The organism is Salinisphaera sp. G21_0 (assembly GCF_017744115.1).
In the GTDB taxonomy this organism is placed as follows: Bacteria; Pseudomonadota; Gammaproteobacteria; order Pseudomonadales; family Endozoicomonadaceae; genus Endozoicomonas.
Window position 1 is genome coordinate 1 of sequence record NZ_JAGHQW010000021.1, and the last position, 57,671, is coordinate 57,671.

At 50.6% G+C, this 57,671-nt stretch carries 59 protein-coding genes, 1 tRNA gene and 2 pseudogenes; 14 read left to right on the top strand and 48 right to left on the bottom strand.

All coding sequences use genetic code 11. The features are described from left to right. Nucleotides 1-431: 431 nt before the first annotated feature. From J7439_RS11270 to rlmE, 9 genes and pseudogenes are all read right to left on the bottom strand, one after another. A tRNA-Leu gene (locus J7439_RS11270) sits at nucleotides 432-518 on the bottom strand. A gap of 71 nt (nucleotides 519-589) precedes the next feature. Then, nucleotides 590-997: a preprotein translocase subunit SecG gene (gene secG, locus J7439_RS11275; RefSeq protein ID WP_209201916.1), complete on the bottom strand. Its 408-nt coding sequence runs from the start codon at nucleotides 995-997 to the stop codon at nucleotides 590-592. A 2-nt stretch (nucleotides 998-999) separates the two neighbouring features. Then, nucleotides 1,000-1,746: a triose-phosphate isomerase gene (tpiA, locus tag J7439_RS11280; protein WP_209201917.1), complete on the bottom strand. Its 747-nt coding sequence runs from the start codon at nucleotides 1,744-1,746 to the stop codon at nucleotides 1,000-1,002. Nucleotides 1,747-1,887: 141 nt separating this feature from the next. Further along, complete coding sequence (gene glmM, locus J7439_RS11285; RefSeq protein ID WP_209201918.1) at nucleotides 1,888-3,225, bottom strand: phosphoglucosamine mutase; 1,338 nt, start codon at nucleotides 3,223-3,225, stop codon at nucleotides 1,888-1,890. Nucleotides 3,226-3,615: 390 nt separating this feature from the next. Then, the gene (locus J7439_RS27095) at nucleotides 3,616-3,831 is read right to left on the bottom strand and encodes a hypothetical protein (RefSeq protein WP_353623050.1); all 216 of its coding nucleotides are present in this window, start codon (nucleotides 3,829-3,831) and stop codon (nucleotides 3,616-3,618) included. A gap of 3 nt (nucleotides 3,832-3,834) precedes the next feature. Then, nucleotides 3,835-4,029, bottom strand: a pseudogene (locus J7439_RS27100) (RING finger domain-containing protein); the annotation flags it as partial. A gap of 161 nt (nucleotides 4,030-4,190) precedes the next feature. After that, nucleotides 4,191-5,036, bottom strand: coding sequence for a dihydropteroate synthase (gene folP, locus J7439_RS11295; RefSeq protein WP_209201920.1), 846 nt, complete (start codon nucleotides 5,034-5,036; stop codon nucleotides 4,191-4,193). A 153-nt stretch (nucleotides 5,037-5,189) separates the two neighbouring features. Next, nucleotides 5,190-7,151, bottom strand: a complete 1,962-nt coding sequence (ftsH, locus tag J7439_RS11300) for an ATP-dependent zinc metalloprotease FtsH (RefSeq protein WP_209201978.1) — start codon at nucleotides 7,149-7,151, stop codon at nucleotides 5,190-5,192. A gap of 189 nt (nucleotides 7,152-7,340) precedes the next feature. Then, entirely contained in the window at nucleotides 7,341-7,961 is a 621-nt protein-coding gene (rlmE, locus tag J7439_RS11305) for a 23S rRNA (uridine(2552)-2'-O)-methyltransferase RlmE (RefSeq protein ID WP_209201921.1), read from the bottom strand. A gap of 797 nt (nucleotides 7,962-8,758) precedes the next feature. Here rlmE and J7439_RS11310 point away from each other — a divergent pair. Then, on the top strand, nucleotides 8,759-9,070 hold the full coding sequence (locus J7439_RS11310) for a YhbY family RNA-binding protein (RefSeq protein WP_209201922.1): 312 nt from the start codon (nucleotides 8,759-8,761) through the stop codon (nucleotides 9,068-9,070). 50 nt (nucleotides 9,071-9,120) lie between these two features. Here J7439_RS11310 and J7439_RS11315 read toward each other — a convergent pair whose 3' ends face one another. From J7439_RS11315 to J7439_RS11470, 32 genes are all read right to left on the bottom strand, one after another. Continuing rightward, complete coding sequence (locus tag J7439_RS11315) at nucleotides 9,121-9,501, bottom strand: PH domain-containing protein (RefSeq protein ID WP_101746620.1); 381 nt, start codon at nucleotides 9,499-9,501, stop codon at nucleotides 9,121-9,123. 110 nt (nucleotides 9,502-9,611) lie between these two features. Then, nucleotides 9,612-12,470: a hypothetical protein gene (locus tag J7439_RS11320; protein ID WP_209201923.1), complete on the bottom strand. Its 2,859-nt coding sequence runs from the start codon at nucleotides 12,468-12,470 to the stop codon at nucleotides 9,612-9,614. 130 nt (nucleotides 12,471-12,600) lie between these two features. Continuing rightward, nucleotides 12,601-15,303 (bottom strand): protein kinase domain-containing protein, encoded by a 2,703-nt coding sequence (locus J7439_RS11325; protein ID WP_209201924.1) that lies wholly within the window; start codon nucleotides 15,301-15,303, stop codon nucleotides 12,601-12,603. A gap of 735 nt (nucleotides 15,304-16,038) precedes the next feature. Further along, complete coding sequence (rplQ, locus tag J7439_RS11330; protein ID WP_209201925.1) at nucleotides 16,039-16,431, bottom strand: 50S ribosomal protein L17; 393 nt, start codon at nucleotides 16,429-16,431, stop codon at nucleotides 16,039-16,041. 68 nt (nucleotides 16,432-16,499) lie between these two features. Further along, nucleotides 16,500-17,501, bottom strand: coding sequence for a DNA-directed RNA polymerase subunit alpha (locus J7439_RS11335; protein WP_101746624.1), 1,002 nt, complete (start codon nucleotides 17,499-17,501; stop codon nucleotides 16,500-16,502). Between the two features lie 31 nt (nucleotides 17,502-17,532). Beyond that, the gene (rpsD, locus tag J7439_RS11340) at nucleotides 17,533-18,153 is read right to left on the bottom strand and encodes a 30S ribosomal protein S4 (protein WP_209201926.1); all 621 of its coding nucleotides are present in this window, start codon (nucleotides 18,151-18,153) and stop codon (nucleotides 17,533-17,535) included. Nucleotides 18,154-18,168: 15 nt separating this feature from the next. Next, entirely contained in the window at nucleotides 18,169-18,558 is a 390-nt protein-coding gene (gene rpsK / locus J7439_RS11345) for a 30S ribosomal protein S11 (RefSeq protein WP_020582394.1), read from the bottom strand. Nucleotides 18,559-18,661: 103 nt separating this feature from the next. Continuing rightward, on the bottom strand, nucleotides 18,662-19,018 hold the full coding sequence (gene rpsM / locus J7439_RS11350) for a 30S ribosomal protein S13 (RefSeq protein WP_101746626.1): 357 nt from the start codon (nucleotides 19,016-19,018) through the stop codon (nucleotides 18,662-18,664). A gap of 354 nt (nucleotides 19,019-19,372) precedes the next feature. Then, a complete protein-coding gene (gene rpmJ / locus J7439_RS11355; protein ID WP_081622108.1) occupies nucleotides 19,373-19,486 on the bottom strand; it encodes a 50S ribosomal protein L36 in 114 nt (37 codons plus the stop codon). 45 nt (nucleotides 19,487-19,531) lie between these two features. Next, the gene (secY, locus tag J7439_RS11360; protein ID WP_101746627.1) at nucleotides 19,532-20,857 is read right to left on the bottom strand and encodes a preprotein translocase subunit SecY; all 1,326 of its coding nucleotides are present in this window, start codon (nucleotides 20,855-20,857) and stop codon (nucleotides 19,532-19,534) included. Next, the gene (gene rplO, locus J7439_RS11365; RefSeq protein WP_101746628.1) at nucleotides 20,858-21,292 is read right to left on the bottom strand and encodes a 50S ribosomal protein L15; all 435 of its coding nucleotides are present in this window, start codon (nucleotides 21,290-21,292) and stop codon (nucleotides 20,858-20,860) included. A gap of 1 nt (nucleotide 21,293) precedes the next feature. Next, a complete protein-coding gene (rpmD, locus tag J7439_RS11370; RefSeq protein WP_209276238.1) occupies nucleotides 21,294-21,479 on the bottom strand; it encodes a 50S ribosomal protein L30 in 186 nt (61 codons plus the stop codon). A gap of 3 nt (nucleotides 21,480-21,482) precedes the next feature. After that, nucleotides 21,483-21,998, bottom strand: coding sequence for a 30S ribosomal protein S5 (gene rpsE / locus J7439_RS11375; protein WP_101746630.1), 516 nt, complete (start codon nucleotides 21,996-21,998; stop codon nucleotides 21,483-21,485). A gap of 12 nt (nucleotides 21,999-22,010) precedes the next feature. Beyond that, nucleotides 22,011-22,361, bottom strand: a complete 351-nt coding sequence (gene rplR, locus J7439_RS11380; RefSeq protein WP_209201927.1) for a 50S ribosomal protein L18 — start codon at nucleotides 22,359-22,361, stop codon at nucleotides 22,011-22,013. A gap of 14 nt (nucleotides 22,362-22,375) precedes the next feature. Continuing rightward, nucleotides 22,376-22,909 carry a 50S ribosomal protein L6 gene (gene rplF, locus J7439_RS11385; protein WP_209201928.1) on the bottom strand — a complete coding sequence of 178 codons (534 nt, stop codon included), beginning with the start codon at nucleotides 22,907-22,909 and terminating at the stop codon, nucleotides 22,376-22,378. Nucleotides 22,910-22,921: 12 nt separating this feature from the next. Then, on the bottom strand, nucleotides 22,922-23,314 hold the full coding sequence (gene rpsH / locus J7439_RS11390; protein WP_101746633.1) for a 30S ribosomal protein S8: 393 nt from the start codon (nucleotides 23,312-23,314) through the stop codon (nucleotides 22,922-22,924). A gap of 29 nt (nucleotides 23,315-23,343) precedes the next feature. Continuing rightward, a complete protein-coding gene (rpsN, locus tag J7439_RS11395; protein WP_101746634.1) occupies nucleotides 23,344-23,649 on the bottom strand; it encodes a 30S ribosomal protein S14 in 306 nt (101 codons plus the stop codon). 16 nt (nucleotides 23,650-23,665) lie between these two features. Next, nucleotides 23,666-24,205: a 50S ribosomal protein L5 gene (rplE, locus tag J7439_RS11400; protein WP_101746635.1), complete on the bottom strand. Its 540-nt coding sequence runs from the start codon at nucleotides 24,203-24,205 to the stop codon at nucleotides 23,666-23,668. Nucleotides 24,206-24,215: 10 nt separating this feature from the next. Continuing rightward, nucleotides 24,216-24,530, bottom strand: coding sequence for a 50S ribosomal protein L24 (rplX, locus tag J7439_RS11405; RefSeq protein WP_101746636.1), 315 nt, complete (start codon nucleotides 24,528-24,530; stop codon nucleotides 24,216-24,218). 12 nt (nucleotides 24,531-24,542) lie between these two features. Beyond that, the gene (gene rplN / locus J7439_RS11410) at nucleotides 24,543-24,911 is read right to left on the bottom strand and encodes a 50S ribosomal protein L14 (protein ID WP_066014875.1); all 369 of its coding nucleotides are present in this window, start codon (nucleotides 24,909-24,911) and stop codon (nucleotides 24,543-24,545) included. 114 nt (nucleotides 24,912-25,025) lie between these two features. Then, nucleotides 25,026-25,301 (bottom strand): 30S ribosomal protein S17, encoded by a 276-nt coding sequence (gene rpsQ, locus J7439_RS11415; protein WP_101746637.1) that lies wholly within the window; start codon nucleotides 25,299-25,301, stop codon nucleotides 25,026-25,028. A 1-nt stretch (nucleotide 25,302) separates the two neighbouring features. After that, nucleotides 25,303-25,494 (bottom strand): 50S ribosomal protein L29, encoded by a 192-nt coding sequence (gene rpmC / locus J7439_RS11420; protein ID WP_020582408.1) that lies wholly within the window; start codon nucleotides 25,492-25,494, stop codon nucleotides 25,303-25,305. Continuing rightward, a complete protein-coding gene (rplP, locus tag J7439_RS11425) occupies nucleotides 25,494-25,907 on the bottom strand; it encodes a 50S ribosomal protein L16 (RefSeq protein WP_020582409.1) in 414 nt (137 codons plus the stop codon). The genes rpmC and rplP overlap by 1 nt, the downstream gene beginning before the upstream one ends. An 11-nt stretch (nucleotides 25,908-25,918) precedes the next feature. Further along, nucleotides 25,919-26,626, bottom strand: a complete 708-nt coding sequence (rpsC, locus tag J7439_RS11430) for a 30S ribosomal protein S3 (protein ID WP_101746638.1) — start codon at nucleotides 26,624-26,626, stop codon at nucleotides 25,919-25,921. An 11-nt stretch (nucleotides 26,627-26,637) separates the two neighbouring features. Beyond that, nucleotides 26,638-26,973 carry a 50S ribosomal protein L22 gene (rplV, locus tag J7439_RS11435; protein WP_209201929.1) on the bottom strand — a complete coding sequence of 112 codons (336 nt, stop codon included), beginning with the start codon at nucleotides 26,971-26,973 and terminating at the stop codon, nucleotides 26,638-26,640. A 12-nt stretch (nucleotides 26,974-26,985) separates the two neighbouring features. Further along, nucleotides 26,986-27,264 carry a 30S ribosomal protein S19 gene (gene rpsS / locus J7439_RS11440; protein ID WP_066014871.1) on the bottom strand — a complete coding sequence of 93 codons (279 nt, stop codon included), beginning with the start codon at nucleotides 27,262-27,264 and terminating at the stop codon, nucleotides 26,986-26,988. 21 nt (nucleotides 27,265-27,285) lie between these two features. Next, entirely contained in the window at nucleotides 27,286-28,113 is an 828-nt protein-coding gene (rplB, locus tag J7439_RS11445) for a 50S ribosomal protein L2 (protein WP_101746639.1), read from the bottom strand. A gap of 11 nt (nucleotides 28,114-28,124) precedes the next feature. Next, entirely contained in the window at nucleotides 28,125-28,421 is a 297-nt protein-coding gene (gene rplW / locus J7439_RS11450; protein WP_101746640.1) for a 50S ribosomal protein L23, read from the bottom strand. After that, nucleotides 28,418-29,020: a 50S ribosomal protein L4 gene (gene rplD / locus J7439_RS11455; RefSeq protein WP_101746641.1), complete on the bottom strand. Its 603-nt coding sequence runs from the start codon at nucleotides 29,018-29,020 to the stop codon at nucleotides 28,418-28,420. Before rplD ends, rplW begins: the two co-directional genes overlap by 4 nt. Nucleotides 29,021-29,032: 12 nt before the next feature. Next, complete coding sequence (gene rplC, locus J7439_RS11460) at nucleotides 29,033-29,677, bottom strand: 50S ribosomal protein L3 (protein ID WP_209201930.1); 645 nt, start codon at nucleotides 29,675-29,677, stop codon at nucleotides 29,033-29,035. A gap of 101 nt (nucleotides 29,678-29,778) precedes the next feature. Further along, nucleotides 29,779-30,114, bottom strand: a complete 336-nt coding sequence (gene rpsJ / locus J7439_RS11465) for a 30S ribosomal protein S10 (RefSeq protein ID WP_066014867.1) — start codon at nucleotides 30,112-30,114, stop codon at nucleotides 29,779-29,781. A 248-nt stretch (nucleotides 30,115-30,362) separates the two neighbouring features. Further along, complete coding sequence (locus J7439_RS11470; RefSeq protein ID WP_209201931.1) at nucleotides 30,363-30,554, bottom strand: hypothetical protein; 192 nt, start codon at nucleotides 30,552-30,554, stop codon at nucleotides 30,363-30,365. Between the two features lie 291 nt (nucleotides 30,555-30,845). Here J7439_RS11470 and mbhE point away from each other — a divergent pair. From mbhE to J7439_RS11535, 12 genes and pseudogenes are all read left to right on the top strand, one after another. Continuing rightward, nucleotides 30,846-33,397: pseudogene (gene mbhE, locus J7439_RS11475) on the top strand (hydrogen gas-evolving membrane-bound hydrogenase subunit E). Next, a complete protein-coding gene (locus J7439_RS11485) occupies nucleotides 33,397-33,750 on the top strand; it encodes a Na+/H+ antiporter subunit C (protein WP_209201934.1) in 354 nt (117 codons plus the stop codon). Before mbhE ends, J7439_RS11485 begins: the two are co-directional and overlap by 1 nt. Then, complete coding sequence (locus J7439_RS11490) at nucleotides 33,747-35,300, top strand: proton-conducting transporter transmembrane domain-containing protein (RefSeq protein WP_209201935.1); 1,554 nt, start codon at nucleotides 33,747-33,749, stop codon at nucleotides 35,298-35,300. Before J7439_RS11485 ends, J7439_RS11490 begins: the two co-directional genes overlap by 4 nt. Continuing rightward, nucleotides 35,297-35,773: a Na+/H+ antiporter subunit E gene (locus J7439_RS11495; protein WP_209201936.1), complete on the top strand. Its 477-nt coding sequence runs from the start codon at nucleotides 35,297-35,299 to the stop codon at nucleotides 35,771-35,773. The genes J7439_RS11490 and J7439_RS11495 overlap by 4 nt, the downstream gene beginning before the upstream one ends. 4 nt (nucleotides 35,774-35,777) lie before the next feature. Next, nucleotides 35,778-36,083, top strand: coding sequence for a cation:proton antiporter (locus J7439_RS11500; RefSeq protein ID WP_209201980.1), 306 nt, complete (start codon nucleotides 35,778-35,780; stop codon nucleotides 36,081-36,083). Beyond that, complete coding sequence (gene mnhG, locus J7439_RS11505) at nucleotides 36,083-36,385, top strand: monovalent cation/H(+) antiporter subunit G (RefSeq protein WP_209201981.1); 303 nt, start codon at nucleotides 36,083-36,085, stop codon at nucleotides 36,383-36,385. Before J7439_RS11500 ends, mnhG begins: the two co-directional genes overlap by 1 nt. 210 nt (nucleotides 36,386-36,595) lie before the next feature. Next, a complete protein-coding gene (locus J7439_RS11510) occupies nucleotides 36,596-36,760 on the top strand; it encodes a hypothetical protein (protein ID WP_209201937.1) in 165 nt (54 codons plus the stop codon). Between the two features lie 414 nt (nucleotides 36,761-37,174). Next, complete coding sequence (locus J7439_RS11515) at nucleotides 37,175-38,269, top strand: hypothetical protein (protein WP_209201938.1); 1,095 nt, start codon at nucleotides 37,175-37,177, stop codon at nucleotides 38,267-38,269. After that, nucleotides 38,269-40,614 carry a glycosyltransferase family protein gene (locus J7439_RS11520; protein ID WP_209201939.1) on the top strand — a complete coding sequence of 782 codons (2,346 nt, stop codon included), beginning with the start codon at nucleotides 38,269-38,271 and terminating at the stop codon, nucleotides 40,612-40,614. The genes J7439_RS11515 and J7439_RS11520 overlap by 1 nt, the downstream gene beginning before the upstream one ends. After that, entirely contained in the window at nucleotides 40,611-41,522 is a 912-nt protein-coding gene (locus tag J7439_RS11525) for a phytanoyl-CoA dioxygenase family protein (protein WP_209201940.1), read from the top strand. The genes J7439_RS11520 and J7439_RS11525 overlap by 4 nt, the downstream gene beginning before the upstream one ends. Before the next feature lie 482 nt (nucleotides 41,523-42,004). Beyond that, the gene (locus J7439_RS11530; RefSeq protein WP_209201941.1) at nucleotides 42,005-43,900 is read left to right on the top strand and encodes an F-box/WD repeat-containing protein; all 1,896 of its coding nucleotides are present in this window, start codon (nucleotides 42,005-42,007) and stop codon (nucleotides 43,898-43,900) included. Between the two features lie 500 nt (nucleotides 43,901-44,400). Next, complete coding sequence (locus J7439_RS11535; RefSeq protein ID WP_209201942.1) at nucleotides 44,401-46,251, top strand: F-box/WD repeat-containing protein; 1,851 nt, start codon at nucleotides 44,401-44,403, stop codon at nucleotides 46,249-46,251. Between the two features lie 81 nt (nucleotides 46,252-46,332). Here J7439_RS11535 and J7439_RS11540 read toward each other — a convergent pair whose 3' ends face one another. From J7439_RS11540 to J7439_RS11570, 7 genes are all read right to left on the bottom strand, one after another. Beyond that, nucleotides 46,333-47,385 carry a MalM family protein gene (locus J7439_RS11540; RefSeq protein WP_209201943.1) on the bottom strand — a complete coding sequence of 351 codons (1,053 nt, stop codon included), beginning with the start codon at nucleotides 47,383-47,385 and terminating at the stop codon, nucleotides 46,333-46,335. Nucleotides 47,386-47,487: 102 nt separating this feature from the next. Then, complete coding sequence (gene malQ / locus J7439_RS11545) at nucleotides 47,488-49,683, bottom strand: 4-alpha-glucanotransferase (protein ID WP_209201944.1); 2,196 nt, start codon at nucleotides 49,681-49,683, stop codon at nucleotides 47,488-47,490. A gap of 121 nt (nucleotides 49,684-49,804) precedes the next feature. Continuing rightward, a complete protein-coding gene (locus tag J7439_RS11550; protein ID WP_209201945.1) occupies nucleotides 49,805-50,947 on the bottom strand; it encodes an ABC transporter ATP-binding protein in 1,143 nt (380 codons plus the stop codon). Between the two features lie 40 nt (nucleotides 50,948-50,987). Then, nucleotides 50,988-51,878, bottom strand: a complete 891-nt coding sequence (malG, locus tag J7439_RS11555; protein WP_209201946.1) for a maltose ABC transporter permease MalG — start codon at nucleotides 51,876-51,878, stop codon at nucleotides 50,988-50,990. Between the two features lie 2 nt (nucleotides 51,879-51,880). Then, entirely contained in the window at nucleotides 51,881-53,413 is a 1,533-nt protein-coding gene (gene malF / locus J7439_RS11560) for a maltose ABC transporter permease MalF (RefSeq protein WP_209201947.1), read from the bottom strand. 107 nt (nucleotides 53,414-53,520) lie between these two features. After that, a complete protein-coding gene (gene malE, locus J7439_RS11565; protein WP_502950420.1) occupies nucleotides 53,521-54,702 on the bottom strand; it encodes a maltose/maltodextrin ABC transporter substrate-binding protein MalE in 1,182 nt (393 codons plus the stop codon). Nucleotides 54,703-54,966: 264 nt separating this feature from the next. Further along, the gene (locus J7439_RS11570; protein ID WP_209201949.1) at nucleotides 54,967-55,947 is read right to left on the bottom strand and encodes a LacI family DNA-binding transcriptional regulator; all 981 of its coding nucleotides are present in this window, start codon (nucleotides 55,945-55,947) and stop codon (nucleotides 54,967-54,969) included. 309 nt (nucleotides 55,948-56,256) lie between these two features. Between J7439_RS11570 and J7439_RS11575 the strand changes: the two genes are divergently transcribed. Beyond that, on the top strand, nucleotides 56,257-57,657 hold the full coding sequence (locus J7439_RS11575; RefSeq protein WP_353623048.1) for a maltoporin: 1,401 nt from the start codon (nucleotides 56,257-56,259) through the stop codon (nucleotides 57,655-57,657). The last annotated feature ends 14 nt before the right edge of the window (nucleotides 57,658-57,671 follow it).

The window sequence follows — 57,671 nt, forward strand, 5'->3', positions numbered from 1 at the left end:
TAGACATGGAGCCTCCGGTTAGCTGTCTATGGTCTGGTATCCGAAAGATAGCTATTGATCAGGGGCTCCTTGTCTTTTTTGCGTCGAACTCACGTTGATTAATAGCGCCATCAAAGAAAAGCTGATTACAGAAAAGTGGCACTTCCATGACCTGAAAGCAAAAGGAGTATCGGATCATGAAGGACTGGTATCCGGACACAAAACCCTGGAAGCCAAGAAGGTTTACATCCGTAAAACACAGGAAGTCAAAGGAACGAGATGAAGAAAACGAAGGTACAAAAAAAGGCCATCTCAGGCCTTTTTTTATGCGACTGTTGTCGAACAATAATCATGAACCAAAGTGCTATTAAGAGGCTATTTTTTTGGCCTCTTTTTTTTGGGGAACGACCATGTCAGTCTATTCCACAATTCCCGTAACTCATTGATTCTATTGGTGCCGAAGACGAGACTCGAACTCGTACGCCCATACAGGCACTGCCCCCTCAAGACAGCGTGTCTACCAATTCCACCACTTCGGCCTTAGCTGTCGCTCTCGACGACAGCAAAATTATTTCTGAAAACTCTTTATAAATCAATAAGATTTTAAATCTTACTGAGGGTTTTCAGAGCTGCTGGAGCCGCTGCTCTCAACGGGCTGAGACTCTAACACAGGCGCATCGCTTTCGATAGTGTTTTCTAATGAATCCACCGAAAAAGGCGCATCATTTACCGGCACACTCTGTTCAATCTGAACAGACGGCAAACCGGCATCAGCAACACTATCAGCCTTCTGCCTGGCCATCATCGCCAGACCGATACTGGTGACGAAAAAGATCGTTGCCAGAATAGCGGTTGTACGGCTCAGAAAGTTCGCTGAGCCTTGACTTCCAAACACCGTTTGCGAAGCCCCCGAGCCAAAGCTGGCTCCTGTTTCTGCACCTTTGCCCTGCTGCAGCATGATCATAGCGATCACACCAACAGCTACCAGCACGTGCACAAGAAGAATAATGGTTTCCATTACTATCCCGCAGCGTGACAAATCACCTTGAAATCAGCAGCTACCAGCGAAGCACCACCGATCAGACCACCATCAACATCAGGCTGGCTCATCAGTTCTGCTGCATTGTCAGCCTTCATGCTTCCACCATACAAAACACGGGTTCTGTCCGCCATGGACGGATCGTTTTCTGCCAGCAGCGCACGAATTTCAGCATGAACTTCCTGCGCCTGTTCAGGGGTTGCAGTCAGACCGGTTCCAATAGCCCAAACTGGTTCATAGGCAATTACAAAATTAGCCAGACGCTCCGGACCAGCAGCCCGAAGCACAGTGTTGATCTGATGAGCCACTACTTTCATAGTGTCACCAGCTTCGCGCTCAGACAGAGTCTCACCAACACAAAGCACCGGTACCAGACCCTGATCAACCAGAGCACAGAATTTCGCAGCCACATCGGCATCGGTTTCGCCATACAGGGAACGACGCTCAGAGTGACCAATAAGTACATATTCACAGCCAAGGTCTTTGGCCATCAGAGGAGAGATTTCACCCGTGTAGGCTCCTGACAGCTTATCGGAGGCATTTTGCACGCCAAATTTAACCGCAGAACCCTTCAGCAAGTCGCGTACCTGCTGAACGTATACGCCAGGTGGAAAAACGAGCACCTCAGCCTTGGTTTCAAGCCCTGAAAGGATTCCATCAACAAGCTCACGGATACTGTCAGAAGAACCATTCATCTTCCAGTTTCCGGCTACCAGTGGCTGACGCATACCGCTTACCTCTTTGATCGCGAGGCCGGAATACTAACCTGAAAGACGCCAACATACAATAAGTCAAGCCCTGCGAAGCTATTGAAATCAAGGCAAGGCAACACAGCTCCGGTGCAGGCCAATACCTGCACCGGGCATCATTCAGCACATTTCCTGTTCAACCACTTTTGCCAGCTTTTCCGCCTGGGCCTTTACCTGAACGCCGTCTTCACCTTCAACCATCACCCGAATGACTGGCTCAGTTCCTGAAGCTCTGAGAAGAACGCGACCTTTTCCGGCCATCTCTTCTTCTGCTTTTTTTACTGCCTCAACAATACCTGGAATGGTGTCGGTGTCCCGCTTATTCTGCACCCGGACATTGATCATGACTTGTGGATAAAGTGTGATCGCAGCCACCATTTCTGACAGTGACTTACCTGCTGTCTGCATGGCTTTTAACACTTTCAATGCCGAGACAATGCCATCACCCGTGGTCGATGCATCACGACTGATAATGTGGCCTGAAGACTCACCACCGAGCTGCCAGTCATTGGCTATCAGCAGTTCATTGACATAACGGTCACCGACATTGGCCCTGGCAAACGGAATGCCGGCAGCTTCCAGTGCTTTCTCCATTCCCAGGTTGGTCATCAACGTGCCCACGACACCACCTTTCAATATCCCCCTGGAATGGCGATCCATGGCAATAATAAACAGCAGCTGGTCGCCATCGACGATCTCACCTTTATCATCCACCATAATGACCCGGTCACCATCACCGTCAAAGGCAATTCCCAGGTCAGCACCGACTTCCCTGACTCTGGCAGCCATTCCTTCCGGGCTGGTAGCGCCTGCGTTCTCGTTAATGTTGACGCCATCCGGATGGATGCACATTGGTATCACTTCCGCACCCAGTTCACGAAAGACCGCAGGACCAACCTGATAGGTTGCACCGTGACCGGCATCAATCACAATTTTCATGCCACGCAGATCCAGCTGCTGGGAAGTGCTACCCTTGCAGTACTCAATGTAACGGCCTGCTGCATCATTCATCCGGGTCACTTTACCCAGGTTCTGGGAGTCAACTACCTCAATCTCTGACTCAAGCAATGCTTCAATTTTCAGCTCAACCTCATCGGATAGCTTGGTGCCGTCGCCTGCAAAAAACTTTATACCATTGTCGTAAAACGGGTTATGGGAGGCGCTGATCACAATACCCGCCTGCCCATTAAAGGTTCGGGTCAGATAGGCAATAGCAGGAGTCGGCATTGGCCCGGTCAGGACAACATCGATACCGGCAGCAGAGAGACCGGCCTCAAGCGCAGACTCAAACATATACCCGGAGATTCGGGTGTCCTTGCCAATAATGACTTTCCCTTCACCCTGTTCAGCCAGGACACGACCCGCAGCCCAGCCCAGCTTCAGGACAAAATCCGGGGTAATTGGAAAGTCACCCACCTTCCCACGAATTCCGTCGGTACCAAAATATTTTCGAGCCATAGCCGTTTACCAAGAATTTCTGAAAGCAATAGCGGTAATCATCTCACTCATTCAAGTGAACCACCAGTACCATCAGATTAAGCGGCTGGCGATATGGAATCGAATATTTCTGTGCTGTTGATGTATGCAAATCTGAAAAGTGACGGGCAACTGGGGAAGTTAATGTCACTCATTTGAAGACCATGAAATGAGCAAAAAAGGATGCTCATCCGTGTTCGCCAGAATACGACAGACTTTCAGGCAACTGAAAGTGGACATGCGCCCCTCTCAAAGAGGAAAGACCATTGGTGTACCATATTATAGTCAGCTAAGGGTTACCAGGGTCTAACACGCCGGTTAACCATCAAGGTATTTACAGCATCCGAACAACTCCCGTCATCCACTGGCGGGTTAGCCGCCTATCGCCATCAAGGCATGTAAAGCATCCGAACGACTTCCTTCACGGTCCACTGTCGGGTTAGCTGTCGCCATCAAGGCATGTAAAGCATCCGAACGACTTCCGTCACGGTCCACCACTTGCAGGCTAAACCTCAGGACTTGAAACAACCCATCAACAAGTGAGCACTCTTGCTGGATTGCCCTATCCTTGAGAGGAGTTCTACACATAGGACAGACTCCACCATACTGGAGCCAAGTCTCTAAACAAGATGTATGATAATTATGGGCGCATGTGGTAACCGACACTTCTTTTCCTGCAAATTCTGAAATACAAATACCACATTGGTCGTCTTGCTGATATTCAGTAGCGGGCTGGTAATATCGGACGCAAGAGCTTGTGGTTCTGTTCATAACATTCACATCCATCAGATCGATCGTAAATTATGTGACTTGCGTTATCTTTTTTAGTTTCTTGGTTCTCTGTATTTTTTGAGGTAATTCAATAGCTGCAATTATGTAAATGAAGTTGAAATAACAATCATACTTTCTGACTCCCCTGATAAGCAGAAGACAAGGCGGCGTGAAGGCTACGCCTCGTCAACAGACTGAAGAAAACGCAGGACATCAACCGTTTCCCTGACATCATGCACACGGATGATATGAGCACCGGCCTGGGCCGCCAGTATGGCGGCAGCCAGACTACCCGGGAGCCGGTCTTCGGTATCCCGGTCCAGGGTTGCCCCAATAAAGGACTTTCTGGACATACCCGCCAATACCGGCAGACCCGGTTCATGGAAGCGGCGAAAACCCTTCAGCATTTCAAGATCGTACACCGGCGTTTTACCAAACATACCGCCCCCAAAGCCCGGGTCCAGTATTAAGCGCTCCCGGGCAATCCCTGCACTCTCACAGCGCTCCACACAAGCCATCAAATACTGGCTGACCTCTTTAACCACATCACCATAGACAGGTACAAACCCGGGCTCAGGTTGATCAACAAGAGAGTGCATCAGAATAATGGGAACCGTCGTTTCCGCTGCTGCTTCCAACGCCCCCTCGCGGTGCAACGCCCGGACATCGTTAATAATCCCCGCGCCCGCTTTTACCGCCTCTTTCATCACCAAAGGAGAGCTGGTATCAATGGAGATAATGACGTTGAAGCGCGATGCCAAACCTTCGATAACGGGCAGAACCCGCTCTAACTCCTGCTCCTGATCTGGCGCACCGGAAGCACCGGGGCGTGTCGACTCGCCACCAATATCCAGAATATCCGCCCCGTCCTTGATCATCTGTTCAGCAACATTCAGCCAGTTATCAGCACAGCGGCTCCCTTGATAAAAAGAGTCCGGCGTAACGTTCAAAACCCCCATCACCCTGGGCCTGTTCAGATCCAGTATTTTCCCTGCACAGTTCAACTTGAATTCGTTGCTCATGAAAACTCCTCAGATCTCATACCAATCACTCCCCCTGAAGTGGGTACACCAACAGTGGCCACAAAACCGATAACCATGATTCATCGACAAATTGGCAGATACAAAAAAGGGCAGGTTAAACCTGCCCTTCACAATCATAGAACTGACTGAGGATCAGTGCTCCCCAGCGGGGCCACCAATCGAACCGCCTGAATCTTTTTTACCACCGTCTTCGGCCTTGTCATCAGCCTTTACTTCAGACTCATCAGCAGCAGCCTTAACACCGCTGTCATCGTTATCACCGGAATCCTTGGGAGGGCGAACTTCACGGCCAGCCATGATGTCATCAATCTGATCACTATCAATGGTTTCGTACTGAATCAGCGCCTCAGCCATTTTATCCAGCTTGTCGCGGTTATCGACGAGAATCTGGTTAGCGCGGGAGTAACATTCGTCGACTACCCGGCGAACTTCCTCATCAATGATCTTCGCCGTTTCGCCGGAAACATTCATTCTGGAACCACCGCTGCCGTAGTTTTTACCCAGGAAGACCTCACCCTCATCTTCATCGTAGAGCAGCGGACCGAGCTTTTCAGAAAGGCCCCACTTGGTCACCATACTTCTGGCAATCTGGGTAGCGCGCTGGATATCATTGGAGGCACCGGTTGTTACCCCATCTTTGCCCAACGTCATCTCTTCGGCGATACGACCACCAAACAGCGAGCATATCTGGCTCAGCAGTGCCTGGCGGCTCTGGCTGTAGCGATCCTCTTCAGGCAGGAACATGGTCACCCCAAGCGCCCGGCCTCGCGGAATAATACTCACTTTGTAAACTGGATCATGGTCCGGTACCAATCGACCAACAATGGCATGGCCGGCTTCGTGAAAGGCCGTATTGCTCTTCTCCTTATCACTCATGACCATGGACTTGCGCTCAGCGCCCATCATGATTTTGTCTTTCGCCAGATCAAACTCTTTCTGACCAACTGTGCGCTGGTTAGCCCTTGCTGCAAAGAGCGCCGCCTCATTAACCAGGTTGGCCAGGTCGGCACCGGAGAATCCGGGAGTACCACGGGCGATAACCGAAGGCTGCACATTGTCAGAAACCGGAACCTTGCGCATATGCACTTTAAGGATCTGCTCACGACCACGGATATCCGGCAGGCCAACCACCACCTGACGGTCAAAACGACCGGGACGCAACAACGCAGGGTCAAGAACATCCGGACGGTTGGTCGCGGCAATTACGATAATACCGTCGTTCGCTTCAAAACCATCCATCTCAACCAGCAGCTGGTTAAGGGTCTGTTCACGCTCATCGTGACCACCGCCCATACCGGCACCACGGTGACGACCGACCGCATCAATCTCGTCAATAAAGATAATGCAGGGGGCCTGCTTCTTGGCCTGCTCAAACATGTCACGGACACGGGAAGCACCAACACCCACAAACATTTCAACAAAGTCAGAACCGGAGATGGTAAAGAACGGAACCTTGGCCTCACCGGCAATCGCTTTGGCGATCAGGGTTTTACCGGTACCCGGAGGACCCACCATCAGAACACCCCGGGGAATACGACCACCCAGACGCTGGAATTTACCGGGATCTTTCAGGAAGTCTACCAGCTCCTGAACATCTTCCTTGGCTTCTTCAACGCCGGCTACATCGGCAAAGGTGGTTTTGATCTGATCTTCAGACAGCAGGCGGGCCTTGCTTTTGCCAAAGCTCATCGGGCCACCCCGACCTCCGCCGCCGCCCTGCATCTGACGCATGAAGAACATAAATACCGCCAGAATCACCAGAATCGGGAAGCTGGCTACCAATAGCTGCGTCCAGATACTCTGCTTTTCAATAGGCTTGGATTCAACCTGTACCTTGCCCAGCAGGAGTTCATCCATCAGTTTGTTGTCTGGCACCGTGGGCGGCAGGTTGGTTTCAAAACGTTCACTGTTGTTTAACATGCCGGTGATGGTAAAACCATCAATGACGACCTTACTGACCTGACGATTTTCTACCATGCTGATGAAGTCAGAATAGGCAACCTTCTGAGTAGACGACTGCATGCCATCGAAGTTTTTAAAGACGGTCAATAGCACCAAGGCGATTATGACCCAGAGAATCAAATTTTTTGCCATATCATTCAAGGGGCTAACCTCTCTTGAGCGTACTTAAGCCTCAGGTAATCGTTTATATTGAGCACGTTCCCCTGGCTCGCTGTGTTATGTATTAATGCTTATTTGCAACGATACACGATCAGCGGACGGTGTGACAGTGATTGTCTTCTATCATGCTGATTAATGCATCCTATTATTCAACGTCCGGTATTATCCCCTGAAGCCCGAGGCCAGCAGATATACTTCTCTTGAGCGCGCCCTGGAAGCCGTCGGCTTGCGAGTCTGCACTTTGTCAAAACTGGTTTTCATATCTTTCAGATAGGCATCAAAGCCTTCACCCTGAAATACCTTAACCAGGAAAACACCTCCTTTACGTAATACCTGCCTGGACAGATCCAGTGCCAGTTCCACAAGGTACATGGCATTGGGCTGATCAACAGAGAGTGCTCCACTCATATTGGGGGCCATATCGGAAATTACAAGGTCTACCCGGTCTGAACCGATGGTTTCGAGTATTTGTTCCAGCACCGCGTCTTCTGTAAAGTCACCCTGAACAAAGTCAACCCCGGCGATGGGATCCATTGGCAGAATATCTGAAGCAACCACCCGCCCCTGATCACCCACCAACTCAACAGCCACCTGAGACCAGCCACCGGGTGCCGCACCCAGATCAACCAACCGGATGCCCGGACGAAAGAGTTTATCCTTCTCCTGAATTTCCAGAAGTTTATAACTGGCCCTGGATCGCCAGCCATCTTTTTGCGACTGCTTTACATAGTGGTCATCAAAGTGCTCTTTTAACCAGCGACCACTACTTTTGGATCTCGCCATATTCTTTTTGCAAACTGCCTGTAAATTAAGTCTGAATGTTGTCTGAAAAATATTTGAACAACATCAAACCGAAAACCGAAAGGGGTAAAAGTCATAGCGATAATATCTTATACAGCATGGCTGTGACAGCAGAAGACAATAAAAGATTAAGTGGCTGATTAGGGGTTAATACGCATCACAAGCCAACACTTTCCACACACTTGTGCTGGTCAAACACTCTGGCAAGTTTATTATTGTGGAGTCAGTAATCACTAACCGCCGTAACACCATTAGCATAATAGGTATTGTTCAACCAATGCCGAAGAGACAGGTCACCACTTATACGGGCAACCTCGAACAGCAGGCCACTTCCCTCCGCAACCAGAAAGCGATAGCATGCGCCACCAGAAGCTTGAATATGCTGTCGAATGACTGAAATGCTGCCAGCCTGAGACCCATTCAGCAGTCCACGGCGCTAGGAGGCTGACCGAGAATAGCGCCCGTAGCGAGGATGGCAGAAAATTGAGGATAAAAAGTCGGAAATTTTTAGTGAATAGTGGTTCTATTTACTAAAAATTTCCGACTTTTTAGACCAATTTGCTGCCACCGCAGCAGGGCAGTCTATTCTCGGACAGCCTCCTAGACATTAATTCACTCTCTTCGACACCCAGTCAATGACCGTTAAGCGCTCCATGAACAGTACTTTTCTGTCCCCAACCTGCATTAACGAAAACTTCTCTGGAAAAATACGGTCATACCCATCATCAGATATCGTGTATGACGATTCGTTATTAAAGAATTTATCAGGAATAGCAAACATGAGCTTGAATGCAGCCAAAAAGAAGCATTTCCGTACCATCGGCCACAACCTGAATCCTGTCGTCATTGTGGCAGACAAGGGGCTGACGGATGGCGTGGTTGAAGAAACATTACGCGCACTGAATGACCATGAACTGATCAAGGTAAAATTCGCCATTGGCGACCGGGAAATCCGCCAGCAACTGGTCAGCGAACTGATCAGCGCCACAAACTCTGATCTCATTCAAACGATTGGCAAAATCGCGCTGATTTTCAAAGCCGCCGACAAACCCAATCCTGCACTTTCAAACCTGCTCAGAGTCCAGGGCTAAGCCGAACAGGCCACGGTGGTGGCCTTTATCAACGACTGGCTGGCAAGCAATTACTGCCCTGCCACTTTCGCCGCCAGGATTGCCTGAAGCTTATAAATATTGGTTTTGCTGTTAAATTCCATCTGCATTGACTCTGGCTGGCCGGAAATCCATATTTTCAGTTCAGCATCCAGATCAAAATGGCCTACAGACTCAACAGTAAACATGGTAATCGACTTATAAGGTATTGAGCGATATTCAACCTTGCGTCCGGTAAGCCCCTGTTTGTCGATCAAAATCAAACGGTGATTGGTCAAAACCACCATATCCCGCACCAGCTTATAGGCCAGCTCTATTGACTCCGACGGATTAAGAATGGTTGCCAGATCCTCCATTGCCTCCGTATTGCTCATCTCACCTGCATTGCCCAGTAAGGCATCAAACAGACCCATAGCATTTCTCCTTAATTTTCACAGGTTATCAGCAAGCATCATTTTTCGGGGGGTAGCGCAATTGAACTTGTTACCAATGATCATGTTCAATGCGTCGAGTCTACCTGATCTTATTCAGGATTCATCATCGCCAGCAGCACTTTGACAAAACCCTTCGTCTTGAGCTGGTGATCATTAACGAGCTGAGTTGTCGCCAGCCAGCTGTTAACCCTGCGCTCAAAATCATCACGGCAAATATGGCTGGCCAATTTTATTTGAAGATTCCCAGCCAGTACATGAAGGCGTTGTTGTTCCTGTTGCAGCCGATCAGTCCGGCAGTCTGATGTGTCGGGTTCTTCCTCACAGTGCCGGGCGATAAACTGCCGGGCTTTATTCAGGGTAAGCAGTGAGCGTATCAGCAAGCCATAAATGCGCTCAGCGGTGTTTTGGGGATTGTTAAAAAGAATGGTTCGAGGTATGACAAATACGGCCCCTTTTTGCAGTTTCTCGGTCAGCGGATCAAGGTTCTCAATAAGGAATTCCAGGGCTTCGTTCAATAATCTGGTTTCTTCAGTAAACGACAAACACCATACAGGCCTTTCAACGCCAGGAACATGAACGGCCAGTCGTGCTCCATTCGTATCAATAACTCTGGAGTCCACGCTGACTTGCAGCTCCATCGTTTTGATACCCAGATCACCGTATCTAAGATCAATATTGCAGGCGTGCGGCAATTTAATCGCCTGACACCCCGGGATCGACCTGATGGTAATGCTTTGTGTGATTTCTGAACCCTCATCGGTGTTCAGTGCCTGCAGTTTCTCGAGGAGTAGGGAGGCCGATTTTTCTGTCGTGCAGATAATGTCAATATCATTAAATGCCGGGCAGAGGTTCTGCAGAAAACGGGCGTATGAACCGGTAATCAGAATGGGGGGATCGGCATAAGAGTGATTGACGTCCTGAATAATTTCCAGTGCTTTTAGTGTCAGTGCATCTAACCGCGGAGCTTGCTTGTCCGGGAAACCCGATGCCCCTGTTTTTGCGCATTGCTTCCGGATTTGAGCCCCAATGGTGGAAAATAATGGCTGAGCAACCGATGTATTTTCTTCATTCCCGTACTCCTGAAACTGAGGAGTGAAAAAGACTTCCTGGCCAGAATTGGTATCGGATACCTCTAACGGTTTTGCTACCCAGCCAGAGTTGTCAATATCACTTCCGGGGATAACCGGTTGAAACAGCCACTGGTCAAGTATATTGGCTTCGGAGCTGTATTGTTCAAACCAGCAGCCCAACGCATGGCGCTGCTTACTTCCTTCAGGAAAATTATTAAGGTACTCCAGCACCTGATCCTTATGGATTTGTCGTCCATCAATAGACAGTCTCTTACTGTAGCAATGTGCCAGGAAGAAGAAATGCAGGCGTAAATTCTGAAATGAGCGCCTCAGTGTTTTGATGGATTGCAATACCTGTTCTGCTGATACGCTCTGATGATTCATTGGCAGTTCATGCTGCATAGCCATGAATTTCAGGATACATTGCACTCGATGCTGCTCATCGTCTTTGACCGATAAGTTATTTAGGCTTTGACAGGCTTCTTGAAAAATGTGCTGAAACTCACTGGCTTCATCATACGGCTGAAATTGTTCCAGCCGTTGAATCAGAAACCTGGTTTGTCTTGAAGAATAATCCCCGGGCACTTTACTAAACGCTGCCAATACTCTCTGGTTATCCAGATAGGAGCCATGCAGTATTCTTGCATTCAATGCCAGCCGGGAATAAAAAATAGCCCTTTCCAGCAGCCAACCACCACGGACATAGTCTTTAGCCACCTCATCCGGGTTGACCTGCTGGCCATTCAACAACAAGCCCCTGAAGCAGCATTCTGCTTTGAAGCGCACAACCCCCAGCTTGCCTTCCGGACTGTCCGGGAACGCCCTAACCACCGTATCCGGTGTCACCGGCTGGCCATGTAACGGCAAGCCCCTCAGGCAACATTCCGCTTTAAAGCGTGCCAGCGCCAGTGGTGCCCTGGCTGCCTGATAATCCTTAACTACCTCATCCGCTGTGACCTGCTGGCCATGCAATGTCAGGCTGTTCAGGCAACATTCTGCTTTGAAGTGCGCTATACCCAGTTTGCCTACCGGACTATCCGGGAAATACTTAACTACTTCATCCGGTGTCACCTGCTGACCATTCAGCAGCCAGCCCCTCAAACAACATTCTTCTGTAAAGCGCGCTATCCCCAGTTTGCCTTCCGGACTATCCGGGTAATCCTTAACCACCTCATCCGGTGTAATCTGCCGACCACCCAATGGCAGGCACTTAAGGCAACATTCCGCTTTAAAACGGGCTATCCCCAGTTTGCCTTCGGGACTCTCCGGGAAATCCTTAACCACCTCATCCGGTGTAACCTGTCGGCCATTCAACAGCAGATACCTAAGGCAACATTCCGCCTTGAAGCGCGCCAGCTCCAGTGTTGCCCCGATGGCGTGATAAGCCATGGCCACGGAATCCGGGAAGACCTGATGACCATTCAAGTTCAGGCCCATCAGGCAACATTCCGCCATGAAGCGTGCTATCGCTAATTGGAACTTATTATTTCGATCTGGCTGACGGGCGAACTCTTCAATGACCTGAATCGGGGTAACGACTCTATTGCCATGCAGAATGCTCTGTAAGCAAAGTTTTTGCAGGAAAAAACCGCTTCTGATAGAAGATGTATCACTTCCATAGGCTGTAAGCACATCAGCCGAAGTGATTTGACGTCCTTGTAATGGCTTTTTTTCCCAAAAAGCATCCTCAACACACTTGCCATTATACAGAGCGATGCCTGTGACTCTATGGGAACCAGGGTTTGAGACACTTTTACCGTAAAATGCACTTCTGAAAGGGTCAGGAAGTCTGCTTGAACTGGCTTGTTGATCAACCCGGCGAGCAGACTTTGGGGCGGCGCTGATTGATGCGGCAGCTTTCAGAATAATTACCTGCACTCATAAATAACGCCATTTGACCTTAAAATTATTATCAGGTTCCATTCAGGATGTGCCAATCCGGGAGATAAACTCAACCCGAAAGGCTGGTGCATGTGGCAATAGCACAGTCAGAGCCGAGTAACTGACACTATGAAACAGAAAAATCTGTCGCAAATTTTTTATGCAAGTAATCCTTGTAGGTGGCAAAATTTTTCTCCGACTCCAGAAGTGCTGCAACTTTGCACTTCAGGCCATTTTGAAAGCCTTGAAGTTCATGCTGGTATTGAGCAGGGGAGAATTTAACCAGGCGACTCTCCGCCAGATGTCGAATTTCCAGAGCATCCAATTGCTTATCCATCAATGGTTTTAAAGCCTCATCATAGGCAGAGCGCAGTAAAGAAATATGCTTCATTTTGGTCGCCGATGGAGAATCAACATCTTGACGAATGAGTCTTTCCCCAGTGACATTTTTCAACATGGTTTCCGCAAACCAGGTGACAGTGTCCTGCTCCCCCCTCGTATAGGCGTTCGCTCTGGTGAGAATCGTCCAAAACTCATTCTCTAAAGCTCTCAGGTTATCAATAGGTTCCTTAAGCGCCAGGTTAGCCAGCAAACGTTGTGCCGCAGATACTTCATCTAACTGTTCCAGCTCCATCATATAGTCAGTAAGTTGTTTACTTTTAGCAGGATCACCTTCCCTGCCATCTTTAAAATGTATACCAAGGGGGGATTGTCTGAAACCGAAGTTTGCTACCTGTTCTGGCGTAAACTGGTATTTTGCAATGCCGGGCGTAGAAGCCAGCAGTGATTCAGCCCATCCATTGTCTTCTGATAACACATCGGTGACCTGCACCTGTGTAATAAAACCGTAATTTAAAAATTGGCAGGCTTCCCGCTTACTTTCTTCGGTGCCGTTTAACATCTTTTCTGCCAGCGCTTTAGCCTGAGATGAAACTGCCTCCAAATGCATTCGTTGAGTCTTTGTGAAGTCAAACTGCCGACGGGGATATAAGGAAAAAGGCCTCAAACAGGACTTATGGGTGTAGAGCTTACCGGCTCCATCCTTATTGCAGACAATAAATATTCCAATCTGTTCCAGGAATCTAATCCTCGCAAGATCGGACAGCAGGGCTTCTAAAATACCAGGCAATATCTTGCAAAAATCAGCTTTATCTATATCATCCCGATTACTGGCCAGGCTTTTCAGCCTATTCAAAGGTGCCTTTAGATTTTTAGACAGCTTACTTGAAAGTTCCTCTACTTTCGCAGCTTGAGAAGCTTTCTCAGCCAGCAGTTTTTCCTTATCGAGTTGAACATCTTCCAATTTAGACGTTGCAAGCTTTTGATGATTCGCCGCTATTGCCAGTTCTAGTTTATATTGAGCATTTGTCTTCTCTGCCTCTGTGAGCGCCTCCTCAGCCTTTATACGCGCCTCCTCAGCCTCGGTGCGAGCTATATCCACCGCCTGGTTCTGCTTCTCCGCCTTGGCAACCTCTCCTGCCAACGCCTGCAATTGTTCTTCTTTAGCCTGCAATTGTTCTTCTTTAATGGAAAGGATGCCTTCCATCTTTTGTACTTCTGCTGTCCGCTTTTTCAGTTTACGAGATGTCAGCACGACATCACTTTTCGCACTTTCTGCCTCACCTTTATAATGAGCGGCTTGTTTTTCCAACGATTTGGTTTCTTGCTGCTGCTTTTCAAGCTTCAGCTGCTGTTCCTGCATTAACTCTTCCAGTTTTTGCTTCTGCTGTTCTTCCATCTCATTGATTGCAATCTGCTGCTGCATCAACACCATCTGCAATTCACGCTCTTTCGCTGCACTTTTTTCTTTTGCCATTTTAAATTGCTGTTCAGTTATACCCTTTCTTTTAACTAATGCCTGTCTTTGTTGTACCCTTTTCAGTTCATTTTCCAAACGAGCAACTTCATTATGGGCTGACTTGATGTGACTACCAGCTTCTTCAATGATTTTATACCCACTGGAAAAAGCGGTCATTTTCCCCAGGCACTCGTCTAAGTCGGGACGAGAGGCACTGTTGTTTGCAACCATGTCAGTTAAGAAACCTATCAGCTGCTGGACGAAATCATCACAGTTTTTGTTTATCCTGAGTTCTGGAAGAAATTTCTCCAGATTTAGTTTTAAGTCCTTGCGCTGAGCGATCCGAGACTGGGCAACTGCATAACCACCAGGGTCATCAGAAAATAGATTCAACAAAATAATTCCAAGGGAAAACACCATCGACTTGTCTGTAATTTCTGATTTTTGGAATTGGTCAGGCTCAACAAAAAACGGTGTCCCCAACAGATTCACTGGCCTGGGTGCTGATGGGTCTTCAAGATCACATACATGGGCATTATCAATAAAAAAAATCTCATTCTTAACTTCATCATAGATCATGTTGGACGGTTTAATATCGGGATGAGCTAACCCCCCAGCCACGAAAGTCTTGGCACAAATCAACATAGCCACAGCACAGTCAAACCTGTTTTTCAGTGGCCAGTTTTTATCATCAAAATACTTCTGTAAACATTTTCCGGGAATGCGTAATTGATCCAGATATTGGTAACCTTCAAATTCTCCAGCACCTAACGATCCGGGCTGAACCGAATGAAAGTCTCTTTCACTCCGGGCAACTTCATTGTTTTCCTGGATCTTCATAACTCTGTCATATTGCGGCCCTTGAGGAACTCCCCAACACATCTCTGACTTTCGGACCAAATGAGTGCTTTCATAGACTTCTCCAAAAGCACCCTTGCCTAAATATGGTTTGCTAACGTGAACCTGGATAATGACAGGATCCTCTCCAGCCCTTTTAAAGCCAACCAGTCGACCATAATAACCGCTTTCCACTAAACAATGACAGGAGTGATCTGACCTACTGTGATCACGTAATTTAAGCTGACCATATAATCCTTCAGCTATTTTGGCTTCCGGGGATCTCAATGCCCGTTTGAACTTAATCCCATGGGCATTTCGTTGCTTGCCATGGACTGAACCTACTGAGCCCGCGCGAGGTGGTTGATGGCTTACTGGGGGTGGAGAAGGGTATAGCATAAATAAATCCTACAATTAAAATTTTGGTTGTGAAGATTTGATCATTAAAAGTTTAAATAGTTCTTTGCCTTTATTAATTAACCTGACAGAACGTCAAATCAAAGCTCCATAAAGTGATTCGAAATACTCCGGTTTAAATACCATTTGTTTTCACATAAATCACTAACCAGTTGGTAAGCGTTTATAACATCCCGACTAATCTACTGAAGTAGAATGATCTGGAAAATATTCGATGACAGTTGGTTAACTGATTATGAAGGGCAAGAAGCGAGTGCATCAGTTCAATGAGATTGACGTGCACCATCTCCGTTCATCCTGAGCGGAGTCCAAGAGTGCTTGGCACGATACTACCATAAGCCGGAGTTTGTGCCCTTCGACAGGCTCAGGACGAACGGAGTGCAGAGCTTATGGTAACGACAACCCGTCAAACTCATGGAAATGATATAACAGGAGGCTGACCGAGAAAGGGGAAAAGAACTTCATGGCAGGGTAAAAACAAAAAAGCCGGGTTAATCCCGGCTTTTTTATGACTTATTCTTCGTCAGCGGACGCTACTGCTTCAACAGCAGGACGGTCCAGCAACTCGACATAAGCCATAGGCGCGTTGTCACCATGACGGAATCCGCACTTGATAATACGGATGTAACCGCCTGGACGCTCTTTGAAACGCGGACCCAGATCAGTAAACAGTTTGCCTACCGCAGCTTTGTTACGGAGACGATCGAACGCCAGCCGACGGTTAGCAACGCTGTCTTCCTTAGCCAGGGTGATCAACGGTTCAGCAACACGACGCAGCTCTTTCGCTTTTGGCAGTGTTGTCTTGATTACTTCGTGCTCAACCAGGGAAGCAGCCATATTCTTGAACATCGCTTTGCGATGAGAACTGTTCCGGTTAAGCTTGCGGCCACTCTTACGATGACGCATGGCACAAACTTCCTCTTCTTACCAGGAACCGCTTCTGTTTCTGCAACAGTGGCGGCTCCTGGCTGCAATTAAGCAGAAACCTTATCGTCGCTCTTCAAACTGGCAGGTGGCCAGTTATCAAGACGCATACCCAAGCTCAGACCACGGGAGGCCAGAACGTCCTTGATTTCAGTCAGGGACTTCTTACCCAGGTTCGGGGTCTTGAGCAACTCAACTTCAGTGCGCTGGATCAGGTCACCAATGTAGTAGATGTTCTCTGCCTTCAGGCAGTTAGCACTACGTACGGTCAGTTCGAGATCATCAACCGGACGAAGAAGAATCGGATCAACCTCGTCTTCTTCCTTCACAGGCTCTGGCTCGGACTCACCTTCCAGGTCCACGAATACCGCCAGCTGCTGCTGCAGAATAGTAGCAGCACGACGGATGGCTTCATCAGGATCCAGAGTACCATTGGTTTCCAGGTCGATAACCAGCTTGTCGAGGTCAGTACGCTGTTCTACACGAGCACTTTCTACGACATAGGAAACACGGTATACAGGGCTATAGGTGGCATCCAACTGCAGACGGCCGATAGCGCGAGTTTCCTCTTCATCCTGACGACGGCTGTCGGCTGATTCATACCCACGACCACGAGCAACCTTCAGCTTCATGTTGAGCTTGCCCTTGTTATTCATGTGGGCAATAACATGATCAGGATTCACGATTTCAACATCGTGGTCCAGCTGGATGTCAGCAGCAGTGACGACACCCTCGCCTTTTTTGCTCAGAGTCAGAGTAACGCTGTCACGGCCAGTCATGCGAATAGCCAGGCCTTTGAGGTTGAGCAGGATTTCAATAACGTCTTCCTGAACACCTTCAATAGCACTGTATTCATGCTGCACGCCATCAATCTCTACCTCAGTCACGGCGCAACCGGGCATAGAGGAAAGAAGAATGCGACGCAGGGCATTGCCTAAGGTATGCCCAAAACCACGTTCCAGCGGCTCCAGGGTGACCTTTGCCCGTGTCAGACTGATTTCCTCAACATCAATGTGTCGAGGAGTTAGAAATTCAGTTACCGAATTCTGCATGGATGTTACACCCCACCTAACTGTCTATCCCTTACTTGGAGTACAGCTCGACGATCAAGCTCTCGTTGATGTCGGCCGCCAGATCACTCCGCTCGGGCAGCGTCTTGAAGACACCTTCTTTTTTGTTGGCATCTACTTCCACCCAGATGGAGAAACCACGCTGGGCCGCAAGTTCAAGCGCTGCATTGATGCGCAGCTGGTTTTTTGCCTTTTCACGGATAGCAACAACGTCACCAGGCTTAACCTGATAAGACGGGATGTTTACAGTCTTGCCATTAACCATGACAGCTTTGTGGCTGACCAGCTGGCGTGCTTCTGCACGGGTAGAACCGAACCCCATGCGGTAAACCACATTATCAAGGCGAGACTCCAGAAGTTGCAACAGGTTTGAACCAGTTGCACCCTTCAGGCGGTCAGCTTCCTTGTAGTAGTTACGGAACTGCTTTTCCAGTACACCGTAGATACGACGAACTTTCTGCTTCTCACGAAGCTGAACACCGTAGTCGGAAAGACGACCACGACGCTGGCCATGCTGGCCAGGAGCATTTTCTGCCTTGCACTTTGACTCGAGCGCACGAACACCACTCTTCAGGAAGAGATCAGTGCCTTCACGACGAGACAGTTTGCACTTAGGACCTATATATCTAGCCATTTACCGGTCTCCTGCTTATACACGACGCTTCTTGGGCGGACGACAACCATTGTGTGGGATCGGGGTAACATCAGTGATGTTATTGATCTTGAAACCACAAGCGTTGAGCGCGCGTACAGCGGATTCACGGCCTGGACCAGGCCCTTTAACATTCACGTCCAAATTCTTCAGACCGAACTCAGCGGCGGCACGTCCGGCACGCTCGGCTGCAACCTGCGCAGCAAATGGCGTGCTCTTACGGGAACCACGGAAGCCGGAGCCACCTGCAGTTGCCCAGGAGAGTGCATTACCCTGGCGGTCGGTAATTGTCACGATAGTGTTGTTAAAAGAGGCGTGAATATGGGCGATGCCATCCACAACCGACTTTTTAACTTTCTTACGTGTACGAGTACCTGGCTTTGCCATATCAGAACAAATCCTGTATTTAAAAGTTCGTTATTCTCTGCAAAGAAAAGCCTTTAATAGAAAAGGACTATGCAAAGCGTTTCTTCAGAGAAATGCAACGATCTTATTTACGAATCGGTTTGCGCGGACCCTTGCGAGTACGGGCATTGGTCTTCGAGCGCTGACCACGAACCGGCAGACTGCGACGGTGGCGAAGGCCACGGTAGCAACCCAGGTCCATCAGGCGCTTGATGTTCATGCTGATTTCGCGACGCAGGTCACCTTCTACGTTGAGTTTTGCAACTTCAGTACGCAGGGATTCCAGCTGATCTTCGCTCAATTCAGATACTTTGGCAGACGGGTTAACGCCAGTGGCAGCACACAGCTGCTGAGCTGAAGTCTTACCGATACCAAAAATGTAGGTCAACGAGATAACGGCATGTTTGTTATCTGGAATGTTGACGCCAGCAATACGGGCCATTCAATCGTCTCCGTTATTACATTTAACCGTGTAACAGCTATTCAGTTGATCATTTGCTCAGCAAAACCAAATTAAACTGAAACACGTCACCATATTGAAACGCCGATAAAAACCGTTGTTTCAGAAATGGCTGCTTTCATCCTGAGAAAACACCTTGCCAACGGAGCAATCAAGCAAAGCTAAAACACTCACGCAGCAAAAGGCATTTCCAACAGGTCGAAAGGCGGAAATTGTAATCCCCCTTTCGATAAAACACAACCGCTCATGAACAATTTCATGAGCGGTTGGCTTTGCCTGAGGTCACATTAGACCAGAGTCCTGCTATCGCGAGAATCCGTAGATTCCCAACAATGATTAGCCCTGACGCTGTTTGTGACGCGGCTCCTGACAGATCACACGTACATTACCCTTACGCTTGATGATCTTGCAGTTGCGGCAGATTTTTTTAACCGACGCACGTACTTTCATAACTAACTCCACAACCGTTGCAGAACTATTCTCAATGAGAGTGGCTTAGCGGATCAAACCGCCAGAGCCATAGCCCTTAAGATTGGATTTCTTCAGCAGCGACTCATACTGATGCGACATGAGATGCGACTGCACCTGAGCCATGGTGTCCATCACCACGACCACCACGATCAACAGGCTGGTACCTCCCAGATAGAACGGAACATTGGCCGACACTACCAGGAACTGAGGCAACAGACACACTGCTGTCATATAGAGAGCACCGAACATGGTCAGGCGAGTCAGGACACCATCAATATAACGTGCAGACTGCTCGCCCGGACGGATACCGGGGATGAATGCACCAGACTTCTTCAGGTTATCTGCCACGTCTTTTGGATTAAAGACCAGGGCAGTGTAGAAGAAGCAGAAGAAGATGATGCCTGCCGAGAACAGTATGATGTTCAGTGGCTGACCCGGACCCAGCGCCAGAGCAATGTCCTGCAGCCATCCCATACCTTCACCCTGGCCGAACCACTGCGCAATGGACGCAGGGAACAGCAGCAGGCTGGAAGCGAAAATAGCTGGAATAACGCCGGCCATATTCACCTTCAATGGCAGATGGCTGCTCTGGGCCGCAAACACCTTGCGCCCTTGTTGACGCTTGGCATAGTTTACGGTTATCCGGCGCTGACCCCGTTCGATAAAGACCACAAATGCGATGATCGCAATTGCCAGAAGGGCAACGGCGAGTAACATCAGGATGTTGATATCACCCTGACGTGCGGACTCGAAAGACCGCACAATCGCACTTGGAAGACCAGCGACAATACCTGCAAAAATGAGAATCGAAATACCATTGCCGATTCCCCGTTCAGTCACCTGCTCGCCCAGCCACATCATAAAGACGGCACCGGTGACGAACGTGACCACAGCAACAATATAGAAGCTGAGGTCAGTGCTGAAGGCAACACCCTGATTGGCCAGACCGACAGTCATGCCAGTACCCTGGACCAGGGCAAGGGCAACGGTCAGGTAGCGGGTGTACTGGCTGATCTTGCGACGTCCGGACTCACCTTCCTTCTTGAGCTGCTCCAACTGCGGGCTAACCACGCTCATCAACTGAACGATAATGGACGCCGAAATATAAGGCATGATACCCAGGGCCAGTACCGACATTCTCTCCAGCGCACCGCCAGAGAACATGTTGAACAGACCCAGAATGGTGCCTTCATTTTGTTGAAACATCCGAGCCAGCGCATCAGGATTGATGCCCGGCACAGGGATGTGCGCACCGATCCTGTAAACCAGGATCGCCAGAAACACGAACTTAACGCGAGACCAGAGCTCGTTTAAGCCGCTTTGATTCCCAACAGGTAATGTCTTAGCCATTTAGTCCTCGATCTTACCACCGGCAGCTTCAATCGCGGCACGGGCGCCTTTGGTAACAGCCAGACCTTTGATGGTGACTGCTTTAGCCAATTCGCCAGACAGTACCACTTTGGCGCGCTGGATGCTACCGCTGACCAGGTCAGCTGCTTTCAGCGCTGCCAGATCGATCACGTCTGCTTCGACCTTGTTCAGTTCGTGCAGACGAATCTCAGCAGTAAAACGCGCTTTGCGTGAAGTAAAGCCAAACTTTGGCAGACGACGCTGCAGTGGCTGCTGACCGCCTTCGAAACCTGGCTTGACAGAACCACCGGAACGGGACTTCTGACCTTTGTGGCCACGGCCACAGGTCTTGCCCAGGCCGGAGCCAATGCCACGACCTACGCGCTTACCCTCTTTGCGGCTACCTTCAGCCGGGCTCAGAGTATTCAAACGCATGTTATTCTCCTTCTACCCGGACAAGGTAGGATACCTTGTTGATCATGCCACGAACTGAAGGAGTGTCTTCCACTTCAACAGTGTGGTTGATACGACGCAGGCCCAGACCCCGTACGCAAGCCTTGTGGCTTTCGAGGCGACCGTTAGTGCTCTTCACGAGCGTCACTTTGATCATCTTCTCAGCCATGACTTACCCCAGGATATCCTCAACAGACTTGCCACGCTTGGCAGCAACGCCTTCAGGAGAACGCATGTCGCGCAGACCGTTAAAAGTAGCACGAACCACGTTCACCGGATTGGTAGAACCGTAGCACTTGGCCAGTACGTTGTGTACGCCAGCCACTTCAAGAACGGCACGCATTGCACCACCGGCGATAACACCGGTACCAGCAGACGCTGGCTGCATGTAAACCTTGGAAGCACCGTGACGGGCTTTCACCGGGTACTGCAGGGTGTCACCGTTCAGGTCAACATGAATCATGTTGCGACGGGCAGCTTCCATCGCTTTCTGGATAGCGATTGGCACTTCACGGGCTTTACCGCGACCAAAACCAACCTTACCCTTGCCATCACCAACGACAGTCAGCGCTGTGAAGCCAAAGATACGGCCACCTTTCACCACTTTGGCGACACGGTTAACCTGTACCAGCTTCTCAATCAAGCCTTCGTCGTTGTTAGGCTTACGCTCATCTCTTTCTCTTGCCATGACGTTCTACCCTTAGAATTCCAGTCCGCCTTCACGGGCTGCATCGGCAAGCGCCTTGACACGACCGTGATATTTGAAACCAGAGCGGTCAAACGCCACCTTGGTTACACCCGCCGCCCTGGCACGCTCAGCAACCAGGGCACCAACTTTCTTGGCCGCTTCTACGTTACCGGTAGCGTCGCCACGCAGTTCTTTTTCAACAGTGGAGGCAGATGCCAGCACTTTGTCGCCGTCAGCGGCGATAACCTGCGCATAGATGTGGCGAGGCGTACGATGAATGCTCAGACGAATGGCACCCAGCTCACGCATCTTGACCCTTGCACGAAGGGCACGACGCAGGCGAGAAGATTTCTTGTCCATCATGATCTCACCCTACCTTACTTTTTCTTGGCTTCTTTGCGACGAACGCGTTCGTCAGCATAGCGAACACCCTTGCCTTTATAAGGCTCAGGACGACGGAATTCACGAATTTCCGCAGCAACCTGTCCAACCAGCTGCTTGTCGATACCGCGAACCAGAATTTCAGTCTGGGTCGGAGTTTCACAAGTCACGCCTTGTGGCAGTTCGTATTCAACCGGATGGGAGAAGCCCAGGTTCAAAGTCAGGCTATTACCTTTGGCCGCTGCACGATAACCAACACCGACCAGCTGCAGCCTCTTTTCGAAGCCAGCGGTAACACCGGTTACCATGTTGTTAACCAGGGCACGGGTAGTGCCGGCCAGAGCACGAGAGTGCTTGGCACCATCACGTGGAGCAAACGTCAGAACGTTTTCTTCCTGTCCAACTTCGACATTGTTGTGAACAACAAGTTCCAGTTGACCCTTAGAACCTTTGATCACCAGGATCTGGCCATTGCGCTTGATCTCTACACCAGCAGGGACAGCAACAGGGCTTTTGGCTACTCGAGACATAATACCCCTCCCTTAGAACACAGTGCAGAGAATTTCGCCACCAACACCGGCTGCACGGGCAGCGCGATCGGTCATAACACCTTTGTTGGTGGAAACGATAGCGATACCCAGACCGCCGTTCACTTTAGGCAGCGCTTCCTTGCCAGCGTAAGAACGCAGGCCAGGACGGCTGGTACGCTTCAGGCTTTCAATAACTGGCTTGCCTTCGAAATACTTCAGCTCGATGGCCAGTTCAGCCTTGGCTTCGCCAGCGACTTTGTAGTCAGCGATGAAACCTTCGTCTTTCAAAACCCGGGCTACAGCAACCTTGATTTTGGAGGACGGCATGGTGACAGAGGCGTGCTCTGCCATCTGGGCATTACGGATACGAGTTAGCATATCTGCTAACGGGTCCTGCATACTCATTATCTATATCTCCCGAAGATGAAATGCGCTTACCAGCTGGCTTTAACCAGACCTGGAACATCACCACGCATCGCTGCTTCACGCAGCTTGATACGGCTCAGGCCGAACTTGCGCAGTACGCCGTGTGGACGGCCAGTGATGCGGCAGCGGTTACGCAGACGCGCCTTGCTGGCATTGCGAGGCTGCTTCTGCAGAGCTACCAGGGCATCCCAACGCTCATCTTCAGTGCTGTTAGGATTGTTAATCACAGCTTTCAGCTGTGCACGCTTTTCAGCATACTTGGCAACGGTGCGCTGACGCTTCAGTTCCCGTTGCTTCATGGATACTTTTGCCATAAAACTCGTACCTGTATCAGTTACGGAATGGGAAGTTGAAAGCCTTCAGCAGAGCACGGCCTTCTTCGTCATTCTTGGCGGTAGTGGTCAGAGTGATGTCCAGACCGCGCAGAGTGTCGATTTTGTCGTAATCAACTTCAGGGAAGATGATCTGCTCTTTAACACCCATGCTGTAGTTACCGCGGCCGTCGAAAGACTTGGGGCTCAGACCACGGAAGTCACGGACACGTGGCAGAGCGATATCAACCAGACGCTCCAGGAACTCATACATGCGCTCACGACGCAGAGTCACCTTAACACCGATTGGCCAGCCTTCACGGACTTTAAAGCCGGCAACGGATTTGCGGGCCTTGGTCACAACAGCCTTCTGACCGGCGATTTTTTCCAGGTCAGCAACCGCGTGTTCGATGACTTTCTTGTCACCAATCGCTTCACCAACACCCATGTTCAGGGTGATCTTGGTGATGCGTGGCACTTCATGAACGTTTTTCACACCCAGCTCTTCTTTGAGCATGGGCAGAATTTCTTCACGATATTTGGTTTTAAAATTTGCCATCACTCTCCCCTTACGCGTCAACAGGCTTGCCGTTAGACTTGAATACGCGCTGCTTTTTGCCATCTTCGATAGCAAAGCCAACACGATCAGCCTTGTTGGTTTCAGGGTTCAGAATCGCAACATTAGAAGCTTCGATAGCCGCTTCTTTTTCTACGATTCCACCAGGAGTGCCCAGCATCGGGTTAGGCTTCTGATGTTTCTTGATCATATTGATGCCAGAAACAACCAGCTTGCCGTCAGCACGAACGGTTTGCACTTTACCGCGCTTACCTTTGTCCTTGCCGGCAATTACGATGACTTCGTCATCACGACGGATCTTTTTCATTACCTGCTCCCGTTACAGTACTTCTGGGGCCAGTGAGATGATCTTCATGAACTGCTCACCGCGCAGCTCACGAGTCACTGGTCCAAAGATACGGGTACCGATGGGCTGCAGGTTGGCGTTCAGAAGAACGGCTGCATTGCCATCGAATTTGATCAGGGAACCGTCTGGACGACGAACACCTTTTTTGGTACGCACGACAACAGCGTTCATCACCTGGCCTTTTTTGACCTTACCGCGGGGAATCGCTTCCTTCACGGATACTTTGATGATGTCGCCAATGCCAGCGTAACGGCGATGGGATCCACCCAGCACCTTGATACACTGAACTCGACGGGCGCCGCTGTTATCAGCGACTTCGAGTTGACTTTCTGTCTGGATCATTGCTTATTCTCCAAGCCCAAACTGCAGACGGGTACTCGCCGGCTTTCACAAAAACAACCGTTCCGACGGCAGCCGGAACGGCCATTAATCACTCAAGCCCAAAGCACCGTAGCCTTAGATCTGAGTAGCACGCTCGTCAATGGATACAAGCGTAAACGTCTTGCTCTTTGACAGAGGACGCGTCTCTTTGATGGTCACAACGTCGCCCATACGGCAGTCGTTGTTTTCATCATGAGCGTGCAACTTGGTGGACCGCTTCACGATTTTACCCAGAAGCGGATGTTTTACCCGGCGCTCGATGAGAACAGTGATGGTTTTATCCATCTTGTCGCTCACGACCTTACCGGACAGTGTACGGATCTTTTTCTGACCAACCAGTTCTTCAGCCATCTTATGCTCCTGCCTTTTGGTTCAGGATGGTTTTCACACGAGCGATGTCGCGCTTAACCTGCTTCAGCAGATGGCTCTGACCCAGCTGGCCAGTAGCTTTCTGCATACGGAAGTTAAACTGATCCCGCAGCAGAGAGAGCAGCTCAGTATTGAGCTCCTCTACAGACTTTTCACGCAGTTCAGCAGCTTTCATCACATTACGCTCCGCTTAACGAAGGCAGTTTCCAGCGGCAGCTTGGCTGCTGCAAGAGCGAAGGCTTCACGAGCCAGCTCTTCGGACACACCTTCCATCTCATAGAGAACGCGGCCTGGTTGAATCTGGCACACCCAGTATTCCACGTTACCCTTACCTTTACCCTGACGCACCTCAAGAGGCTTACCGGTGATCGGCTTGTCAGGGAAGACGCGGATCCAGATTTTACCGCCACGTTTAATGTGACGGGTCATGGCACGACGAGCCGCCTCAATCTGGCGAGCTGTTATACGTCCACGACCGATTGCTTTCAATGCGTATTCGCCGAAGCTAACCTTGGAGCCGCGGAGTGCCAGACCACGATTGCGGCCTTTTTGCTGCTTACGAAATTTCGTACGCTTGGGCTGTAACATTTCCGCGCTCCTTAACTCTTAGCCTGACGCTTCTTAGGGCGACGAGCTGGCTGTTCTTTATCTTTGGAAGGCTCAACAGTGGGTGCCATGCCACCGATAACCTCACCCTTAAAGATCCAGACCTTGACACCCAGAATACCGTAGGTGGTCAGTGCTTCATAATGTGCATAATCGATGTCAGCACGCAGGGTGTGCAGTGGCACACGACCTTCGCGGTACCATTCAGTACGCGCGATTTCAGCACCGCCAAGACGGCCACTCAGTTGAACCTTGATACCCTTGGCACCCAGACGCATGGCGTTCTGGACAGAGCGCTTCATGGCACGACGGAACATCACACGACGCTCCAGCTGACCAGCGATGCTCTGAGCCACCAGCATGGCATTCAGTTCAGGCTTGCGGATTTCTTCAATGTTGATGTGCACAGGCACGCCCATCATTTTGGACACCGCCTGACGCAGCTTCTCAACGTCTTCACCCTTCTTGCCAATCACGATACCCGGACGGGCAGTGTGAATGGTTACGCGGGCGCTTTGCGCTGGACGCTGGATTTCAACATGGCTTACAGAAGCGTTTTTCAGCTTCTCTTCAATGAAACTGCGCACCGCCAGGTCAGCATTCAGTTTGTCAGCGTAATCGCTGCCATCTGCAAACCAGACTGAACGGTGGGGCTTAACGATGCCCAGGCGAATTCCATTAGGATGTACTTTCTGACCCATCTGACCGCTCCTTAGACCTCTGCAACCTTAACCGTAATATGGCAAGACCGCTTCAGAATGCGATCAGCACGACCCTTGGCACGTGGACGAATGCGCTTCATAGTCATGCCTTCGTCAACGAAGACAGTAGAGACTTTCAGCTCATCGATGTCCATGCCGTCATTGTGCTCAGCGTTTGCAATAGCAGACTCAAGCACTTTCTTAACCAGAACCGCAGCTTTTTTCGGGCTGTAGCTCAGGAGATCCAGGGCGTCGCCAACTGCCTTGCCGCGGATCTGGTCAGCGACCAGACGCGCTTTCTGGGCAGAAATGCGAGCGCCTTTATGCATAGCAGCAACTTCTTTCATTTCTATACCCTCTTAGCGCTTCTTGGCCTTCTTGTCTGCTGCGTGACCGCGATAAGTACGGGTTGCAGCAAACTCACCCAGCTTGTGGCCAACCATATCTTCGGTAACGAAGACAGGAACGTGCTGACGACCGTTGTGCACAGCCAGAGTCAGACCAACCATGGTTGGGATAATCATGGAGCGGCGAGACCAGGTCTTGATCGGACGCTTGTTGCCGCTTTCAGCCGCTTCTTCGACTTTCTTCAGCAGGTGAAGGTCGATAAATGGGCCTTTTTTCAATGAACGTGGCACTATCGTATCCTCTCTCTAGGCTTACTTCGCGCTGCGACGACGTACGATCATTTTGTCCGTACGCTTGTTGGAACGAGTCTTGCGACCCTTGGTCGGAACACCCCATGGCGTCACAGGATGACGACCACCGGAAGTACGACCTTCACCACCACCATGTGGGTGATCTACCGGGTTCATGGCAACACCACGAACGGTCGGACGCACACCACGCCAGCGCTTAGCACCCGCTTTACCCAGAGAGCGCAGGTTGTGCTCACTGTTAGAGACTTCGCCCAGAGTGGCGCGACAGTCAGCCAATACTTTACGCATTTCACCGGAACGCAGACGCAGGGTAACGTAAGCACCGTCACGAGCGACCAGCTGGGCAGAAGCACCAGCACTGCGAATCATCTGAGCGCCCTTACCAGGCTTCATTTCTACACAGTGTACGATGGAACCCTGTGGAATATTGCGCAGAGGCAGAGTATTACCAGCTTTGATCGGGGCATCAACACCGGAGAACAGCTCATCACCGGCTTTCACACCTTTAGGCGCGATAATGTAACGACGCTCACCGTCCATGTATTTCAACAGGGCGATGTGCGCAGTACGGTTTGGATCGTATTCCAGACGCTCAACAACAGCTGGAATGCCGTCCTTGTTGCGACGAAAGTCTACGATACGGTAGTGCTGCTTGTGACCACCCCCGCGATGACGGGTAGTGATACGACCAGCATTGTTGCGACCACCAGTTTTGCCTTTCTTTTCCACCAGGGGCGCGTAAGGGCGGCCCTTGTGGAGGTCAGGGTTAACTACCTTGACAACGAAGCGGCGACCTGGAGAAGTCGGCTTGCATTTGATTACTGCCATTCTCTAGCTCCTTATTCCGCGTCCGCGAAGTCAATTTCCTGACCTTGCTCCAGGCTGACGTACGCCTTTTTCCAGTCTGAGCGCTGGCCCATACCGAAACGAGTACGCTTGGTCTTGCCCTTAACAACGGCAGTCCTGACAGCTTTAACGCTGACTTCAAACAGCTGCTCAACAGCTTTTTTGATTTCGAGCTTGGTTGCGTCCCTGGCTACCTTGAAGACGTACTGATTGTGCTCTTCAGCAACGACAGTGGCCTTCTCGGAAATGTGCGGACCAAGCAGAACTTTGAAAATACGTTCCTGGTTCATCCCAGCATCTCCTCGAACTTCTTGATGGCAGACACGGTCATCACGACTTTGTCGTGAGCAACCAGGCTAACCGGATCAATACCCTGAACGTCACGAACATCCACGTGAGGAATGTTGCGAGCGGCCAGATAAATGTTCTGATCCACTTCATCAGCAACGATCAACGCGCCGTTAGCGTTCAGTTCATTCAGCTTGGCTACAACCAGTTTGGTCTTTGGTGATTCAACAGCGAACTGCTCAACCACAATAAGACGCTCTTGACGAACCAGCTCGGACAAGATGGAACGCAGCGCTGCGCGATACATCTTCTTGTTCAGCTTTTGAGCGTGATTCTGTGGTTTGGCAGCAAATGTCTTGCCGCCCCCGCGCCACAGTGGGCTGCGGATAGTACCGGCGCGTGCACGACCGGAACCTTTTTGACGCCAGGGCTTACGACCACCGCCACTTACGTCGCTGCGGTTTTTCTGAGCTCTGGTGCCTTGACGCGCACCGGCCATGAATGCAACAACCGCCTGGTGAACCAGGGTTTCGTTGAATTCAGTGCCAAAAGTCACGTCTGAGACCTGAACGGCATCTGCACCGTTTACCTTCAGTTCCATCGTCTAATCCCCTCAGGCGTGAGCACGTGCTTTAACTGCTGGACGAACAATAACGTCAGCACCGGCTGCACCGGGTACTGCGCCTTTGACCAGCAGCAGGTTACGCTCGCTATCAACGCGAACGAGTTCCAGGGACTGTACGGTCACGTTTTCAGCGCCCATATGTCCAGCCATTTTCTTGCCTTTGAAGACACGACCAGGAGTCTGACACTGGCCGATAGAGCCAGGTGCACGGTGAGACAGAGAGTTACCGTGGGTCGCGTCCTGCATACGGAAGTTCCAGCGCTTGATAGCACCCTGGAAGCCCTTACCCTTGGACTGACCGGTAACATCTACTTTCTGACCTTGCTCAAACAGGTCTACACCGATAACGTCGCCCGCTTTATATTCAGCGTCAGCGTCGATACGGAATTCCCAGAGACCAGAACCAGCTTCAACGCCTGCTTTGGCGAAGTGGCCAGCTTCCGGCTTGCTCAGACGGCTGCTTTTCTTGCTTCCGGAAGTTACCTGAATTGCAGTATATCCGTCGGTTTCCAGGGTTTTCACCTGGGTAACGCGGTTTGGATCTACCTCAATTACGGTAACCGGTATGGAAACACCGTCTTCGGTGAAAACACGGGTCATACCGCGTTTCTTGCCGACTAATCCAATAGTCATTTCAACCTCTCTCGTGTACGGGGCTATCACCCACTATGGCCGCTCACTTCAGAGCTGTTACACAAAAGTGTGCACACTTTGATGGAGAGCCCATGGCCTCATTAACCGAGACTGATCTGCACTTCGACACCGGCTGCCAGATCCAGTTTCATGAGTGCGTCTACAGTTTTTTCGGTGGGCTCGATAATGTCGAGAAGACGCTTGTGGGTACGGATTTCATACTGGTCACGGGCGTCTTTGTTGACGTGTGGAGAAATCAGTACAGTAAAGCGTTCTTTTCGTGTTGGCAGAGGGATTGGACCACGAACCTGCGCACCAGTTCTTTTTGCAGTATCAACGATTTCCTGCGTAGACTGGTCAATCAGGCGATGGTCAAAAGCCTTCAGGCGAATACGAATTTGCTGCGCCTGTGAGGACTGCTTTGATTGTTGGCTCATTTTGTTCTAACCATGGCATCTATAAAGAACAAAGTCTGATGAACTATGTCACCTAGACAAAAGGACGCAAAATTCTACTAACCACAAAACTTGCTGTCAACACAAGCTTTCAAACAAGTTTTTGTTATATGGAAGAGCAGAGGGTCATTTTATCAGGCGGGCATGATACATGGCCGGGGGGGATTGATTGAATAGGGACTATCTGAAGGCAGGCTTGGTACAGTTCACAATCCATTACTCTCAAATTGTTATTTTGCTAAAAGATCAAGCATTTGTCCCCACGGATTTTTAATGATTCTGACTGCCAACTGACTTTCTGTGTCTGAAAAAGCCGCCAGAGCTTTTCTTTTTGTTACACCGAAGAACCCTTTAGACATTTGTCCTGATCTCAAATCTCTTACTGCTTTCGAAAAGTCACAAGCCTTATCATCCCTGATCATTATTCATTCGTTATATCTTCACAATCATAGTTAAAAACTATTAATGAAGAACAGATCACTCCAATGCCACTTTGCAAACACTGCCCTTATAGGTGACATAACTTTTGTCTATATAGTAAAGCGAAAGTGCCATTATAATGTCCCACCTTAATCACGGCTTTCCCATTAAAACGATATTTACGGCCTTATTTCATGCATAATCCAACACTTAAACTCTGGTTGGCGTTCTGCGCACTGCTGCCGCTCGGGATTTTTCTGCTGATCAGCGCCAGCTATAAACCACCGGAGTCTCTGCTGTATTGGCCCTGGATTCCGTCGCTAGGCATCGATTTTTCACTCCGCCTTGATGGCCTCAGTGTCCTGTTTGCCAGTTTAATCAGTGGCGTCGGGTTTCTGGTCCAGCTCTATGCCATCGCTTATATGAAACCCTATAAAGGCCGCGGTGCGTTTCACCTGTATCTGACCCTGTTTATGCTGGCCATGCTGGGTCTGGTACTGGCTGATAACCTGCTGTTGCTGTTCGTATTCTGGGAATTAACCACCCTCACCTCCTATCTGCTGATTGGCTTTAACCATGAACAGGAAAAATCCCGCAAGAACGCCCTGCAAGCCATGCTGGTCACCGGCAGCGGCGGCCTGGCAATGCTGGCGGGCCTGATTATACTGGGCGAAATGGCGGGTACCTACAGTCTCAGTGCCATCATCACCCAGGGGGCTTCGCTGTCTCAGCACCCGTGGTTTACGCCATCACTGTTGCTTATTCTGCTGGGAGCCTTCACCAAATCGGCACAGTTTCCCTTTCATTTCTGGTTGCCCGGTGCCATGGCCGCACCAACCCCCGTCAGTGCCTATCTGCACTCGTCCACCATGGTCAAAGCCGGTGTTTACCTGCTGGCACGACTGCTGCCGGTGTACGGTGACAGCACGTTATGGTTTACCCTGCTGTGCAGTGCCGGTGCCTTTACGGCACTGTGGTGCGCCCTACAGGCTTACCGCCAGACCGACTTAAAGCTGATGCTTGCCTTCAGTACCAATGTGATTCTTGGCCAGCTGGTGATGCTGATCGGCATCGGCAGCAGCTATGCCATCACTGCCGCGTTACTGTTGATTGCCGCACACTCCTTTTATAAGGCCGGACTGTTTATGGTGGTCGGCAATATCGATAAGGCCACCGGCACCCGGGAATACCATGAACTGGCGGGCCTGCGTGCGGTGCTGGCCATCAGCTTTACTGCCGCTTTGGTGACCGCTGCGTCCAAGGCGGGTCTGCCACCGTCGTTTGGTTTCCTGTCCAAGGAGTACCTCTATAAAGCAGGACTGGAATTTGGCTGGCTACTTTCCGGTACTATGCTGCTGGCCAATGCCATTATGGTGGCGTTGGCACTGCTGATCGTGATCAAACCCTTTTTACGGCCCCATCATGCCAAGGCTGCACCGATGAAAGCCGTTGAACATAATCAACTGCTCTGGTTGCCGCCCATCGTGCTGGCACTGCTGTCGATCATTGTGCCGCTGGCACTGCTGAACTGGTATCAGGGGCTGGTGATTGATCCGGCTGCTGAGGTGATGCTGTCTACCCCTCAGGTGAAAACGGTGAAGCTCTGGGAAGGGTTAAACCTGCCGCTGCTGTTAAGTGCACTCACGCTTTTACTGGGTATCTTGCTCTATGTCGGCTATCCACGCCTGAAGCCACGGCTCGACCAGCTTATGTCTGGGCTACCATCCGGCCCTGCTGTTTATCAGTACCTGCTGGATGCCGTGGTCAAACTGGCAAACTGGCAAACCCGTCTGTTACAGCACGGTCAGCTAACCCAATACAGCCTGCAGTTTTTCCTGGTGTTACTGGCTTTTCTCAGCACCGTACTCTGGCAGATACACCCCCTGCCACCGATTGATTGGGATCTGAAGTACTACGATATCTTCCTCGCCGTGTTTCTGGTCATCGCCGCCGTGGTGGTGGTCAAGGCCCGTACCCTGCTATTGGCGGTGGCCGCACTGGGTACCATTGGCTTTCTGACCACACTGGTTTTCCTGGTGTATAGCGCTCCGGATGTGGCCAAAACGCAGTTACTGGTAGAGACCCTGCTCGTGGTCTTTATCGCCATCGTGTTACGCCACCTATCTGCGGCCAACACGGTTCCCCGGCATTCAGCGGTTCGCCGCCTGGTGCACGCCTGCGTTGCCGCAGGCATCGGGATCAGCATCACCCTGGCTCTGTGGATTATTACTGCCGAACCCATGAATCAGGCAATCTCCGAGTTCTATGCCCAGACCAGCGTCAGCGGTGGCAAAGGGCGCAATATCGTCAATGTTATCCTGGTGGATTTCCGTGCGTTTGACACCCTCGGAGAAGCCGTTGTAGTGGTGATCGCCGCACTGGCGACCATCGCGATACTGGCTGGCAAGCGGATTAACCAGATGGTCTCTGAACCCCCCAAGGAGCCCCGTTAATGTCATCGATTATCTTTCGTACCAGCGCCCATATCGTCACGGTGCTGATGCTGGTGTTTTCTGTTTACCTGCTGTTGCGTGGCCATAACAATCCCGGCGGCGGGTTTATTGCCGGCCTCATAGCCGTGATTGCCTTTGCCCTGTTAATGCTGGCTGAAACCCCTGACTATGTGCGCGAGCGACTGATCTATCCACCGCCCGCTTTTGCTGGCTCTGGAGTGCTAATAGCACTGTTCGCCGGTCTGCTGCCCCTGTTTTTCGGGCAGCCTTTTCTCTCTGGCCTGTGGCTGGGCAAAATCGGCAGCCCACTATTATTTGACGTCGGCGTTTACCTGGCCGTCATCGGATCGGTACTGATGATCCTGCTCAATGTTGAAGAGGAGTTAAGTTAATGGAGTTTCTCTGGTGTCTGGTCGTCGGCCTGATGACGGCCTGCGGCGTTTTCCTGATGCTGGAGCGTCATATCGTGCGCTTTCTGTTCGGTATGATTCTGGTCAGTAACGCCATCAACCTGGCCATTTTTGTCGCTGGCCGCTTAACCCGGGGCAATCCCCCGCTGATTGCCAGTGACGCCCTGCTCCCGGCCGCCGGTTACGCCAACCCGCTGCCACAGGCGCTGATTCTGACCGCCATTGTGATCGGTTTCGGTCTGTTATTGTTCACCTTATTACTGGCCTATCGCGCCATTAAAGAATTTGGCACTGCTGATATGGACAAAATGCAACATGCGGAGACAGAGCAATGACCCATTGGCTACTGGTTATGCCTGTTTTTATTCCGCTGCTGACCGCTACGGCCTGCGCTTTCAGCTTTCGCGCCCGCGCCCTGTCATCGGTGATCAGCTGGTCCGGTGCTCTCGCCAACCTGTGTATCGCCCTGTTGCTGATCCAGCAGGTCATTTCGCAAGGCCTGCAGGTAACCGCCTTTGGTGATTGGCAAGCTCCCTTCGGCATTGTCTTTGTCGCTGACCTGCTATCAGCCAGCATGGTGCTGATTACCGCCATAATCGGTGTCGCGATTGTGCTCTACAGCACCACCGATTTGCGCAGCAAACCGTTCTATGGGATCTATCACAGTTTGATTCATGCCCTGCTGGCCGGTGTGATGGGCAGCTTTTTAACCGGCGATATTTTCAATCTTTATGTGTTTTTTGAGGTCATGCTCATTACCTCATTTGGCCTGATGGTGCTCAATGCCAATAAACAGCAGGTGGATGCGGCGGTTAAATACGTGGTGCTCAACCTGATCTCCACCATGGTTTTCCTGTTGGCCATCGGGCTGTTGTATGGCGCTACCGGCACTTTGAATATGGCCGACCTGCACGCCAAAGTCCCGTTACTGCCGGACACCACCATGATGCTGATCTCCGGGTTGTTTCTGTTTGGCTTTGCCATCAAGGCATCGGCGTTCCCGGTCTTCTCCTGGCTGCCAGCGTCCTATCATCATCTGCCCAGCGCCATCGTTGCCCTGTATGCCGCACTGCTGACCAAAGTGGGTGTTTATGCGTTGATCCGCGTTTTCACCATTGTGTTTGACCTGGTCGATAGCGGCTACCAGCCATTGCTGATTGTGATTGCCGGCCTGACCATGCTAACCGGCGTTCTTGGGGCGGCCAGTCAATTCCATATCAAACGTATTCTGTCGTTTCATATTATCAGTCAGATTGGCTATATGCTGATGGGACTGGCCATCTATACACCGCTGGCCATTACCGGTGCGATTTTCTACATCATCCACCACATTATTGTTAAGGCCAACTTGTTCCTGATCGGCGGCTTCCTGCAGCGCAGACAGGGCAGTGATAACCTGCGTGAGCTGGGTGGCGCTTATCGAAGCATGCCGTGGCTGGCCCTGCTGTTTCTGATTCCGGCGTTCTCTCTGGCGGGCTTTCCACCGCTGTCCGGATTCTGGGGCAAGTTTCTGGTGATCAAGGCAAGCCTGCAAACTGACGCCTATCTGCTGGCGGCCACCGCCCTGTTTGTTGGCCTGATGACCATTTACTCAATGACCAAAATCTGGGCCGAAGCGTTCTGGAAACCACTTCCGGACAACGCTGCTGCACCGATCCCCCTGACGCGGATGGAAAACTGCCTGTATATCGTTCCTATTGCGGCACTGGCGGTGCTGACCATTCTGATCGGTTTGCTGGTCGAACCCATTTATCAGCTGGCAGAAGTCTCTGCGACCAACCTGCTCAATCCACAGCCTTACATTAATGCGGTGCTTGGCAGCGACAGCACGGCCTACTCAACGCTCACCATACCTTCTGCACCCGCTGGAGGAACGCAACCATGAACCTGTTTTTGTTAAACATCCTGTTAGCGTTTGGCTGGATGCTGCTGAACGGCGACTATGGCAGCATCGACTTTACCATTGGTTTTGTGGTCGGTTTTTTTGCGCTGTTGCTGACCGAACCCTTCCGCAATAAACCTCACTACGGCCGCAAGTTCCTGGCAGCCCTGAAGCTACTGGCGGTGTTACTGTACAAACTGCTGACCAGCAGTCTGCAAGTGGTGTGGGATGTCATCACCCCCACCCACCTGAGCCATCCGGCCATTATCAAAGTGCCGCTGGCGGTTGAATCTGACATGGAGATTATGTTATTGGCCAATATGGTGTCGCTTACGCCGGGGTCACTGACGCTGGATGTCAGTGAAGATCGCCGGTATTTGATCATACATGCCATGTTCAGCAAGAACGAACAATCGGTGATCGACGATATCAAAACATCATTGGAGCGTCGTATTCTGGAGGTGACCCGTGACTGACATTATGGATTTTGCCACTCATTTCGCCTTTGTCGGTTTGTTAGCCAGCCTGGCCCTGGCATTTATCCGACTGTGCAAAGGCCCTTCGCTGGCGGACCGGGTGATCGCCCTGGATCTCATCGCCTTTATCACCATCGGCTTTATTGGTGTATTCACCATTTACAGCAACGCCACCGCGTTTATGGATATTGCCATCACTCTGGCACTGGTGGCGTTTCTCAGCACCATTGCCTTTGCCCGCTTTATGATGCGCGTGCCACTGGGTCAGTCTCGCGCTGATTCGGGTTTAAGTTCAGGAGAAAAATCATGATGGATTGGGTAGTCGCCAGCTGTTTAATTGTCGGGGTACTGTTCAGCTTTTTCTCTGCGCTGGGTATTTTACGGATGCCGGATGCTTACATTCGCATGCACTCATCCACCAAGGCAGGCACCATCGGGATTGGTTTAATTATGGTGGCTGTGGCCCTGCACTTTCAGGGGGTTTCCGTCAGTTCCCGGGCCGTCGGGATTATCGCCTTCATCCTGATGACCGCCCCCGTTGCAGCACACCTGATGGGTAAATCGCTGTTGATGAATAATTACCAGATGTGGCGTGGTCATCAGCAGGATTAACTCTTCCCCTCTGAAGCAGGCCTGAAACTTCAGGCCTTTTTTCAATTAAGTGCCTCTTCCTTTCGACTCTGCTTCAGGGATCATGGGGAAATTATTTAACAACAATCAGGCAGCCCGGTAACCTCCTGACCTGTCAATTAAGACCGTGAGTCCATGGTGGCGAAGTGCCTTGCAGTGCCGGTAATAACTCATTAAGAACGGAGTAAGTCAATGAGCGCCCCTCTGTCTCCAGGAGCTGTCGGCGCTTCGATTGCACCGGATTGGTCTGCAAATGAGCCAGCTAAAACGACGCCCCCTTTTATCCTGACATTTTCCTCGCTTGTTTCAGTTTTTTTGCTTTCCCTGTCTTTGATGATTTCTGCAACACTGACTTAATAAACAAGATTCAAGTACTGGAATTTTCCAACAGTCCCCGAGCCAGAAAGAAACAGGTTGCTGTTATGTGTTTTCCTGGTTGCTCAAACTTGAGAAAAATCAAAGACAATGAACTTTCTCTTGATTAGATGGTCTTAAAAATCGCTGGACAGCTTTTACTACCCGGTAATCCCAAGGCCTGCATCTTTACCGGTTATCTTTGACAACTCAGGCTTTGCGGTAGGGATACTAACAACTGTCCACAGTATTAACAAAAGAGTCATTGATCAAACCAAATTCTTATGGTCGCCATAGTCGGTCCTGATAATTTGTGATCTGATTTTTCAGTCACCCTGCACAATGAAAATTCCACATTGCTCAGGTCATTATTGCCTGACTTGGGAGTTCTCAAGGCAAAAATGATTAAAACATTAAATGATGAACTCACTACCCGTTTTACCCGGCTCTTCTTCAGAAGCAGTCGCGAAAGAAGCCATACACAACACTGACCAGGGTCCTGTCAATACGCCACAGGGCAAGGTGTCCGTTTCATGGCACATCGGACAACAGCACCGTCTTGATTTCGCCTCAACCGGAGACATTTCACTGACCCAGCGGGATATTCAACACCTGTCAGCCCATCTGCCCGGATTCAAGCCACAGCCCGGGAATGGTGACCAGCCCCTGGTGACCGTGGAACACGTCCAGACCAACGGCCACCCGGTCATCGTGCAATGTGACAGAGCCGTTCAGGTTATGGCTCCCGATAACGACATCATACCGGATACCCTTCCACACCTTCTTTACGGGGCCTGTCGGGTTGAGTGGTTACGAAGAAAACTGTTCCCGGTCCATGCGGCCTGTATCGGCGATGCCTCGGGATGTTACCTGCTTGCCGGTTCCTCAGGCTCTGGCAAAACCACACTGGTACTGGAGCATGCCCGGCAGCATCTCAAACTGCCAGAACGAAAAATCATGTCGGCAGACAAAACCCTCGTCAGGTTTACCGACGACGGGCAACTCAAAGCCGTTGCGGGCACCAAGACCATTTCCGTGCGTAACCATGATATGCCCAAATGGGAGCCCGTGGTCAGTGCCGGCGTTGCTGAAGCAGGAAAATCCGAACAGTCCCTCACCAGTGTTGGGGACCGGACGCATTTTCAACTGCCTTCGGATTACTATAGTGACCCGGAATCGGAAGTCCCGGTACGGGACATTGTGCTGGTCAAGTTAAACGACAATTTCATGAAAAAAACCCTGACCGCTGAAAGTGCAAGACATCAGCTGTTTACCCTGTTCCTCGACAAGCAGCGCGAGGATATTCTGATCGGTGATCATGATGCCGTCCTTGATGGAACCGTTCCTCGCGAGGTCAAAGACTACCTGGCGCAGAAGCTCGGGGATTATCTTCGCCAGGACGGGCGGCAGACACGGCAGATCAGCGGCTCACTGCAGGACGTTTACCAATCCATAATGCCCACGCTGTCCATGGACGTGCAGCCTCCACTTATGGACAAAAAAAAAAGATAGTGATTGGCATCTGTGGCATTGGCAACGGTCATCTGAACCGTCAGCTGCCCTGCCTCAATTACCTCAGGGACAGAGCTCATCAGATCGTCCTGTTCACTTATGGGCAGGCGTTGGAGTATTTCCACAACCATCAGAAGGAGTATCCGGGGGTTCGCGTATGTGAGGTAAACAATCCCTACATTGCTGGCTGTCTGACCGGGCTGGATTTTGAGGCCACCAGTGAGCTGCCACAAAACAACCGCATGAACTTCAACCAAATCAACTTCCAGGCCATGGCAGTAGCGAGTCAACAACTGGGTACTCCGGATCTGGTGATCAGTGATTACGAGCAGGTGTCCGCCCAGTATGCCTACAGCAAACAGGCTCCGCTGATCACCAGCGACCAGCAAAGCAAGTTTTTAACCGGCAGATTCACACCTGATCTGGCGGGTACGTCATTTCGGGATGAACGGGAGCGGCTGTCACTTTTCTTTCCCCGTGCCGACAAGCGTTTGGCCATCTCTTTCTTCAACGTTCAGCCTGGAGTTCAAGAGCAACAGCGCAGGGATACTGCCAATGTAACCCTGCTGCCACCGGTGATTCGTCCGGAAATCATTGCTGCCAAAGAACAATGCCAAGGCACAACGGCCTCGTTACTGATGTACATTACTGCCCAGTCGTGGACCGCTCTGCCTATTGATCAATGGCTACAGACCGTCCGGGAGAATGTACCAGACGGCATCACAGTACATATATTTTTACCCAAACGGTGTCCGCTTCCTGCTGATAGTGGGTGTCGTCGGTTTTATCACCATGGCGACGCCCAATTTGTTTCATTACTCGCGGCCTGCGGCGGGGTGATCTCCACCGCAGGACACACACTGCTGTCAGAAGCCATGTACCTGAACAAGCCCGTCTATGCCATACCCCTGAAAAATCTGTATGAACAGCAGATCAATGCCAAAGTGATTGGCGACAACCAGTTTGGGATAAGCTCGGGGGAGCTGAGTGCAGAAAAACTGAAAACGTTTATTGCCAACCTGGCTTTTTACTCCCACAACATTGGCAAAGATAACACCGTGCTTTTACGGGGCAATGGCAAAGACCAGGTTATCCAAATCGTTGAGCAAACGCTGCAGGAAAACCAGCGCCCTGTCCAGGAGCCGTCCCCCTGCCAGGAAATCACATTTTCCAGCACGGATTCAGGGGCAGAAAAAAAGATACTATTTAATGCAGAACCCTTCGGTTTTGGCCCTTCTGCTGCCATCGGGGAAATATTTCCTTACGTACGCAAACAGGCCAGACACCTCGCCTATATCGGAGAAAAGCACACCCTCGATATTCAGTCCAAGTACCCATATAACCGAATCATTGACTGCACCGAACAGGGCTCTGCCACCGACCGAAAAGAAAAGTACCTCCGCCACCTGCGTGAATACGATCTGTTTATAACCGCCTGTGATCTGGAGGTTGCCGGGTGGGCCAAAGAAGCAGGCCTTGAAGTCATCGTATATGATCCACTGTCCTGGTACTGGAAAGAGGTGTCTCCAGCCATTACCCATGCCGACCTCTATCTGGTACAGAACTTTCTCACCGTGCAGGAGCGGTTACAGGAAAACAGGAATAAACTGCCGGAAACCATCGTCGTACCTTCCATTGTGTCCGGCCTGCAGCGTCTTCAGGATAAGCACCCCCAAACCAATACGGCCAGTCTGTTGCTGGTCAATACCGGTGGGCTGATGAATCCCCTGGTGACTTCTTCCATCATGATGAACTACGCAAAAATCATCATGAATTGCATCAACCAGACCCTTGGCAGTCACTACGACCAGCTCCAGTTTCTGGGCAGCCGTACCCTGGCAGAGGCCACAGGGGACCAGTTTGAGGTCCAGACACTGACACCTGATCAAGTGCAGGATGTTTTGCAGCAATCAACAGTGGCCCTGATGACCCCGGGACTTGGCAACATATTTGAGGCGGCCGCCCTGGGGAAAAAAATTATCTGGCTGCCTCCGGCCAATGACAGCCAGGGCCAGCAGTTAACACTGCTAAAGCAAAATCACATGGTGGATGCCAGCATTGACTGGCATGACATATTTCCCGGGACCGCTCCCATTGACTACTTCAAAAGTCAGGAAGAGGTTATGGAATCCATCACTCATCTTATAGAAAGGTTAACAACGGAACCCGGAGCAATCACAACACTCAGCCATCTCATGGATATTGCTCACCAGCAATTGTCCCATACCGACGAGTCATCATTGAGTGAACTTGACAGACGATTTTCCCATGGCGGAGGGAAAGTCATTGCTGATCAGATTCTGCAGCGACTACAAAACACCCTGAAGGAGGAGGAAAAACAATGAACCCACTGGCACGCCCCAATTGCAGTAACAATACCTTTAATGAGATCAGCTATACCGGTCATACAGTTTACGATGGAAAGTGGGCTGACCGGAAAGTCATGAAAGAAGCCTTTGAGAGGGAGGGTTACATCGTTGCCGGGAATGTTTCCACTCCAGCGGATCGTAACAGGGCTGTCAGCCTGCTGCAACGTCAGGTCAAGCATCATCCAGCGGCCAGCATCAATGGTTTTTTTGAACTGTACCATGATGATGCCCTGGCCCAGCTGAGGCAGAACCCAACCATGGTCAAGTTGTTTGAAACCCTTTGGGATAATAAAAAACTATGGGTGGTATTTGACCGATGCATTTATATGCGGCCAGAAACAGACCAGAACAGCATACTCCCCCTTCATGTGGATCAAAATCCTCATACCCAGCCCGGTTTCAGTGCGGTTCAAGGCTTACTGGCGCTCAAGGATTGTGATAAAACCACCGGCATGCTGGGTATTATCCCCGGCTCCCATCATGACTTCGGGCAATATAAATCGTGGTCAGATAATAAACAGGGCTGGATTGAATATCAGGGCGAAGATGTACAAGACCGTTGGCGGGCACTCCGGGCTGTGCAATTGAAAGAAGGGGAGATGGTGGTTTGGGATTCTCGCCTGACCCACTCACGATTTAATCCAGACCCGGACTGCACCGACGACAGGCGCGAGCGTATGCTGGCGATGATCAGCTTTCTGCCCGCCTCTGCCGATGAGGCGCTAAGGGAAAAAAGGGTGCACGCCATGGAAAGCGGCACAGGCCAATACAATCATGAGGCAGGATTGCGGAAAACGGCAGGTTCTGACATTCAATCATTACGGGTAAACCGGGAAAACCTGACGGAAACAGGCAGGAAAATCTATGGTATCGAACCCTGGTGATGCTGGAGCAGTACTACCTGGCCAGATAAGGAAGCGCTTGATGATACCTTGTTCCCACGGTCCCGAGTTTGTTGCAAAAGTTATAAAAGCCTTGAACCACAAAGACACGAAGACACGAAGGATGCCTTTTTGATTTGCTGAGCGTAACTCAGGCAAGCCCAGAATAACCTTTGTGTCTTTGTGTCTTTGTGCCTTTGTGGTGCCCTTCTTTTTAAGTCCTTTCGCAACACCCTCTCCCCCGTGGGAATGCATACCGAACCTCTCCGTAAATTAGCCTCCCATTAAACTCTTATAATTCCGGGCAGAAACAGGCTGTTCCACATCCTGCAGGCTTCGGGGGGTTATCTGAGTTAATTAATCAAAGGACAATCAAGGCTGCCCGTGAACTTCCTGACCTTTGGCCTGTCCATTAAAACCGTGAATCAATGGTTGCCACATGTTTCGCAGTGCCGGTAATAACTCATTAATAATGGGGTAAGTCAATGAGTGACCCTTTGTCTTCAGGTGCCGCCGGTGTCCCGATGGCACCGGATTGGCCTGCACATCTGCCGACAAAAACCTCACCCTCTGACTCCCCGTCCACTATCGCGCTTGCGGAGATAAGTCCTCAGAAACAGCCCCCGCAGAAACAAACTTTGTGGCAAAGAAGGATTACTGAACTTCCTCCCGAACTGTTGGCCATGATTTTTGACCACCTTGAATTCGATGATATCCGACGTGTCAATGCAACCTGTCTTGCATTTCGGGATGTGGTCACAGAATGCAAATACATTCAGGAACTGTCTTATTTTGCCCGACTTCCGCAACGCTTCCGGGAACAGTTCCAGCAACATGTCTTTGGGCAGAAAAAATCCCGGTTCTTTCATCCATTTGCCACTCCAGCATTACGCAACAATAGAGGGATATCGTTCAGGGACAGGATAATAAAGAACCTCCCGCAGATGTCCGCACTATTATGCCTTGACACCCTGGGGAGGATGGAATCATGTCCGGCTTATCGCATGGTCAAGCTATTAAAAGTTACGCTCCCTCAGCGTGCAGCATGGAATTCACAGCCACAGACCGGTGCCGCTATTGAGGTTCGCTTCAGCCCGTCCAGTCGTCATCTGTTGTTTTATGGCCGTTGCCTGAATGACTCCCGAGTTCTGGCCAGGGATGACCAGGGGCAATGGGCAGAAGAGCACCTGAATTGGTCCGATAACAGCCGCTCCCGGGTGGTTTCCGGGGCAAATTTCAGTGCTTGTGAAAATCGCCTGTTTACCTGGAACGGTAAGAATCGCGCGAATATGTTGCAACCTGCCCACAACCGCTGGGATGAAGACGACAAGGTAAAGTTATCGGGTCATGCGGTCGTGTTCAGCCCCTCGGGGAAATATATGGCGGCCTACAAGCACGATCCTTTCATCGTCTGTCGCATGGACAACAATAATAAATGGCGAAAAGTGAAGATTAACGGCCTCTCCGGAGAGTTGATTAAACTCGCCCTGTTCAGTCCATCGGAGCGATATTTGGCACTCCTCTGGTCGCATCCAACATCATGGGTGAATGAAATAACGATGCTATCTCTGAATGATCGTAGCGCTGAAGTCTGGAAATCACAGAACCTAAAAATATGTGAACATTATTTTGTTACTCATGCCCAATTTGGCCCGGTCGCAGATCAGTTACTGGTGGGTTTTGAAAAAAATCATGGCATTACCGGGCAGGTCTCAATATACAGCCGGGAATCATCGGGGAAATGGGAAGAGACTGTGATCTTCCCATGCTATTGTCCGGTTTTCTTGAGTTCTAACGGTCAATATCTGTTCAATAAAAGCTGGCTCATGGGCCTTGATATACTGCAAAACAAGTCCAGAGACTATGACGTGCGGCTATGGCACCTACCGGAAAATTTGTCTGCCGGATCGCTGGACGATGGTCGCTTGCTGCAGCCGGATGCCGTATCAAGAGCGATTCTTGATTCAGAAATAACGCTCAGACACAGTTTTCCGGTAAAAGTGGCGCGGTTCAGTCCGTCTGACAATTACCTAGTGGTCAGCTGTGAGTCGGGTACAGTCTACATCTGGGGGAAGAGCCAGGCTGGACAATGGGCAATTGAAACCATCACCGAAGAATGCGCCCCAATCACCATACCCTGGTTTAGCCCGTCCGGCCTTCATGTGCTGACCTGGAACCGTTCAATGGTAGGAATCCTCGGGCGCAGCGGTCAACAGCACTGGTCACTCAAAGGGGTTATCAAGCAAGACGGTATTCTGAAAGCCTACTTCAATCCACTATCAGAGCATGAGGTGGTGGTCCTGAGCCAAACTCAGAATGGCGACGTTACCAATATCAGTTTACAAGTCTGGGAAATAAGGGATGCTGGTACGCAGGATTGAAGGCAAATGCGGTATGCATTACCACGCAGGGCGTGGAAATAAGAAGATACCGGAGCCTGCAGGATGTCAAACAACCGGTCAGGAATTCATGTCAGAAAACCGGTGACTTTACTCCGTTGTCATTGTGAGTTAACGATCAATAATTTTTAAAACAGCCTCTTAATGTCTGCCGTAAGAACAACCTGTTTCTGTCCGGAAACTTCCTGCCCTCAGGTCTGTCCAATATCATCATAAATCCATGGTTATGAAGGTTCTAGGAGGTTGACCGAGAATAGCGCCCGTAGCGAGGATGGCAGAAAATTGAGGATAAAAAGTCGGAAATTTTTAGTGAATAGTGGTTCTATTTGCTAAAAATTTCCGACTTTTTAGACCAATTTGCTGCCACCGCACGACTGCATGGATGCAGGAGCTAGAGCAACGCAGGAGCGGTTGCCGGTAGGGCAGCCTATTCTCGGTCAGCCTCCTAGCCGGTAATAACTCATTAAGAATGGAGTAAGTCAATGAGCGACCCTCTGTTTCCAGGGGCTGTCGGCGCTTCGATTGCACCGGATTGGCCTGCAAATGAGCCTGCTAAAACGCCCCCCCCCGGCTCCCCACGCGCTATCGCACTCCCGGAGGCAAGTCCGCAGACACAGCTTCCGCAACAACAACCGTTGTGGCAAAGAAGTATTACTGAACTCCCTCACGAACTTTTGGTCATGATTTTTGACCATCTTGAATTCGATGACATCCGGCAAGTTAATGCAACCTGCCTGACATTCCGGGAAGTGGTGAAAGAAAACAATTATATTCAGGAACTGTCTTATTTTGCCCGACTTCCGCAACGCTTCCGGGAACAGTACCGGCAAATTGCCCCGTGGCAGAAAAAATCCAGGTGCTCTCATCCATTTGCCACTCCAGCATCACGTAACAACAGAGGGATATCGTTCAGGGACAGGATAATAAAGAACCTCCCGCAGATGCCCGCACTACTATGCCTTGAGACCTTGAGGAGGATGGAATCATGCCCGGCTTACCGCCTGGTTCCGGGACACAAAGTCACTCTCCCGCAGCGTGATACAACTGAACCATATAATCAGACCGAAACTATTCTTGATTTTTGCCTCAGCCAGTCCAGTCGTCATCTGTTGTTTTATGGACGTCATTTGAATGACTACCGTATTCTGGCCAGGGATGACCGGGGGCAATGGGCAGAAGAGTACGTCAATTGGTCCGGTAACAACGGCAGCCGGGTGATTACCGGGGCAAATTTCAGTGCTTGCACGAACCGCCTGTTAACCCGCAGCAGTGAGGGTTATGTGAATACCTTACGGTCTGCTAACAGCTGTTGGGAGGAAGTCGGCAAGGAAACTTTGCCGAACCAGACGGTCCAATTCAGCCCTTCCGGGAAATATATGGTGACCTGTAATGAGGACAATCAGGTACTCATCTGGTGCATGGACGAAAATAATAAAAATTGGCTGAAAATGAAGGTTTCCGGCCTCTCCCCCAGAGCGTTGATTGATCAAGTCCAGTTCAGTCCAACGGAGCGGTATCTGTCACTGCGCACGCTGGATAAAAGAACCATTTTATCTCTGGATGATTGTGGAGTCTGGTCAGCACAGCATTCAATATTAATAGCAGAGGATTCGGGTTATGCCTGCTTCAGCCCAGTGGCAGATCAGCTTCTGGTGGGTATTGAACACAAACCCTACAATCCCGGGCGGGTTGCAATTCACAGCCCTGATCCATCGGGGAAATGGCAAGAGACGGTAATCTTCCCGACATACTTTCCGCTTCAATTCAGCTCTACCGGTAAATACCTGTTCGCTATATCTGATAAAATGGGCGGTCCGACGCCTTGCGAGGATTTGCTGCTATGGCACAGACCGGAAAATTGGTCTGACTGGTCGCTGAACCGGCCTCTCTCGCCGGAGTTGAGTTCCGCGTCAAGGCTTGAATCAGCAATAAGGCTCAAACATGATGGCGCTGTATATCAGGCGCTATTCAGCCCGTCTGACAGTCACTTGCTGACCACCAGCTATAGAGGGACCGGTACAATTTGTATCTGGGAGAAGAGCCAGGCAGGGGCATGGTTAATTCAAACCATCACCAGGGAGTACATCCCACGCGTCACCCACTTTAGCCTGTCAGGCCTTCATGCACTGACTTGCAACGATCACATGGTAGAAATCCTGGGGCGCAACGATCAAAAGCACTGGTCACTCAAGGGGAAGATCGAGCAAGACGGTATCCTGAAAGCATGCTTCAATCCCATGTCAGAGCATGAAGTGGTGGTCTTGAGCCGTACCGGGGAAGGCGATATGACCAATTTCACTCTACAAGTTTGGGAAATAAGCAAGCCGGATTGAAGACAATGGCCAGCTGTTTTGAACTCGTTCCCCCAGTGTCCCCCGTGGGAACAAGAAAACGAGCTGGCGCCCCGAACACGTTCAGAACAGCGCATCTATATGACTGAGCAACATCCTGGCCTGATCAATCACCCCCAGGGCAGCCCGTGTTTCACCTTGTTGCAAATACATCATTAACTGCTGCTGATAAGCATGGGACAAGCGTTTATCGATTTCCTGCGAATCTGAAGCGGTGCTTTCAATGGCATTACCATCGGATTCACGTCTATAAAGCGCAGAAAATGCCACCTGCAGATCAGCATGCATCTGACCCGCACTCTCCCGCAGCGCCAAAGCCTCCTGAACCTTGCCATCGCCCAGCAACTGAAGAACGGTCTCTCGATACTCTTTACTTAAAGCAATAGTGTCAAAAGCGACGGCTGCCTCAGCCTCTCTTCCTGTAGGAACCGGCGGCGTATAAGCAGGCCCCGGCGCAGAGCCGGCACTGTACGCTTCGGTCAGTGACATGGCTTCCAGAGTAATAACCCCATGATCACTGGCCGTCGCCAGCACATCCTTGGTAGCCGGTGGCATAAAGCCCCGGGCCTTTGCATACTCCTTCTCCATATCAACAACCTGAAGCTTATGGTTGCGACCATCATCACTCATATAAACGACAATGTATTCAACTGGCGTCAGCAGCGGGTCACGATTGTCTACCACAAAGCTGTGATAAAAATACTCCTGACCAAGCAGGCCCGGCTTCTGGTAATGCAAAGCCGTAACTGGCACGGTTTTAACCAACTGGTAATGCTTATCGAGCAGTTGCACTTCCGGCATAAAGGCCGAAGCTTCCCGGCCAAATTTCCCACGTTTTATCTGACTGCTGATTTTGAACCGGTAGGCACCATACCCGGGTAGCTGCCAGCCTATAACGGCAGAATCGCTGTCAGTCGTTTTCAGCGTTGCAGACTGTTCCGTCAGCCCAATGGTCTGCTGAATAGCTTCGTCGTATATCCGCAGTGGTTGATAGTTCAGGGTCGGTAAAGAGTGGTAAACAGCCACAGGCTCTTTAGCAGCCGGGGCTATCGAAGAATCATTGGTTGCACAGCCAGCCAGTAGGCCAAGTGCCAGGCAGAGCGCTGTTTTTTTCATCGTATTACTCAACGGGATAAATCAATTGCCTGAATTCTATCGGTATTCATCAGAGAGCGAGTCTGTAAACGATTACAGATCCCGCTACGATCAGCTTAAGGGCTACTTTGCCTTACGACAGCCACTCAGGTTGGCAAAGAACTGCTGATTCTCTTTGCTGGCCAGCATTGCAGAAATACTCTGAGGCAGACGACGACGCCAGTTTGGATATTCACTACAGGTGCCAGGTACATTCACCGGAGAGTCAATCATCATCACATCTTCCAGCTGGAAGCCGGCTATTTGCGAAGCCGACAAGGCCAGGTAATAGCTGAATCTCTCCATGATGTTACGACTGAATGCCGGTGCCGTGTTTGCCTGAAGGTCAACGCCTTCTGGTAATTCACCAAGGTCAGCCAGGGTATTCAGCACTGCCTTGCGGGTCTGTTCGCGGGCATCGTGGTCAGCGGCGGCACGCTCTTCGGAGAAAAAGCCCAGGGATTCCATCAGGTCGATGTCTTTGCCATCCCACCAGCCTTTCATGGTGGGTGTGTCATGGCACACCAGCATCGCCAGGGCTTTTTCACGGTACTTGTCGGGTGCCGTATAACGATCCTTATTCTGCTGGAAGATCCCCATCACACTGCCGTACATTCTTGCCGGAGGCAGACTGTCGGTTATTTCCTGTGGTACCACACCCAGGTCTTCACCAAACACCAGACACTGTTGGCGATGACTTTCCAGTTTGATAATCCCCAGCAAATCCTGCAGCGGATAATGGACGTAACAGCCATAACGGGCACCTTTGTTGTCGGTGTTGCCGTTCGGACACCACCAGAGACGGAACAACCCCATGGCATGATCAATACGCAACGCACCGCAGTTACGCATATTGTTCCGAATCAGCTCAACGAAGGGCTGGTAACGTTCCTCTTTCAAGACCACCGGGTTGAACGGTGGCAGACCCCAGTCCTGACCCATCGGCCCCAAACCATCGGGCGGGGCTCCAGTGCTGGCTTCGAGAACAAATAAATTACGATCCGCCCAGACATCGGCACCGTTGCTGTCGACACCCACCGCCAGGTCACGGTAGAGACCAACCATCATACCAGCGTCTTTGGCTTTGTCCTGGGCCGCGTTCAGCTGTTCATCCATCTGCCACTGGAGGTATTTAAAGAACGTAATCCGTGCCTGATTCATCCTGGCAAAGGCCCTGACCTCTTTACTGTCTGGCACCTGGTACGCCTCTGGCCAGCAGCGCCATCCCCAGCTATTAATATCGGTTTTCCGGAAATGCTCATACAGTGCTTCAAACAGGGCAAACTGATCTAACCGCGCGCCCCTTGACTGACAGAAAGCGGTGAACGCCTGATCCCGGTCTGTTCCCTTGCCCAGATGCTGTTCGGCAAACTCATTAAACAACAGTTCCAACACCGACATTTTAAATGGTGCAACTTTGTCGTATTCAACAAGGTCGGTGCTGCGTAATTGATCAATCAATCCCTGGTGGTGTGCAACAATCTCACGGGCTGATGCACAGTCTGTGTACTCCGCCACCTGTTCAGGATCAATGTACAGTACATTATCAAACAGGCGGGTCGATGGACTGTAAGGCGAGCAGTGCAGTGGATTGGACGGATACAGGGCATGCACCGGATTCAGGCCAACAAAATCAGCTCCTTGCTCACCCATACCTGCCGCCAGCGCACCCAGGTCGGTGAGATCACCCATCCCCCAGTTACGTTCAGAGCGAAGGGTATACAGCTGAATACCGGAACCCCAGATTTTAGCGCCCTGTTTCATGGCTTCCGGTTCATAACAAACTTCTGGTACCACAATCAATCCGGCTTCTGCCGTGAACGCTTTCCCCTGAACCGCCATCGTGTGATAACCCAGTGGCAGGTATTCAGGCACTGAAACCTCAAGGGCAATATACTCTTTGCGCTCCAGCTTCACGGTTTTGGACACAACAGCCGTGGTCAGATCAGCATGATGGCTAACCTGGTCACCGTTTTCCAGCGTTATCCTCACCTCAACAGACGATGGACGTTTACTCTTGGGGCAGCGCAGTACGAAAGAGAAGTTTTGCCCCTGATGGGCAACCGTCACTGGTGATAAAGGAGATTGCCACAGCTTTAACTGTTCAGTGGCTATCGCCTGTTTCAGCGCCGCATTACTGCTAACGTCAAAACCCATGGCAGCCAGCAGGGGAATTTTGTTCTCAGTGTCAATGGCTACCGGAGTACCATCCCAGTCCTTATAGCCGCTGGCCATGCCACACAGGTCACCCAGACTGTCGATTAATTGGTGATCAAGCATTGAGTTTCTTCATAGGTAGGCCGGCAACCTGGAAGGTTGCCGGAGATTGCACAAAATTTGTCGTATGGAATGCAGGTTGTTCCAACGGTCTTCCACGGGAGGGAATCAGGTGTCAGCAATATCAGTCAAATACTGGTGACCTGGTCCGTGAAAACGCAACACCATTGGCATCAAACAGATGACAGTTTTCCGCCGGAACACCCACATGGAATTCAGCACCAGGCTGACGACGCAGGGAATCTTCCACCCGGGCGATAAACGCTTCGTGAATATCCGGATGATTCAGGTAGATAAATGACTCATTACCCAGGCGCTCAATGGTTTCGATAGTGCCGGTGATGCAGTTTTCTGCGCCATTCGCCTCTTCATGATTCAGTACGTCCTGTGGCCGAATACCCAGTGTTACTTTATCGCCAGGCTTCCCATTGCGGGTGTCGTTGCAAACACGCAACTCGGTACCACACTCCAGCTTGATTTTAGTCTCTTTCTGATCGGGTTCCACTATCGTGGCACGGAAGAAGTTCATCTTCGGTGAGCCGATAAAACTGGCCACAAACAGGTTGCACGGGTTGTGATAAAGTTCCAGCGGTGCACCCACCTGCTCCAGGTTGCTTTCTGCACCCTCTGCCAGTGGGCTGAGCACCACGATACGATCGGCCAGCGTCATGGCCTCTACCTGATCGTGGGTTACATAGATGGCCGTTGTCTTCAGTTTATTATGCAGACGGGACAACTCCTGCCGCATCTGTACCCGCAGGGATACGTCCAGGTTGGACAGCGGCTCATCAAACAGAAACAGCCTCGGTTCCTGTACAATTGAGCGACCAATCGCCACCCGCTGGCGCTGACCACCAGACATCGCCTTTGGCTTACGATCCAACAGCTTTTCCAGCTGCAAAATTCTGGCCGCTTCATCCACACGACGATTGATCTCGGCCTTGTCCGCTTTTGCCAGCTTCAGGCCAAACTCCATATTTTCCCGAACCGTCATATGGGGATAGAGTGCATAAGACTGGAACACCATACCAACACGACGCTCGTTGGGCGGCATATCGTTGGATCGCTCACCGTCCAGCTCTAACAAACCGCCGGAAATATCTTCCAGGCCACAAATCATCCGCAACAACGTCGACTTACCGCAACCGGAAGGGCCAACGAAGGCGACAAATTCACCATCTTCAATGTGCAGATTGATGTTCTTCAGAACAAATGTCTTGCCACCGTCGTAGCTTTTGTCCAGTTGAGTCAGCTTTACTTCAGCCATTGTCTTTCTCTTGTCTAAGCCTTTCTAAACGGTAAATCCGTTAACCTTTCACACCACCAGCCGTCAGACCATTGACCAGATAACGCTGGGCCATCAGGAAGACGACAGTAATGGGCATGCCGGTCAAAATTGCGGCAGCGGCAAAATCACCCCAGAGGTAGTTCTGGGCATAGAGGAACTGTTTCATACCCACGGCCAGGGTCAGCTGGTCAACGCCCTGAAGCAGGACAGACGCAATCGGGTACTCACCAATCACCCCAATAAACGACAGTACAAAGACAACCGCCAGAATAGGTACAGACAGTGGCAGCAGAATATGCCTGAATGCCTGCCAGGGGGTGGCACCGTCGATATAGGCCGACTCTTCCAGGGCCACATCAATACTTTCGAAATAGCCTTTAATCAGCCAGATGTGCATGGTGATACCGCCCAGATAGGACATCACCAGGGCACTGTGAGTATTCAACCCCAGCCATGGCACCACACCGCCCAACTTATTAAAGAAGGCATGGAAAGCCACCAGGGCCAGCACCGCCGGGAACATCTGCAGAATCATCATGCTGGTAAGCAAGTGGTTCTTAAAACGGAAGCGCAGCCGGGCAAACGCATAAGCACCGGTCGTGGACAGCATCAGGATCAGCGCCGAGGTGGTAAAGCTCACTTTCAGGGAGTTCCACAGCCAGGTCAGTACCGGGAAGGTCGGCTTAATCACCGTGCCATCGGCGGTGGTGTACTCAAAACCCAACACCATTGCCCAGTGTTCCAGGCTGGGGTTATCCGGAATCAAACTGCCGGTAGCAAAGTTACCGGTCCGGAATGACACCGAAATAATCATCAAAAATGGAAACATCACCAGACAGAGCAGCAGAATCATGATGATCCGGGCTGCCCATACCCGATATTGCAGGTTTCGTGGTTGTACCATCGCCATTATCAATACTCCTGTGAACTGCGGGTGGCCCTGAGGTTAACCCAGGAGATAAATCCGACGATCAGGAAGATCATCGTGGCAATAGCAGACGCCAGACCAAAGTCCTGACCCGCGACAAATGCCGTACGGAAGGTGAAGTTCACCAGCAAATCCGTGAAGCCTGCTTCCGTTGTCGTTCCGGCCATCATCGGGCCTCCCGCTGTCAACAGGTCAATCAGCACAAAGTTATTGAAGTTAAAGGCAAAGCTGGCAATCAGAATCGGTGCCAGCGGTTTGGCAATATTGGGCAGTGTTATGTACAGCAGGTTATGAATCGGGTTGGCACCATCAATGGCAGAAGCTTCATAGAGATCGTCCGGAATCGCTTTCAGCAGCCCCATACAGACGATCATCATATAGGGGTAACCAAGCCAGGTGTTGACGATCAGAATCATGGTTCTGGCAAAAGTCGGGTCGGTCATCCACTCAGGACTAATGCCAAACAACCCTTCCAGTATCATATTGATCTCACCGAAGTTCTGGTTAAACAAGCCCTTGAAAATCAGAATGGAAATAAACGCTGGCACAGCATAAGGAAGGATCAGCAGCACCCGGTAAATCGCCCGCTCTTTCAGTGGTTCCCACTGCATCAGGTTAGCCAGCAACAGACCAATCACCAGACAGAACAAAACACTGCCCGCAGAAAAGACAATGGTCCACACAAAAATCTTGAAAAACGGCTCACGAATACCTTTGTCATTGATCAGACGTTCGTAGTTTTCCCCACCCACATACACAGAGAAACCGGGGGCAACCCGCTCACCACTGTCGGTCACATAGAAGCCCGTGGTCATATCCGGGCGTATGACTTTACCGGTGTTGATCTCAACCAGGTTGTCGTTTTTCTCTTCCCGATACTGCGGTGCCATCGCAGAAAACTCACGCAGGGATGACATCACCAGGCGAGTATCACCGGCAAGGTTGACCGCCACTGAACCCAGCGCCGAGCGCTGCTGAACCACCTCCCGCATGGACAGTTTGTTACCCTCTGCATCGGCACCAAGGCGGGCATTAACCTCTACCGGGTCACCATTCAGTACGAAAGCGTCGGAGGTATAAATACTATTTTTGTCGTTTTTATCAGTCAGCTGCAGCTGAAACTGGTCGTTTTGCTGAAAAAGCGCCAGTGTGTAGCTGTGTTCGCCGTTTTTTACCTGCTTGTTCAGGTGAATCTCTTTGACCCGTTCAAGGCTCAGAATATTGGCAGAGCCGTAATTGGTAAACGAAATGCTAAAGGTATACACCAGCGGGAAAACGATAAACATCATAATGCCCAGCAAACATGGGTACACGTAGCGATAGCTGTAACCACGCTTGTTGGTAAAAATCCATGTGCCCAGGCTGCCCAGAACCAGCAGGGTTAATGGGAAAAGCACTTCGCCCTGAAAATAGAGCAGGGCAATGACATAAAGCAGGGCTAGATCAATCAGGGCAACGAGCGCCCACTTTGGCCCGTTGCCAGACAACAATGATCTGACATTGGCGGGAATGGTCATGGTGTTTGTCTCTCCGGGAGGGTTTTGAGCCGATCATCAAAACGACGACCGGCAGATGTAACGGGTCACGTCAATGTAAGCCTGCGCTACACCCCGTTGCGCAGTTTTTAGTTGGCAATCAGCTTGGCAGCGTTGTTCAGTGCCACTTCAACAGTTTCCTGACCGGTGGTGATATTGGTCAGGGCAGACTGGGTAGCTGACCAGAATTTACCCATTTCCGGAACGTTAGGCATCAGCAGACCATTCATAACATTCTGGTAAGTGGCTTCGATGCGTGGGTCCGCCGCCAGCTTCTTCATGTACGCCTTGTGAGCAACGGCACCCAGTGGCTTGTCGTTGTTCAGCGTTGTCAGGCCTTCTTCGGTGAGGACATAGTTCTCGATAAACTCTTTAGCCAAACCCTGATTTGGCGAAGCGTTGTTCAGAGCAGCGGCCCAGACGCCAACAAACGCACGGGACGGACTACCGTCGATAGAAGGCAGTGGCGCAACACCGTAGTTGATCTTGCTCTTTTCCAGGTTGGCCCAGGCCCAGGGACCGGAGATCATCATCGCCACTTCACCCTTGTTGAAGCTGGCTTCCATCACACCGTAATCAACGCCCCGTGGCATCACGCCCTCGTCGATGATTTTCGCCAGCATCTTGCCACCTTTGATGGCACCGGCACTGTTTACACCGATATCAGAAACGTCATAGCCGGTGGGTACTTCCTTGAATACATAACCGCCGTTGGAGGCCAGCATCGGCGTAGTGAAGTAAGGCTGAACCTGGTCCCACATGATGGTGGTGATATCTTTCTTATCCAGCTCTTTTTTCAGTTCGAACATCTCTTCATAAGAGGCAGGTGCCGTTTTGATGATGTCCTTGTTGTAAATCAAACTGATGGCTTCCATGGCGACCGGATAGCCGTATACGTTGCCATTGTGAGACGTGGCCTGCCAGCCTTTGGCTTCGATATCAGCCTTGACATTGTCAGAAGGCTTGATGGGTGCCAACAGACCAGATTCAGCCCACTCACCGAAACGATCATGTGCCCACATAACAATATCCGGACCCTTACCGGTGGCAGCAGCCTGCTGGAAACGATCGGTCAGATTCTCAGGAATCTCAATCTTTACCTTAACGCCCAGCTCTTCTTCAAAACGCTTACCTACAACTTCCATACCGTTATAGGCTTTATCGCCACCAATCCACACAACCAGCTCGTCGTCAGAGAACGCCATGGCTGTGTTGGCACCCATAGAGATAGCCAGCGCAGAAGCAATCGCTGCAGCAACCGTTTTTTTCATCATCTCTCTACCTACTCCGGTATTTCCCTGAACCAGGGTGATCATTGAAATTCTCAGGCTCTTGTCATTTAGATCGGAGTGAACACTTTCATTCAAATGCGCTGTCGAGACAACAGACCTGAAAAACGATCGCTATCTTCAATGAATTGGTGTCTGAAAGAAATCGTAAAACGTTTACAGAATGCCCACTTTCTGGTGTGATCCGTGAGTATTTGATACAAATCAACATATTTTGTGCATTTTCAGGAAAATGCCGGGTCAGCCTCACGCCATGACACAGGAGGTCTGCCCTTTACGAAGAAACACATCCAGCCAACATCCACGAGGCTCACAGGATTTCATGGCCTCCATCACCAGTTCTGCTCCCTGAACCGCAATACTTTCTATATCCTGTCGTACGGTGGTCAGTGAATGATAGCGATCATCATCGATACCATCGTAACCCACCACCTGAACATCATCCGGTACCCGCCTACCGGTATCCGCCAGTGCCATGGAAATGCCTGTGGCGACAATGTCAGAAAAAGCGACAAACGCATCAGGCTTAATCCCCGATTCCAGCAAGCCACGTATACGACGATAGCTATCTAATGCAGGCAGACCGGTATCCACTGAAATTTCTATGGCCTCCGAAGGAATAAGCCCCGCTTCCAGCATCGCCTTGCGATAGCCCTGGTAACGCATGCACGAAACTGCATGGTCACTGTGCAGGCACACATAATAAATAGTACGACAGCCATTCCCAAGCAGGTGCGTGGTCGCCAGAAAACCACCCTGTTCATCGTTAGAAGCAACCCAGAAATGCCCCTCCCGCACATCCCCGATACTCACATAGGGAGCCTTCTGCTCCTGCACCTTCTGATAGCGGGGATCATCATGGTGCAAGCCAATGCCAACATAGGCTTTGGCCGACGTCATCAGCTCACCTTCAGGAGAAAACTTCACCCGCTTGACCCGATACCCCTGCCGCTCCAGCTCAATCTTCAGCGCTTCATACACTTTTAATGCAAACGGCGATATGGTTCCCAGATCCAGCCCCAGCACAACCCCCACCACAAAGGCATTCTGCCCATGCAACTGCCGGGCCATATAATTGGGTTGATAGTTCAGTTCATGGGCTGCGTCCAATACCTTCTTGCGGGTGCTTTCTGAAACGTATTTTCCGCCATTGAGCACCCGACTGACGGTTGCAATGGATAATCCTGCCAGCGCCGCCACCTGGAGGATGGTTGATTGCCCAGACACTTGATTCCTTCCCAAAGGGATTTATCCCTATATCAAATAACCGACATTAATTCGAAATATAACGAACCTTCGTAATATATTTTGTTTGCAGTGTTCACAAAAAGACACAGATCAATATTCAGCCAACTTCTTCTAAAAACCTTTTCATATTGCTCTTCACCCCACTAATGCCAAAAAATCCCACAGCCTAAAAAACGTCAACACGTTGTAACGCCTGCTGACAGAGTCTGGACGATTTATTTCGTTTCAGGGGGGACTGCAGCATGCGAGATGGCGAACACACAACAACACACTTGAAGGAATTTGGTTGTGACCAAAGCAAGACTTCTGCCACTGGCTGGTGCTATTTCAGCTATCGTATTTTCTGCTGCTGCTTCTGCGGCGACTGTGGATTTCCATGGTTATGTGCGTTCTGGTATCGGCGCTTCTGTTGGCGGTGGTGACCAGGAAGCTTTCCAGGCGGTTGGTGCTGGCTCAAAGTATCGTCTGGGTAACGAAACTGAAACTTACGGCGAAATCAAGCTGGGTTCAGAGCTGTTCAACAATGGTGAACAGTCTTTCTACCTGGACAGCAACATGGCATTCAGCGTTGACCAAGCCAATGACTGGGAAGGTACTGATCCTGCATTCCGTGAATTCAACGTAAAGGCAAAAGGTGTTCTGGACTTCGCTCCTGAAGCAACCCTGTGGGCTGGTAAGCGCTTCTATAAGCGCCATGATGTTCATATGTCTGACTTTTACTACTGGAACCTTTCTGGACCAGGTGCAGGTATTGAAGGTATTAATACTGGCTTTGGTGATTTGAGCCTGGCATGGGTTAAGAGCAACACATCATTCAATTATTACGATACGGCTGCTGATGTTGTAGCTGAATCTAATGAAAAATCATTTAGCCTTGACCAAAACATTATTGATATCCGTCTGGAAAATATTGCGGTCAATCCAAATGGCAATCTGACAGTAGGTCTTGACTATGCCGTTGGTAACCCAGCAACCTTCAAAGGTGGCTATGTCAATAACGGTTATGACAGTAATGGTAAGCAAACTGCAAAAGAGGTTGGTGAAAGCGACCTGGATGACCATGGATATATGCTAACTTTTGAGCATACCCAAGGTGACTTCTTCGGTGGTTTTAACAAGTTTGTCGTTCAGTATGCATCTGATGCCATGACTGCTCATGGAGTAGGAGGAAGTGGCCTGGGCGTTTCAACCTTATCTGTCGATAATCTTGGCGGGGATAACTTCTATCGTATTATGAACCACGGTGTTGTTGGCATCGGTGAAAATATTGAGATGCAATATTTACTGTCTTACAACGACCTCACTTTCAAGGATGGAAACAGAACTGCTCCAAATGACCAATATGGGCAGCCTGGTGGCGTTTTACATGAAGACCAAACCTGGATCAGCGTTGGTGTTCGCCCGGTTTACTTCTGGAACGACATCATGAGCACTGCTCTGGAAGTGGGTTACGATCAGGTTGAAAATGCATTTGAACTGAACGGTTCCATGGTAGATTCCGAACTGGCTAAAGTAACCATCGCACAACAGTGGTCCGCTGGCCGTGGCTACTGGGCTCGCCCACAGGTTCGTGTATTCGGTACCTATGCCAAGTGGAACGACGAATCCAAAGGCCGTATTGGTGGTGCAGCCTTTGCCGATGAAACCGATGGCTTCACCTTCGGTGTTCAAATGGAAGCCTGGTGGTAAGTTGTTAACTGCCC

Bases quoted from the DNA above. Each gene is read 5' to 3' on its own strand.
- secG (WP_209201916.1), bottom strand. From the start codon at position 997: ATGGAAACCATTATTCTTCTTGTGCACGTGCTGGTAGCTGTTGGTGTG.
- tpiA (WP_209201917.1), bottom strand. From the start codon at position 1,746: ATGCGTCAGCCACTGGTAGCCGGAAACTGGAAGATGAATGGTTCTTCT.
- glmM (WP_209201918.1), bottom strand. From the start codon at position 3,225: ATGGCTCGAAAATATTTTGGTACCGACGGAATTCGTGGGAAGGTGGGT.
- J7439_RS27095 (WP_353623050.1), bottom strand. From the start codon at position 3,831: ATGTGTAGAACTCCTCTCAAGGATAGGGCAATCCAGCAAGAGTGCTCA.
- folP (WP_209201920.1), bottom strand. From the start codon at position 5,036: ATGAGCAACGAATTCAAGTTGAACTGTGCAGGGAAAATACTGGATCTG.
- ftsH (WP_209201978.1), bottom strand. From the start codon at position 7,151: ATGGCAAAAAATTTGATTCTCTGGGTCATAATCGCCTTGGTGCTATTG.
- rlmE (WP_209201921.1), bottom strand. From the start codon at position 7,961: ATGGCGAGATCCAAAAGTAGTGGTCGCTGGTTAAAAGAGCACTTTGAT.
- J7439_RS11310 (WP_209201922.1), top strand. From the start codon at position 8,759: ATGAGCTTGAATGCAGCCAAAAAGAAGCATTTCCGTACCATCGGCCAC.
- J7439_RS11315 (WP_101746620.1), bottom strand. From the start codon at position 9,501: ATGGGTCTGTTTGATGCCTTACTGGGCAATGCAGGTGAGATGAGCAAT.
- rplQ (WP_209201925.1), bottom strand. From the start codon at position 16,431: ATGCGTCATCGTAAGAGTGGCCGCAAGCTTAACCGGAACAGTTCTCAT.
- J7439_RS11335 (WP_101746624.1), bottom strand. From the start codon at position 17,501: ATGCAGAATTCGGTAACTGAATTTCTAACTCCTCGACACATTGATGTT.
- rpsD (WP_209201926.1), bottom strand. From the start codon at position 18,153: ATGGCTAGATATATAGGTCCTAAGTGCAAACTGTCTCGTCGTGAAGGC.
- rpsK (WP_020582394.1), bottom strand. From the start codon at position 18,558: ATGGCAAAGCCAGGTACTCGTACACGTAAGAAAGTTAAAAAGTCGGTT.
- rpsM (WP_101746626.1), bottom strand. From the start codon at position 19,018: ATGGCCCGTATTGCTGGCGTCAACATTCCAGATAACAAACATGCCGTT.
- rpmJ (WP_081622108.1), bottom strand. From the start codon at position 19,486: ATGAAAGTACGTGCGTCGGTTAAAAAAATCTGCCGCAACTGCAAGATC.
- secY (WP_101746627.1), bottom strand. From the start codon at position 20,857: ATGGCTAAGACATTACCTGTTGGGAATCAAAGCGGCTTAAACGAGCTC.
- rplO (WP_101746628.1), bottom strand. From the start codon at position 21,292: ATGCGTTTGAATACTCTGAGCCCGGCTGAAGGTAGCCGCAAAGAGGGT.
- rpmD (WP_209276238.1), bottom strand. From the start codon at position 21,479: ATGGCTGAGAAGATGATCAAAGTGACGCTCGTGAAGAGCACTAACGGT.
- rpsE (WP_101746630.1), bottom strand. From the start codon at position 21,998: ATGGCAAGAGAAAGAGATGAGCGTAAGCCTAACAACGACGAAGGCTTG.
- rplR (WP_209201927.1), bottom strand. From the start codon at position 22,361: ATGATGGACAAGAAATCTTCTCGCCTGCGTCGTGCCCTTCGTGCAAGG.
- rplF (WP_209201928.1), bottom strand. From the start codon at position 22,909: ATGTCTCGAGTAGCCAAAAGCCCTGTTGCTGTCCCTGCTGGTGTAGAG.
- rpsH (WP_101746633.1), bottom strand. From the start codon at position 23,314: ATGAGTATGCAGGACCCGTTAGCAGATATGCTAACTCGTATCCGTAAT.
- rpsN (WP_101746634.1), bottom strand. From the start codon at position 23,649: ATGGCAAAAGTATCCATGAAGCAACGGGAACTGAAGCGTCAGCGCACC.
- rplE (WP_101746635.1), bottom strand. From the start codon at position 24,205: ATGGCAAATTTTAAAACCAAATATCGTGAAGAAATTCTGCCCATGCTC.
- rplX (WP_101746636.1), bottom strand. From the start codon at position 24,530: ATGAAAAAGATCCGTCGTGATGACGAAGTCATCGTAATTGCCGGCAAG.
- rplN (WP_066014875.1), bottom strand. From the start codon at position 24,911: ATGATCCAGACAGAAAGTCAACTCGAAGTCGCTGATAACAGCGGCGCC.
- rpsQ (WP_101746637.1), bottom strand. From the start codon at position 25,301: ATGGCTGAAGAACTGGTTGGTCAGAAAAAGATCCGTACACTGTCCGGT.
- rpmC (WP_020582408.1), bottom strand. From the start codon at position 25,494: ATGAAAGCTGCTGAACTGCGTGAAAAGTCTGTAGAGGAGCTCAATACT.
- rplP (WP_020582409.1), bottom strand. From the start codon at position 25,907: ATGTTACAGCCCAAGCGTACGAAATTTCGTAAGCAGCAAAAAGGCCGC.
- rpsC (WP_101746638.1), bottom strand. From the start codon at position 26,626: ATGGGTCAGAAAGTACATCCTAATGGAATTCGCCTGGGCATCGTTAAG.
- rplV (WP_209201929.1), bottom strand. From the start codon at position 26,973: ATGAAAGAAGTTGCTGCTATGCATAAAGGCGCTCGCATTTCTGCCCAG.
- rplB (WP_101746639.1), bottom strand. From the start codon at position 28,113: ATGGCAGTAATCAAATGCAAGCCGACTTCTCCAGGTCGCCGCTTCGTT.
- rplW (WP_101746640.1), bottom strand. From the start codon at position 28,421: ATGAACCAGGAACGTATTTTCAAAGTTCTGCTTGGTCCGCACATTTCC.
- rplD (WP_101746641.1), bottom strand. From the start codon at position 29,020: ATGGAACTGAAGGTAAACGGTGCAGATGCCGTTCAGGTCTCAGACGTG.
- rplC (WP_209201930.1), bottom strand. From the start codon at position 29,677: ATGACTATTGGATTAGTCGGCAAGAAACGCGGTATGACCCGTGTTTTC.
- rpsJ (WP_066014867.1), bottom strand. From the start codon at position 30,114: ATGAGCCAACAATCAAAGCAGTCCTCACAGGCGCAGCAAATTCGTATT.
- J7439_RS11470 (WP_209201931.1), bottom strand. From the start codon at position 30,554: ATGATCAGGGATGATAAGGCTTGTGACTTTTCGAAAGCAGTAAGAGAT.
- J7439_RS11485 (WP_209201934.1), top strand. From the start codon at position 33,397: ATGGAGTTTCTCTGGTGTCTGGTCGTCGGCCTGATGACGGCCTGCGGC.
- J7439_RS11490 (WP_209201935.1), top strand. From the start codon at position 33,747: ATGACCCATTGGCTACTGGTTATGCCTGTTTTTATTCCGCTGCTGACC.
- J7439_RS11495 (WP_209201936.1), top strand. From the start codon at position 35,297: ATGAACCTGTTTTTGTTAAACATCCTGTTAGCGTTTGGCTGGATGCTG.
- J7439_RS11500 (WP_209201980.1), top strand. From the start codon at position 35,778: ATGGATTTTGCCACTCATTTCGCCTTTGTCGGTTTGTTAGCCAGCCTG.
- mnhG (WP_209201981.1), top strand. From the start codon at position 36,083: ATGGATTGGGTAGTCGCCAGCTGTTTAATTGTCGGGGTACTGTTCAGC.
- J7439_RS11510 (WP_209201937.1), top strand. From the start codon at position 36,596: ATGAGCGCCCCTCTGTCTCCAGGAGCTGTCGGCGCTTCGATTGCACCG.
- J7439_RS11515 (WP_209201938.1), top strand. From the start codon at position 37,175: ATGATGAACTCACTACCCGTTTTACCCGGCTCTTCTTCAGAAGCAGTC.
- J7439_RS11525 (WP_209201940.1), top strand. From the start codon at position 40,611: ATGAACCCACTGGCACGCCCCAATTGCAGTAACAATACCTTTAATGAG.
- J7439_RS11530 (WP_209201941.1), top strand. From the start codon at position 42,005: ATGAGTGACCCTTTGTCTTCAGGTGCCGCCGGTGTCCCGATGGCACCG.
- J7439_RS11535 (WP_209201942.1), top strand. From the start codon at position 44,401: ATGAGCGACCCTCTGTTTCCAGGGGCTGTCGGCGCTTCGATTGCACCG.
- J7439_RS11540 (WP_209201943.1), bottom strand. From the start codon at position 47,385: ATGAAAAAAACAGCGCTCTGCCTGGCACTTGGCCTACTGGCTGGCTGT.
- malQ (WP_209201944.1), bottom strand. From the start codon at position 49,683: ATGCTTGATCACCAATTAATCGACAGTCTGGGTGACCTGTGTGGCATG.
- J7439_RS11550 (WP_209201945.1), bottom strand. From the start codon at position 50,947: ATGGCTGAAGTAAAGCTGACTCAACTGGACAAAAGCTACGACGGTGGC.
- malG (WP_209201946.1), bottom strand. From the start codon at position 51,878: ATGGCGATGGTACAACCACGAAACCTGCAATATCGGGTATGGGCAGCC.
- malF (WP_209201947.1), bottom strand. From the start codon at position 53,413: ATGACCATTCCCGCCAATGTCAGATCATTGTTGTCTGGCAACGGGCCA.
- malE (WP_502950420.1), bottom strand. From the start codon at position 54,702: ATGAAAAAAACGGTTGCTGCAGCGATTGCTTCTGCGCTGGCTATCTCT.